At 63.2% G+C, this 41,777-nt stretch carries 38 protein-coding genes, 1 tRNA gene and 1 pseudogene; 9 read left to right on the top strand and 31 right to left on the bottom strand.

All coding sequences use genetic code 11. From position 1 onward, the window contains the following. The 6 genes from pcm to pomA form a co-directional block, all read right to left on the bottom strand. The coding region (gene pcm, locus AAGA11_13755; protein ID MEM9603925.1) for a protein-L-isoaspartate O-methyltransferase at positions 1-457 on the bottom strand (457 nt) is incomplete at its 3' end. After that, the gene (surE, locus tag AAGA11_13750; protein MEM9603924.1) at positions 447-1,208 is read right to left on the bottom strand and encodes a 5'/3'-nucleotidase SurE; all 762 of its coding nucleotides are present in this window, start codon (positions 1,206-1,208) and stop codon (positions 447-449) included. The genes pcm and surE, both read right to left, overlap by 11 nt. 64 nt (positions 1,209-1,272) lie before the next feature. Then, a complete protein-coding gene (locus AAGA11_13745; protein ID MEM9603923.1) occupies positions 1,273-2,547 on the bottom strand; it encodes a hypothetical protein in 1,275 nt (424 codons plus the stop codon). Positions 2,548-2,692: 145 nt separating this feature from the next. Continuing rightward, on the bottom strand, positions 2,693-3,304 hold the full coding sequence (locus AAGA11_13740) for a PilZ domain-containing protein (protein MEM9603922.1): 612 nt from the start codon (positions 3,302-3,304) through the stop codon (positions 2,693-2,695). Between the two features lie 23 nt (positions 3,305-3,327). After that, positions 3,328-4,416: a flagellar motor protein MotB gene (locus tag AAGA11_13735; protein ID MEM9603921.1), complete on the bottom strand. Its 1,089-nt coding sequence runs from the start codon at positions 4,414-4,416 to the stop codon at positions 3,328-3,330. A gap of 18 nt (positions 4,417-4,434) precedes the next feature. Continuing rightward, positions 4,435-5,187 carry a flagellar motor protein PomA gene (pomA, locus tag AAGA11_13730; protein MEM9603920.1) on the bottom strand — a complete coding sequence of 251 codons (753 nt, stop codon included), beginning with the start codon at positions 5,185-5,187 and terminating at the stop codon, positions 4,435-4,437. Between the two features lie 184 nt (positions 5,188-5,371). Here pomA and AAGA11_13725 point away from each other — a divergent pair. Next, a tRNA-Arg gene (locus AAGA11_13725) sits at positions 5,372-5,448 on the top strand. A gap of 174 nt (positions 5,449-5,622) precedes the next feature. Next, complete coding sequence (locus AAGA11_13720; GenBank protein ID MEM9603919.1) at positions 5,623-7,242, top strand: M12 family metallopeptidase; 1,620 nt, start codon at positions 5,623-5,625, stop codon at positions 7,240-7,242. Here AAGA11_13720 and AAGA11_13715 read toward each other — a convergent pair. The 3 genes from AAGA11_13715 to AAGA11_13705 form a co-directional block, all read right to left on the bottom strand. Continuing rightward, complete coding sequence (locus AAGA11_13715) at positions 7,229-9,505, bottom strand: polysaccharide biosynthesis tyrosine autokinase (GenBank protein ID MEM9603918.1); 2,277 nt, start codon at positions 9,503-9,505, stop codon at positions 7,229-7,231. The genes AAGA11_13720 and AAGA11_13715 overlap by 14 nt on opposite strands. Before the next feature lie 79 nt (positions 9,506-9,584). After that, positions 9,585-10,136: a polysaccharide biosynthesis/export family protein gene (locus AAGA11_13710; GenBank protein ID MEM9603917.1), complete on the bottom strand. Its 552-nt coding sequence runs from the start codon at positions 10,134-10,136 to the stop codon at positions 9,585-9,587. 30 nt (positions 10,137-10,166) lie between these two features. Continuing rightward, positions 10,167-11,438 carry an outer membrane beta-barrel protein gene (locus AAGA11_13705; GenBank protein MEM9603916.1) on the bottom strand — a complete coding sequence of 424 codons (1,272 nt, stop codon included), beginning with the start codon at positions 11,436-11,438 and terminating at the stop codon, positions 10,167-10,169. A gap of 332 nt (positions 11,439-11,770) precedes the next feature. Here AAGA11_13705 and asnB point away from each other — a divergent pair, with 332 nt between their 5' ends. Beyond that, a complete protein-coding gene (gene asnB / locus AAGA11_13700) occupies positions 11,771-13,666 on the top strand; it encodes an asparagine synthase (glutamine-hydrolyzing) (GenBank protein MEM9603915.1) in 1,896 nt (631 codons plus the stop codon). 41 nt (positions 13,667-13,707) lie between these two features. Here asnB and AAGA11_13695 read toward each other — a convergent pair whose 3' ends face one another. The 18 genes from AAGA11_13695 to AAGA11_13610 all read right to left on the bottom strand — a co-directional run bounded on the left by AAGA11_13695 (position 13,708) and on the right by AAGA11_13610 (position 30,359). Then, positions 13,708-15,114: an O-antigen ligase family protein gene (locus AAGA11_13695; GenBank protein ID MEM9603914.1), complete on the bottom strand. Its 1,407-nt coding sequence runs from the start codon at positions 15,112-15,114 to the stop codon at positions 13,708-13,710. A 53-nt stretch (positions 15,115-15,167) separates the two neighbouring features. Next, positions 15,168-16,106 (bottom strand): AAA family ATPase, encoded by a 939-nt coding sequence (locus tag AAGA11_13690; protein MEM9603913.1) that lies wholly within the window; start codon positions 16,104-16,106, stop codon positions 15,168-15,170. A 44-nt stretch (positions 16,107-16,150) separates the two neighbouring features. Further along, positions 16,151-16,963 carry a polysaccharide biosynthesis tyrosine autokinase gene (locus tag AAGA11_13685; protein MEM9603912.1) on the bottom strand — a complete coding sequence of 271 codons (813 nt, stop codon included), beginning with the start codon at positions 16,961-16,963 and terminating at the stop codon, positions 16,151-16,153. A gap of 28 nt (positions 16,964-16,991) precedes the next feature. Further along, entirely contained in the window at positions 16,992-18,548 is a 1,557-nt protein-coding gene (locus AAGA11_13680) for a hypothetical protein (protein ID MEM9603911.1), read from the bottom strand. A gap of 28 nt (positions 18,549-18,576) precedes the next feature. Next, entirely contained in the window at positions 18,577-19,752 is a 1,176-nt protein-coding gene (locus AAGA11_13675; protein ID MEM9603910.1) for an FHA domain-containing protein, read from the bottom strand. Between the two features lie 257 nt (positions 19,753-20,009). Beyond that, positions 20,010-20,522, bottom strand: a complete 513-nt coding sequence (locus AAGA11_13670) for a hypothetical protein (GenBank protein ID MEM9603909.1) — start codon at positions 20,520-20,522, stop codon at positions 20,010-20,012. A 45-nt stretch (positions 20,523-20,567) separates the two neighbouring features. Next, positions 20,568-21,440, bottom strand: a complete 873-nt coding sequence (locus AAGA11_13665) for an NAD(P)-dependent oxidoreductase (protein ID MEM9603908.1) — start codon at positions 21,438-21,440, stop codon at positions 20,568-20,570. Between the two features lie 13 nt (positions 21,441-21,453). Next, positions 21,454-21,966, bottom strand: coding sequence for a dihydrofolate reductase (locus AAGA11_13660; protein ID MEM9603907.1), 513 nt, complete (start codon positions 21,964-21,966; stop codon positions 21,454-21,456). Next, positions 21,963-22,757 (bottom strand): thymidylate synthase, encoded by a 795-nt coding sequence (locus tag AAGA11_13655; GenBank protein MEM9603906.1) that lies wholly within the window; start codon positions 22,755-22,757, stop codon positions 21,963-21,965. The genes AAGA11_13660 and AAGA11_13655 overlap by 4 nt, the downstream gene beginning before the upstream one ends. A 3-nt stretch (positions 22,758-22,760) precedes the next feature. Further along, positions 22,761-23,546 carry a prolipoprotein diacylglyceryl transferase gene (gene lgt, locus AAGA11_13650; protein ID MEM9603905.1) on the bottom strand — a complete coding sequence of 262 codons (786 nt, stop codon included), beginning with the start codon at positions 23,544-23,546 and terminating at the stop codon, positions 22,761-22,763. A 108-nt stretch (positions 23,547-23,654) separates the two neighbouring features. Beyond that, a complete protein-coding gene (locus tag AAGA11_13645) occupies positions 23,655-25,562 on the bottom strand; it encodes a bifunctional diguanylate cyclase/phosphodiesterase (protein MEM9603904.1) in 1,908 nt (635 codons plus the stop codon). A 7-nt stretch (positions 25,563-25,569) separates the two neighbouring features. Continuing rightward, on the bottom strand, positions 25,570-26,421 hold the full coding sequence (locus tag AAGA11_13640) for an HDOD domain-containing protein (protein ID MEM9603903.1): 852 nt from the start codon (positions 26,419-26,421) through the stop codon (positions 25,570-25,572). Between the two features lie 7 nt (positions 26,422-26,428). After that, positions 26,429-26,728, bottom strand: coding sequence for a hypothetical protein (locus AAGA11_13635; GenBank protein ID MEM9603902.1), 300 nt, complete (start codon positions 26,726-26,728; stop codon positions 26,429-26,431). Positions 26,729-26,837: 109 nt separating this feature from the next. Further along, on the bottom strand, positions 26,838-28,019 hold the full coding sequence (locus AAGA11_13630; protein ID MEM9603901.1) for a class I SAM-dependent rRNA methyltransferase: 1,182 nt from the start codon (positions 28,017-28,019) through the stop codon (positions 26,838-26,840). Between the two features lie 111 nt (positions 28,020-28,130). Further along, positions 28,131-28,571, bottom strand: a complete 441-nt coding sequence (locus tag AAGA11_13625; GenBank protein ID MEM9603900.1) for an Rsd/AlgQ family anti-sigma factor — start codon at positions 28,569-28,571, stop codon at positions 28,131-28,133. Positions 28,572-28,759: 188 nt separating this feature from the next. After that, a complete protein-coding gene (locus AAGA11_13620; GenBank protein MEM9603899.1) occupies positions 28,760-29,206 on the bottom strand; it encodes a YcgN family cysteine cluster protein in 447 nt (148 codons plus the stop codon). After that, positions 29,203-30,192 carry a class 1 fructose-bisphosphatase gene (locus AAGA11_13615; protein MEM9603898.1) on the bottom strand — a complete coding sequence of 330 codons (990 nt, stop codon included), beginning with the start codon at positions 30,190-30,192 and terminating at the stop codon, positions 29,203-29,205. Before AAGA11_13615 ends, AAGA11_13620 begins: the two co-directional genes overlap by 4 nt. Beyond that, positions 30,189-30,359, bottom strand: a complete 171-nt coding sequence (locus tag AAGA11_13610; GenBank protein MEM9603897.1) for a rubredoxin — start codon at positions 30,357-30,359, stop codon at positions 30,189-30,191. Before AAGA11_13610 ends, AAGA11_13615 begins: the two co-directional genes overlap by 4 nt. Before the next feature lie 147 nt (positions 30,360-30,506). Here AAGA11_13610 and hemL point away from each other — a divergent pair, with 147 nt between their 5' ends. Together hemL and AAGA11_13600 are read left to right on the top strand one after the other, a co-directional pair. Beyond that, the gene (hemL, locus tag AAGA11_13605) at positions 30,507-31,790 is read left to right on the top strand and encodes a glutamate-1-semialdehyde 2,1-aminomutase (GenBank protein MEM9603896.1); all 1,284 of its coding nucleotides are present in this window, start codon (positions 30,507-30,509) and stop codon (positions 31,788-31,790) included. 8 nt (positions 31,791-31,798) lie between these two features. After that, complete coding sequence (locus AAGA11_13600; GenBank protein ID MEM9603895.1) at positions 31,799-32,617, top strand: GTP cyclohydrolase II; 819 nt, start codon at positions 31,799-31,801, stop codon at positions 32,615-32,617. Between the two features lie 6 nt (positions 32,618-32,623). Here AAGA11_13600 and AAGA11_13595 read toward each other — a convergent pair. Beyond that, a pseudogene (locus AAGA11_13595) lies at positions 32,624-33,575 on the bottom strand (NAD(P)-dependent oxidoreductase). A gap of 121 nt (positions 33,576-33,696) precedes the next feature. Further along, positions 33,697-34,326 carry a CoA pyrophosphatase gene (locus AAGA11_13590; GenBank protein ID MEM9603894.1) on the bottom strand — a complete coding sequence of 210 codons (630 nt, stop codon included), beginning with the start codon at positions 34,324-34,326 and terminating at the stop codon, positions 33,697-33,699. 119 nt (positions 34,327-34,445) lie between these two features. Between AAGA11_13590 and glgC the strand changes: the two genes are divergently transcribed. The 4 genes from glgC to AAGA11_13570 all read left to right on the top strand — a co-directional run bounded on the left by glgC (position 34,446) and on the right by AAGA11_13570 (position 40,487). Beyond that, positions 34,446-35,723 (top strand): glucose-1-phosphate adenylyltransferase, encoded by a 1,278-nt coding sequence (gene glgC, locus AAGA11_13585; protein ID MEM9603893.1) that lies wholly within the window; start codon positions 34,446-34,448, stop codon positions 35,721-35,723. A gap of 133 nt (positions 35,724-35,856) precedes the next feature. Then, entirely contained in the window at positions 35,857-37,068 is a 1,212-nt protein-coding gene (locus AAGA11_13580) for an HDOD domain-containing protein (protein ID MEM9603892.1), read from the top strand. 108 nt (positions 37,069-37,176) lie between these two features. Next, complete coding sequence (locus tag AAGA11_13575) at positions 37,177-38,805, top strand: alpha-D-glucose phosphate-specific phosphoglucomutase (GenBank protein MEM9603891.1); 1,629 nt, start codon at positions 37,177-37,179, stop codon at positions 38,803-38,805. A gap of 41 nt (positions 38,806-38,846) precedes the next feature. Then, on the top strand, positions 38,847-40,487 hold the full coding sequence (locus AAGA11_13570) for a glycogen/starch synthase (GenBank protein ID MEM9603890.1): 1,641 nt from the start codon (positions 38,847-38,849) through the stop codon (positions 40,485-40,487). A 15-nt stretch (positions 40,488-40,502) separates the two neighbouring features. Here the strand turns inward: AAGA11_13570 and AAGA11_13565 are convergent, their stop codons facing one another. Together AAGA11_13565 and AAGA11_13560 are read right to left on the bottom strand one after the other, a co-directional pair. Continuing rightward, positions 40,503-41,138: an HAD-IA family hydrolase gene (locus tag AAGA11_13565; GenBank protein ID MEM9603889.1), complete on the bottom strand. Its 636-nt coding sequence runs from the start codon at positions 41,136-41,138 to the stop codon at positions 40,503-40,505. Then, on the bottom strand, positions 41,131-41,777 hold a 647-nt coding region (locus AAGA11_13560; protein MEM9603888.1), incomplete at its 5' end, for a WYL domain-containing protein. The genes AAGA11_13560 and AAGA11_13565, both read right to left, overlap by 8 nt.

The following is a 41,777-nucleotide window of genomic DNA, read 5'->3' as shown; positions in this document are numbered from 1 at the left end:
GTGCACGGTCCTGCCACGCGGTGTCACTGTGACCGTGGCGCGCCAGCACGTTTCGGTAACGCAGCGCGAACAGCCGGTCCTCCGCCCGCTTGAGCAGCGACTGTATGCGCTCCTGTGTGACCACCTGGTCGACGAGCCGAGAGAGCACAGCAGCCTGGTAGCCCGAGCCTGTGCCCAGCTCCAGCACCGTGCTCATTGGCGAAAACTCGAGCAGCAGTTGCGTCATGACCGCGACAACCCAGGGTTGCGAGAGGGTCTGACGGTGCCCGATCGGCAGTGAGCAATCGTCGTACGCGCGGTGAGACAGGGCCTCATCGACGAAGATGTGTCGGGGCACGGTGGCCATGGCGTCGAGCACCCGGGTGTCGCTTATCCCCTGCCGCTGGAGACGGTCAACCATCCGCGCCCGTGCCCGCGGCGCGGTTGCGCCACGCCCGCTGATTGCTTCAGCCGTCAACACCATGTTCTGGACCAAGCCACGATTTCAACTCTGCCAGTTGAGTGTAGCGGGTCAAATCGATCTGTAAGGGTGTGACCGACACGAATCCGGCGTCCACAGCCGCAAAATCGGTGTCCGGCTGATTCCGGTGCGGTGCGCCAGCAGGCCCGATCCACCACGCGCCCTCGCCGCGGGGGTCGATGGTGTGCTCGGCCGACCCGCCAGGCGCACGCGTGCCGAGCCGTGTCACACGGTAGCCGGCCAACGTGTCATAGGGCCGGTCCGGTACGTTGACATTGAGAATCGTATCAGCTGGCAACGGTTGGCCGACCATGCGATTGAGGATGTCGACAGCCACCCGGGCACCGGTCTCGTAGTGGCCCGGCCGGTGGGCCGACATTGACACCGCGAGGGCGGGAAACCCCAGGTGTCGGCCTTCGATGGCGGCGGCAACGGTGCCCGAGTAGATGACGTCGTCGCCCATGTTGGGACCGTTGTTGATACCACTGATCACCATGTCAGGGGCGTGTTCGAGCAACCCCCCGACCGCCAGCAACACACAGTCGCACGGGGTGCCCTCGACCGACCACACGCCGTCGCCGTGGTCGTGCGCGCGCAAGGGATTGGTCAGCGTCAGCGAGCTGCTGGCGCCACTGCGGTTGCGGTCGGGCGCGACCACGTCCACCACGGCCTGCGCCGCAACCGCGCGGGTCAGCGCACGCAAGCCCTCGGCCAGGTACCCGTCATCGTTGCTGAGCAGTACACGCACAGGTCTTCACATTCTCGGTGCCAGTCGAGACTATAGCGCCCAGACTGCACTTCACCGTGGACGGTCAGCCCGCTGGGGTTCCGTGTGCGCGGGTCGGCCGGGCCCGCGCCTGGCGCCAGGCCTCGTTTTCGCCCGTGAGCAACGACAGAAGCTTGCTGCACAGTTGGATCAGGTCGTTCACGCGGTCAGCGTCGGCCGCGCTGATCGGCAAACCCTCGGCGTCGGCCACCACGACACCCTGCGGGCGGTTGCCCACCAGCAAGGAGCCGACAATGCTGTGTCTAGCCGGCAACAACGGCGACTCCGCGAGTGCGGCCACATCGGGGTGCACAGCGTCCGGCGACACCACGCGCGTTTGCGGCACGAGCATCAGGGATTCCAGGGCCGGCGCACTCCCCATAGCCACCTCCAACGGTTGCAATGGCACCGCGCCGCGCACGTGCAGGCGGCGGCGACTGCGCAGAACGCCGGCGGCGAGATCGGCCTCGAGTAGGTGGACACGGCGCACACCACCGCAGTGCTTGATCGCCGAAAGCACGTGATCAAGCATTTCGGTGGCGCGCAGCTGCCCGCTCTGGAGCCGATTGCGCAGCGTATCGAGTGCATTGTGGTGAGCGCGCGCCCGGCAATCGCCACACAGCACATTGATCAGAGTGCGATTGCAGCTCACACCGGGCTCACCCACAGACGGGTGGCGCGCGAGCGTCAAGGCACCGTAGCCCAGCGCGTCGGGGGCCGCTGCCATGGTGTCGAGCAACTCGCTCGCCTGGGCTTCGAGTTCAACGACAGCGAAGCCGGTGGCCTCACTCGCCTGAACCCAGCACGGCGCTGAGCCGGTCTCCGCCGTGTCCGCGCCGGCCGCGAACGCAAGCGCCGCGGCCACATCGGCCAGCCCGGACGCCGGGTTGGCCGGTGCCGTCGCCGCCCCGGCGAGGCGCCGTGTGCAGCCTGCCAACACGGCGAGCACGGCGACACCGTCCACGGCCAGGCCACGCGATTGCCACACATCAGTGAAGCGCAGGGCGAGTTGGAACCGCTCGTTGCGGGTAAACCAGTTGAACAGTTCGGTCGCGTTGAGATCCGATTCGTCCAACGCCACACAACGCGCAACGAGCGCGCGCGACACATCGAGGTTCAGTGTCAGCGCAGCGGCACCGTCGCCGACGCCCTCGGCGAACGCAGCCACAAACAGGTCGGGGAACCGTCGGGCCAATGTTGATTGCGCGGCACCGTCGCCGCAGGCCAGGATATCAGCCGCATTCTGCGGCAGACGAGACGACACCACGATGCGCTCGCGGCGCTTGGGGATCTCGGTGGTGACTGGCGTGGCCTTCTGCATGTCGGGTGCTCCGCGGGCTGGTGTCGGGTGTCACCCGACCGTCGTGTCAGCCACCATCGTTGCGAAATGCATGCCCGAGACCTTGCCGGAGCGGCAAAATTCTCCGCTCAGGCGGCAAGGCGCCGCCGTGGGGCGGGTGGCGCCGTCAATCCAGCTCGGCTGCCCGCGCGCGGAGCGCGTCCATTTGCAGGGTATGAATATGCTGGAGCAGGGCTTCCTGCTCACTCGAGAGGATATCCACGAACTCCAGCGCACAGCCGAATTTGCCCTGGGCTACCGGCGTCGAGCGCTTGTGCTCGCGCACCACCTTGGCGAGGGCATCGATCGTCTGGCCGCTCGGAAACAGGCGCATGCTCACGCGGACTTGCTGTCCGATGAAAAACGCCTTCTCGGAGTCGAAGTGCAGCCCGCTGCCGCTGATGTTCACGGTGTGGGTCGGCTCGCGCGTGGGCGTGTTGTCCGTCAGGTTGCCCAGTTGCTCCTGGATCGCATCAAGGCGCTGCTCCAGCCGAACCAGGTAGGCTGCGATGTCAGGGTAATGCTCTTCGATGTTGCGCCACATCATGTGCAGTCCGGCGCTGGCAGCATCGGTGTCACCCGACGCACGGCGGTTTTCCAGTGCCTGCTTGAACTGCTCGACGGTGTCGTCGTTGAGCGGTGTCACCCGCAGCGAAACTGCATCATTGACGCGGAAGAACGTGCGTCGTTCCGCACCGCGCGCCGCGGCGTTCACCTGATCTTGAATTGCTACCGCCATCACTCACCCCCACTCTAAACGGTCTATGAACCCTCGCCCGGCACGGCCGTACCCGTGTCGGTGATCACCACTTCCACACGCCTGTTGCGCGCCCGATTCTCCGCAGTTGCATTGTCAGCGATGGGCTTGACCTCTGCGTGGGCGCGCATTTCGACTCGGCTCTTCGCAATGCCACCTCGAGTCGTCAGGTAGTGCACCACGTTCGCAGCTCGCGCAGCGGACAGTTCCCAGTTGGAACGAAACTCATCGTTCGAGATCGGGACGTTGTCGGTGTGGCCCGACACCACCAGATCGCCGGGAACGTCAGACAGTGCCCGACCGACGCGCGCCAGCACGGGCTGAAACTCGGTGTTGATCTTGGCGCGTGCGGTGTTGAAGAAGCCGCGCTCGCGCAAGCGTACGATCACCTTGTTGCCCTCGCGTACGACTTCGACAAGCCCCTCTTCGATTTCGTTCTCAAGGCGGCGTTTGACCAGCTCGAGCTTGCTCTCGGCCCGCGCCTCAGCCGCCTCTTTCAAACGCCGTTGTACCTGGCCCTCGGAGATTCGCACAGGTGTCTCACCAGGTTGTTGTTGCATCGCGACAAGCTCCTGGGCCATCTCCATGGCAATCTTGAGCTGTTCGTCCTGCATAGCCTCTGCCCGCGCCTCGGCAATGGCCTGAAGCTGTGCCTCAGTGAACGCCTCGGTCTGCTCAACCACCTCAGTCGTGGTATCCGACTCGCCTGCCGAGACGTCAGTCGTCTGGTTACCCGAGCTCTCCTCTCCCGACGACTTGTTGTTGCTCGAGTCGGAGTCGTTGAAATCGAGGTTCTGCTTGTACTGGTCTGTGGTGATCTGCTGCACGCTCTTGACGATCGTCGGCACAGGTTTACCCGCGCTGAACTCTTGCGCGATGATACTTGTGCCTTTCGGGATCTGCTTTGACTGCACCTCGCGCTGCACACCAAAGGCAAACTTCATAGAACCTGCCACGCGCTTGTATTTCTGAACGTCCATCTCAGAGAAAGACAGCAACAGTACAAAGAAGCACATCAACAGCGACATCAAGTCTGCGAAGGTCGCAAGCCACCCAGGTAGCTGGGGGCATTCAGGGCATTCGTTATCGTCCACGACGGATCAGGCCTCGCATCAGCCAGAGCCACGCTTGGATTCGGGCAGGAAGTTGTTCAGGAGTTGCTCGAGCACTCGTGGGTTGATGCCCTCCTGAATGCCGGCCACCGATTCGAGGATCAGTCGCTTCTTGAGCTTTTCCTCGGCCGCTCGGAGCTTCAATTTGTCCGCGATCGGCAGTGCAATCGCGTTGGATATGATCGCACCATACAGAGTGGTCAGCAGTGCGACAGCCATGGACGGACCGATGCTTTTGGGGTCGTCCATGTTTCCGAGCATCTGCACTAGACCAACCAGGGTGCCGATCATGCCCATCGCCGGGGCCGCGTCACCGACAGCCGCAAAGAAAGCCGCCCCTTGTTCATGACGCTCGATCGTGAGGTTGGTGTCTTTGGCCAACATGTTCTGCACGACTTCGGGCGGGTTGCCATCGATGCACAGTGAAATGCCTTTTTGCAAGAACGGATCACTGATCTCGCGTCCCTCGAGCGCAAGCACGCCTTCCTTGCGCGCGACGTTGGCGAGTTCGACCGCTTCGACGATCAGCTCCTCGGGCGGCACGCTCTTGAACATGAACGCCTTGGCGAGCACCTTGAAGGAGCCAATGAAATGGCCCAATGTGACGCGCAGCAGGACCGCAAAAGAGGTTCCGCCGACAACGATCAGCATCGAGGGCACATCGACGAAGGCCCCAAAGCTGCCGCCAACCAGAATGGCGCCCGCAATGATGCCGAGTGCACCTATCAACCCTACTAGCGTGGCGATATCCACTGCCGACTCGCGCTCCTGCTGACACCAAGTAGAACAACCTGTACATGAATCGGCGAGCAAACCGACCTCTTGAGTGCGTGGACCGCGTGGACGCGTGATGACAGCGGTTCTGCTGTGTGCGCTCGCGTGCCAGGTGAACAGCCGCGCGGCGGCTTTGCTACACTTTCCGCTGACCCACCACCCCGCTCCGGTAGCTCAGCTGGATAGAGCGTTCCCCTCCTAAGGGAAAAGTCGGGGGTTCGAATCCCTCCCGGAGCGCCAGCTCACACGCCGTCCGTGCGTGTCGACAGCCGGCAATTCCTGCCATTCGGCGGTCAAGTTTTTCCGCTTTCCACCGACACCTGACACACCCGGTGTGAGTTCGCTGTTGCAGCGCTCACGCGGGTCGCTCAGCGAAAGCTGTTCCCGAAAAGAACAACAACGTCGGAACAACACATGGCATCCCGCGGACTCATCGCACTTTGTTCAGGGGTCTGCATCGCACAATCGGCGATCGCAGCAACACACCCGGAGACCGTGGCTGGCGAAGGCCAGCCACACTCGGTCGCCCTGGCGCAGTTCGAAAAGGGCAACCCGCAAGCGGTCTCCGTGCAACACAGCTCGGTGGGTGCCGTGTTCGAAGGCGATATCCTGCTGTCGCTCTCGGCCGGTCTGCCGGCGGACAGCGTCGCGCCCCGCGATTTCCACATCACCACCAACGGATCGAAGTGGCCCGGTGGCGTTCTGCCCTACACCATCGACGGCTCGATAGGCAGCTCGGTTCAGACCCGCATCGCTGCTGCCATTGCCCACTGGACCGACAGGACGCCCATCACGATTGTCGAACGCACCGCAGGCAACGCGGCCAGCTACCCCGACTACGTGACCTTCACCGACTACGCGGGCTGTGCGTCCTACGTCGGCCGCATCGGTGGATCGCAACCCATCTACGCCGGCAGCGCCTGCTCGACAGGCAACATCATCCACGAGATCGGCCACGCACTGGGGCTGTACCACGAACACACACGGGCGGACCGAGACGATTTCGTCAGCGTCAACTTCGCCAACATCAACAGCGCATACAGCTACAACTTCGACAAGATCACGTCGAATGCGCAGTCGACCACGGCATACGACCTCGGCTCGATCATGCACTACGGCGAGTACTTCTTCTCGACCAATGGCCAGAAGACCATCGAGTCGCTCTACCCCACGTCGCAGGTGATCGGGCAACGCGTCGGTCTGAGCGACTCCGACATTGCCGGCATCAACGCGTTGTACGCCGACGGTGCAGACGGCACTGCAGGCATCAGCCCGCACAGCCCCTACCCGAACCAGTCATTGTCGTTCACGTTGACCTATGACAATGACGAGCACACCAGTGTGGCGATCAGCACGGTGACGGTGGACATGCCCTCGGGCACCGCGTACGTGGCAAACAACAACCCGGCCTGGAGCTGTGGCGTGGCCAGTCTGGAGGTCAACTGCAGCGGGCCGACACTCGCGCTGGGGCAGAACAGCACACTGGACCTCTCGTTCACGGCACCGTCGACGGCAAGCAGCGACCTGAACTTCTTCTCCGAGGCGACCCTGGCGCCGTCGTCGGGTGGCACCATCACCCACACCGCCAGTGTCTCCTTTGACATGACGACCCAGAACCTCGCACCCGTGATCACCGCGGGACAGCACATCGGTGTCAGTGACCCGGTGCCCGCAGCTGGCACGCTGCTCGGCACGATCAGCGCCATTGACCCGAACGGTGACCCGGTACAGAACTGGCAAATTCAGTCGACAGACACGCCGGGCGCCGTGAGCCTCGACAACGCGACCGGGCAACTCCGGGTTGCCGACGCCAATGCCTTGGCCACCCGCGTTGACGATGTGGTGATACTCGGTGTGACCGCGTCGGACGGCAGCTTGAACGCGGTGCAGACGCAGGTTTTTGTCGACGTTGGCGCCCCCTCGACCTCGGCACTGGTCAACAAGGCATCGAGTTCGGGGGGCGGCGCTGTTCTCGCGCTGTGGGTGTTGTGCCTGGCGCGCCTGCGCGCGCGCGATCGGCTCAGAGTGTGCTGAAGTCGTCCGGCTCGTCGACGACTTTCTTCTTTGCAGCCGCGCTGCCTTCAGAGTACCCGTAGTAGTCGTAGTAGCCCTGGTAGTAGTGGTCACCGCCGTGGCTCTTGAGCTTCTCGATGTCCACCTGCGACACGATCAGGCCCTTGACCGACGCACCGATCTGCTGCATCCGGCGCACGCCACGTTGGGCCACCGGGAACGGCGTTTCACCCGAGCGAACGACGTACAACACCGAGTCGGCGTGGCGTGAGAGCACCAGCGCATCACTCACAGCTTGCACGGGCGGGCAGTCGATCACGATGCGGTCGTAGTGCTTACGCAACTGCTCGAGCAGGTAGCCAAAGCGCTTGCTCGAGATGAGCTCGAGCGGGTTCGCCGGCACGCCGCCGGCCGGCATCACATCGAGGCTGCCAAGCAGATCCTTGTAGATACAATCGGCCGCGCGAGCCGTCTTCTCCACCAGGTTGACCAAGCCGGGCGAGTCAATCGGCAGGCCGAGTGTCTTGTGTACACTGGGTCGGCGCATGTCCGCGTCGATCAGTAAGACCTTATCCATCTCGGCCATCGAGTGCGCCAGGTTCACGGACAAGGTCGACTTGCCTTCGTTCGGCACGCTCGAGGTGATGATCACGAGCTTGTCCGAGCCATCCGCGTTGCCCAGCGTGATGCTGGTGCGAATGGTCCGAATGGATTCGGCAAAACTACCCCTGTCATCCACAATGGTGTCGGGATTCAAAGGCAGCTCGGTGGCCTTTTTCAGTTTCAGTTTGGGCAAAATGCCGAGGAGCGGCAGACCCAACTTCGATTCAATCTGGTCCGCGCCCACGACCGTGTCGTCGAGGTATTCCCGCAAGAACGCGATCGCGACGGACACAATCAAGCCGAGAATAAACCCCAACGCGACGATCATCGACTTCTTGGGTTTAGCAGGAAAGAGAGGCGGCACGGCCGCATCCGAAATGCGCGCGTTGGTTGAGTCGAGGCTGCTCGCCTCGTCGGTTTCCCGAAATCGATTGAAGAACGTCTCGTACAGGTTCCTGTTGGCATCCACCTCGCGCTGGAGTTGGTCCAATTCGAAGCTCTTGCGGCCAATGCTCTGAATCTCTTGCTTGCCACTGGCAACACGTTGCTCAAGCGTACGGACATTTGACTGCGCCAACTCGTAGTCCTTTTGAATGGACGATATGATGCGCTGAATCTCGAGCTCGAGGTTGCGTTCGATTACCCCCAAGCGGGACCGGGCATCGACCATCCGCGGGTGTCGGTCACCGTACCGGTTGGACAACTCATCGATTTCGCGCTCGACCTCCGCACGGTCCACCTTGTACGTTTGGACGAGGGAACTCGCTTGAACCGCAGGCAGATTTTCCAACACGTCTGGCGCAGTCGCACGCAACCGCTGCACTTCGTTGAAGAGCGCCTCCGCTTCAGCTTCTTCTCGCTGCGCGTCGACGAGCTTGTTCGAGAAATTGGCGAGTTCCTGTTCGGTGAACCGGGACACGCCGCCGCCAAAATCCACGAGACCGGTTTCTTCCTTGTACGCCTGAAGCTTTTCTTCCGATTCTTGCAACGCAACCTTGAGGACGGACAGGCGTTCGGTCAGCCAGTCAGCCGCTTTTTCTGTCATCTCGGCTTTGGCGTCAAGGTAATCCTCGATATAAATTTCCCCAACCGAATTGGCGACGTGCGCGGCGAACACCGGGTCTGGCGACTCGAACCCAAGGCGCACCAATTTCGTCTTGCGGATGGGTTCGACAGACAGTCGGCTTAAGAATTGCCCCGCCACAAAGCGTCGTCGCATGTCCGGGTCCATCGCCGACAGCAGCTCAGACTGCTGGTCCACCGCCCCTTCCACAGGCGGCATGCCCAGCAGCTCTCTGCCGGCTGCAATGATGTCGAATTGCGAAGAGTTCGTGAAATCGGGGTGTGTGGTCAGACCAAGCTTTTCCACAATCTTCTCGGCGAGTTCTCGCGACTTCAGGATTTCGAATTGCGTTTGAAAGTAATCGGTGTCGGAAGCATCAAAGCCATAAAGCTCTTGGATGGAAACGACATTGTTTTTGTCACCTTCTATCAACAACGTGGACGTCGCTTTGTAGATGGGCGTAGAGGTAGTGACGTAGCCCAACGCCAGCGCTGTGGTCAAGGCCGTGATCAGCGCAATGGTCCACTTGTTCTTGATCAGGACACGGATGTACTCACGCAGGTTTATCTCGTCGCCACCGCCAATGTCGTGATCGCCGTAATTGACGTCATCGTCCATAGACTGTTGAAAAATAGACATGTCAAGCTAAACCTGAAAACGCTGTGGAAACGGAGCCGATGAGGGCGTCGACCATACCTTAAAAGAACCCTTCTTCAACCGTGATGATATCGCCAGGTTGCACACGGTCTTGGAATCGCATGCGTGCTTTTTTCTCTGTGGAACCGCGTTGCAGAAAAATTTTCCGACGTGACGCGCGGTCGGTGAATCCACCCGCGACCGAGACCGCCTTCTCCAAGGTCAACCCAGGTTGGAAGGGGTAATCACCTGGCGTGCGTACCTCTCCCGTGATGAAGAACGGGCGGTACTGCAACACACTGACGCTGACGCTAGGGTTCTTCAGATACCCATCTTTGAGACGGCTGGTAAGCAGTTGCTCCACCTCTCGGGTGGTTTGCGACGAAATTCGCAACTCGCCGAGGAAACTGTAGTTGATGATTCCGCGGTCGTTCAGCGTGGTCTCAACAGTCAGTTCATCCTCCTCGAAGACTTTGATCAGGATGCGATCCCCTGTGTCCAGCCGATAGTCATCAACCGGATTCGACTCGTCTGCAATCGAAGCAGACCCCACAATCACCACCAGGAACAAAGCGAGGCGCGCCGGGATGCGACATTTTTTTGACCAAAACATGTACTAGAGACCCGAGAGAGCAGAGTTGCGTTACAAATTCGCTTCTACACCAAAATATGTCTGCATTCTATCCGCATTCCCGCTGGACTTTGAGATATCGTCCACCAAGGCACCCAGCGAGAATCGAAGCCACCGGCGCGGAGCGAACACAAGCTGTGCACTCGCTTGAGAGTAGTCGCTGTCGAGGGAGCCATCGGACTCTTTCGACGAGACAGAACTTGCCCGCAACGACGACGAGACTCGATCGCTCCAATCATGCAACCAGCGGACGCTGTATGTTGTTGTTTCTGCTAGGCCATCGCCCAGCGTCGATTCGAACTCACGACGGCCTGCTTGGAAAACCACTTGACTGTAAGACTTCACCAGCCACGTCAAACTGACATCGCCGAGGACCGTGCTTGAGTCAGTCAAGCCTGCGTCGTCGTAGTCCCTTTCTCCTGTCCCGATTGAAGCAGCACCATACCACAGACCCGATGTGTCCCAAATGATTCCCAGTAGCGCGGCTGTGTTTGCAGCATCCCGTTCTCTGCCATCAGTGGCAAACGCCGTGTCGTAGTCGAGCGCCCGGTAGCTTAACTCGCCGTACACCCGCGTATCCGGCGACAGGCGGTAGTACAGCCGAGACCACGCGACGGAAAAGTCGCGGTCGTACTGGGCCGTTTCCGCCTCATTCGACGTGAACTCGATATCACCAAAGGCGTACCCGAACACCAATTCGCCCTTGGTTGCAGGGTTGCCATAGGAGAAGGACGCTCCGAGCTTGTTTTGCCTGAACGTATCCACTTCGGACAGCGCAACGATCTCCGCCGCCGTGAAATCGGTCGTGCGCGCAAGCCCAATATCTTGATGGGACTGGGAGATCGTTGCCTCGATATCAAGCCTCCGACGTGAATCGAAGGCCGTGTGTGAGACCAGCGAGAGCCGGTGGTCGTCATAGTCGGCTTGTTCGGCATCGTTGTGGGTGGCGTAGTCGCCCAAGTACCCCAACCACAGCATTTGCTTCGCGCCCAAGGCGATGTAGTTTAGCTGCGGCGAGAAAGAGAGGCGGGTAGAGTCGACTGCGGTGTTGTCAGACACATCAAGAAACACGTTATCTGTCGAACCCACTCGGAAACGCGCCGAGGGGTACAACGACGCTTCACCCACAGCAACCGCGATGGCGTTGGAATTCGGGTAGGTTGGACGCGCCACCTCCTCTCCAATCACCGCAGGGGACAATTCAAGGTCTGGGAACGCCGCATGCGCAGATGCGCTCAAGGCACACACGACCAAAATCTGGGTTGTACGTGATATCAAAGTCATCGAGATTCACCGATCCTGCGTCAAGCGGGCACGTTCGTCATGGATTTGGCACTCAAGCCCGTCTCACGCTGTCAACGCAAGACCTGTTCCGTTCAACTGAGCGGCTTCGGTGTACTCTTACGCACTCAACCTGCTCATCAGAGTAACTGAGACTAGTCGGCGTTTAACCCAATTGTGCACGCAAACTGCAGTGCTATCCTCCCGACGCACACGACGGTATCTAGGCGATGGACGTCGGTTGTACAGCGCGTCTAGCGACCGGGCGCCGCACAGGCGTCCAGTGTCGATACTGTGCAGCTGGGCATGAGTAGACCACAGAGGTAGGCAACGTTTTGTGCGGAATAGCGGGATTTTGGAATTTCAGATCGGGATTGCCAGCCACCGAGACCGCCGTCACAGCGATGACAGATCGCATGCTCCACCGCGGCCCCGACGGCGGCGGTAGCTACTGCAACGGCGACATTGGATTGGGTCACCGACGGCTCTCGATCATCGATCTCGCGGGCGGGCACCAGCCCATGGCCAACGCCGAGGGCGACATCTGGCTCGTGTTCAACGGCGAGGTCTTCAACCATAAAACGCTGCGCAAAGAGCTCGAGGCCGACGGCGTTGTGTTCCGCACGAGCAGCGACACCGAGGTCATTCCGTATTGCTACCGCAAATACGGTGACCGGTTCTGCGAAAAGCTCAACGGATTCTTCAGCATCGCGCTGTGGGACAGTAAACGCCAGCGCCTTGTGCTCGGGCGCGATCGACTCGGCAAGAAACCACTCTACCTCGCGCGCACCGAGCATGGCGTCGCCTTCGCGTCGGAGCTGCAATCCCTTACCGCCTCGGCGGGCGTGACCCGCACCCTTGACCCCACAGGCCTCGACGCCTTTGTGTCTTACGGCTATATCCCACATCGGTTCGCCGTATACAAAGGCGTTGAAAAGCTGGCACCGGCGACGACGCTTGCGATCGAGCGCGACGGCACCGAGTCGTCGGAGTGCTACTGGTCCGTGGCGCACAACCCATCCACACTGTCATACGAGGACGCCAAGGACGCGTTGTCCGAGCTGCTGACGCAGGCGGTCAGCGACCGACTCGAGTCCGATGTACCGCTCGGTGCCTTTCTCAGTGGCGGAATCGACTCGACAACCGTTGCCGCCTTCGCCAGCGCGCTCAACAGCACGCAGTTGCAAACCTTCTGCGTCGGCTTCAACGAACGCAAGTTCGACGAGCGCGCACCCGCAAGAATGGTTGCGGAGTGGCTCGGAACCGACCACAACGAGGACGTGGTTGCGGTCGACGGCGCCGCCGTTCTGCCCAAGCTGCTACGTCACTACGGTGAGCCGTACGCCGATGCCTCGACGATCCCGACGTACTTCCTGTGCGCTGCAGTCCGCCAGAAGATGACGGTTGCCCTCAGTGGCGATGGCGGTGATGAGTTGTTCCTCGGCTACCCGCACTACCCAAAGTTTGAGCAACGACGGCAGTTGAACCGCTTGATCAGCCGGCTCCCCGGCAGTGGCCTGTTGGCCCGGTACACACGCCAGCGAGCCCGCCACCTGCGCACGCTGCCCGAGCGTATCCTCAACGCGGCGCTGGAGTCGACACTGCCGATTCACGAGGCCTATGCGCGCACCGTGACCACCTTTGTCTCGGGCGATAAACGGAAGCTGTACTCAGATGCGTTTGCGAACGCACTAACGCAACGGGATGCCGTGGACCAGTACGTTAGCGCGGTGTACGCATCACATGCCAAACACAGCGACATCACGCGCGCCGGCATCACCGACATGCAGGTCTACATGGCGGACGACATCCTCGCCAAAGTCGACATCTCGAGCATGGCCGCAAGCATCGAGGTGCGTGCACCGCTGCTCGACTACCGCGTGATTGAATTCGCCGCAAGTTTACCGGAGCACTACAAATACAAGGACGGCAAGGGCAAGCGTATCTTGCGCGACATCGCGAAAGAGCGCTTGCCCGCAGAGTTGTTTAACCTGCCCAAGTCCGGTTTCGGCATCCCGATGAGCGACTGGCTGCGAAGTGACATGCGCGACTTGGTCCACGACAGCCTGCAGAGCCCGAACAGCCTGGTCAGCGAGATGTTCGATCAATCCCGCATCGACCACATGATCGACTGGCATATGTCAGGACGCGAAGGCTACGCCGAACGCCTGTGGCAACTGATGTGCCTCGGACTCTGGGCGAAGGAAGAAGGTATCAGCTCGCTGGCGTGATGCCCACCACACAATGCCGAGGGGCTGAACGCCGCGCGGCCTCAGTCTTTCAGGGGACGGATTGCCTTCAACGCGACATGCCGGTCGGTGTCCAGCTTGATCGGTGTCGATGGCGCAAGGGTCGTCTGCGACACCAATCTCGGTGTTGCCATGACGCCAGTCGCCTCCGGTGCATGTGAATCCTCGGCGGTACGCTTATCCGCTTTATTGGATGCCGTACGCGAGGCCAGCGCGCGCCGCCGTGCGACTTCCACCGTGCCGATCAAGATAGCGAGAAAGAGCCAGCCCTGCTTGGTGTCGTAACTGACGTGTTGGATATCCATCAACGACAACGTGGCCAACGCAACGAGTGCCATGCGGGCAACACGGTGGCTCCGATCCACGCGCAAGATGCTCGCGCAGCGCCACACCAAAGCGACATAGATGCTGTAGTAAAGCAGAATACCGACAACGCCGGTTGCCACCAGGATCTCGATCACGTTCGAATGGGAATACGCACCAATGAGCGATCGAAAGTTGTCCGGCCCGATGCCAACCAAGTTGCTCTGCAAGAGCAAATCCAGCCCCACGAGCACGAGCTCAAACCGTTGGGACATCGATTCACCACCCTCTTCCGCGCTGAGCGAACCAGCACCGACAACACCGATAAAGTCCCACAGACGGCTGACCATAGAATTCGAGTCTTCGAGAGAAAAAACACTGTCAACACGATCAGCAAAGACTGGCATGTCCTTGACAACGAAGTAGGTCGCGCTCGCCACGACGACAATCATCAGGAACGATGGAAACATCCTGACAAACTGCTTCAGGCGCCAAAACTGAAACGCCCAGGATGCCCCTAGCAGCAAGAACAGCATGCCGACCAGTGCAGTACGAGAGCCACTGTTGACCACGGCAACAACCAAGGCCAGAGCCATAACCACTTGGATAAGCCACGCCTTGGGGCCGAGGGGTCCAGACGCAGCCAGGAGACACAAACTCAATCCCATGACGGCAGCTGCGCCAAATGTGTTTGCATTGACGAGCGTACTGGCGACTCGGCCGGTGGCATCAGGACTGCCTTCAACAACACCCACCCCGATACCAGCAAAGCTCACGGCGTACGCAACCGTGACGGCTGCGCCATACATCAAGAGCGGTGCAGTTGCACCCATGCGCCACAATATGGATTGTTGAATCGCAAGTGCCCACACAGCCAACTGAAGCACCGTTAGCACCTTGAACATGCTGCTCTCGACATCCTGAGACAGCATCGCTGGCACCACCGCATACAGCAGCCAAGCCATAAGCAACATCCACTCGGCGCCAACCCAAATCGACTTGCGTGCAAACAGCCCCACCGTGACAACCGTGAACATGAACAGGCCTGTCACGCCGTAGTTTGCCAGGTTGCCGCCCGGAAGCTCGGCCAACAACATGGTGCTCAGCACATTAAAGCTGAGCACCATGGTGACTATCGTGACCCCGAGACCGGGCCCTTCCCGAGCTGAGGTTACAGCACTCATCCTGTCCAGTAGAGACTGCGCGCCAGTTCCGGCGCGGAGAGGTTGTCGTTGGCAAAGCGGTTGCGGAAGGGCGCCACCCGAACGACATTACGCAGGGGGTTTTGCGCGAGGTGTGCCATCTGCAGTGCGATTCCGCCCCGGTTTCGGTCACGAACCACCGCGCTGACGGTGTCCGGGTCGACCATCGCCTGTTGGCGCGAAAAGGCGTACACCAGGCAGAGGTCTGCGATGGCGTTGATCACCCGTGGCAGTCCATCTGCATGCTGGTGGATCAATGACACGGCATCCGGCGAAATGATGTTGACGTCGCCCCCGCACGCATCGAGTCGAAACCGGATGTAGTCAGCTGTTTCGTCACGCGTGAGTGCGTCGAGGTGGTAGTGGACCGAAATCCGCTGCCTGAATTGTGCGAGGTCCGCCTTGCGGATCGTCCGCCGCAGCTGGGTTTGACCGACAAACAGAACGGTGATCAGCTTGTCGATCTCGTCGTTGAAATTGACGATCAGTCGGATGGCCTCGAGGTCGTCAGCGCTGAGATTCTGCGCATCGTCGAGGAACAGGATCAGCGACTTGCCGCGTTTGCTCTGCTCATCGATGTAGCCACTGAGGTGGTTGACGAAATCGGGCAAACCGACGTCGCGCGAACTCACACCGAACGCAGCGCAGAGCTGCTCGATCAGGTTGGATCGGCTGCTCGGCAAGCAGTTGACTTCGGCCACCACCGTCTGGCCGCCCACCTGGTCGAGCACATGTCGAACCAGTGTGGTCTTGCCGGTGCCGATTTCGCCGCTCATGACGATGAAACCAGGGTTCTCGAGAATACCGTACTCGAGCGAGGCTGCTGCGACGCCGTGGTTTTCACCGAGGTAGATGTGGTCCGTCGCCGCGTGAATCGAGAACGGCTTGCGAGACAGATTGAAGAAATCGAGGTACATGGTCGGTGTCCGCTGGGTTCGAGGTCGCCGTGTCAGGGGCCCGGTCAGTAGTACTTGGTCTTGTAGCTGTAAGCCGAATGCTTGTCGCGCGACTTGTTGAGAACAGTCCCGATCAGGTTGAACTCACCGAGCAACTCAACAGCACGGTGCACCTCGTTGCGCTTAGCATGGCCCTCCTCGACGACCAACAGGCAACTGTCGAGGTGCGGCAGGATCGTCAGGGCGTCGTCGGTTGCCAGTACCGGTGGCAGATCGAAGATGACGATCCGCGTCGGGTAGCGTGCGATCACCTCACGGGTCAGGTCGATGACGCGCGGCGAGGCGAGCAACTCGGATGACCGGTTGTTGGGCTTGCCCCCGGGCAGCACCACCAGGCGGTCGATGCCGGGGTTGAACAACACTTCTTCAAGCGGCACCTGTTTGCTGATGTAGTGCTGCAGGCCCATCGGTCCGCGGTAATCGAACAGCGAACGGATCGACGGCCGCCGCAAGTCGAAATCCACCAACAGAGCACTGTTGTTGACCTTCTGGGCGATGCTGACAGCGAGGTTGGCCGAGGTTAGACTCTTGCCCTGCCCTGGCCCGGTGCTGGTGATGCCGACCGACGTCCAGCCGCCGGCGTTGAGCTTGTGCATCACACGCGAGCGCAACATGCGGTACGCGTCTGCATACTCGTCGCGGTCACGGCCGGCGATGACCCGGTTTCGGTGCAAGGTCGCTGGCGGCGTCGGCACCACCGCCGTTTGCGTGTACTCGAACTTCAGCTCGTCGACCACGCGCAGGCGGCGGCTGCCGCGACTGCGGTTTGCCGACATCGCATCGCCGGATTTGTTGACCGCGTCTCTCAGGAATTCCATAGGTGTCGTGTCTCCGGTGCGAACGCGATCAGCCTGCCTGGCCGAGCTGCAGGTACAAGAAGGCGCCGATCAGCAACGGCGTCGCCACCATCATGACGTAACCGATGGTGTTCAACGCCGTATCCCCAGCACTCGAGATACGGGAGATAACCCCGAGCGGCGGCTCGCCGGTCAGGCTGATCAGGTCGCTCACGTCCCGTACCGACCGGTCAAAGAAGTCGACCAGGATGGCCAGTGCGAAGCTGCCGAACACGGCCATGAGCGTGCCCAGCACGCCAACGGCCAAACGCACGGGTTTGTCCGGCGAGGTGGCAACGACTGGCGCCTCAATCAACGTCAAGCGGTCGCCTGTGTCGCTGTTTCCAATTGCGAGAGAGAGCTCTGCATCGGCGACTTTAGCCCTCGCATCCTCAACTTCACTGACTGCTTGCTCGTACTCGCGTTGAAGCGACAGATACTGTTTCTCGATTTCAGGCGCACCTGCGAGCCTCAATTCCAGCCCATCGAGCTTGGTCCTGAGTTCCCCTCGCGTGATTTGAAGCGAACCCAAGCGCGAATCCAACGATCCGAGCGTCGACCGCAGCGTGATGTACGCGGGGTTGTCCGGTGCACGCTCGATCGAGGTCAATCCGGACTCACCGGCGGCGGATTCGGCTTCGCGCAGCTGGCGCTCCAGTCGGCGGATATCGGGGTGCTCAGCGGAGTACTTGCGGCGAGCCTCGGCCAACTGGGTTTTCAGCACGCGCACGTTTTCGTCGTTGGACAGCACAGTTGTGCCGTCGGTGGCGACCATGCGCCCGAACGGATTGGTGTTGGCAAGCTCAGCCTCGACGCGAGCGCGCTCCAACTGCAAACTGCGCACTTCGGCGTCAACCGCCAGCAGCTGCGCCTGTGTGCTCTGTACCGCTTGGAAATTGGTCGCCGCTTCTTCAGGCAGCTTGCCGCTGTGCTCGCGACGAAAGGCAGTCAGTTGCGCTTCAAGGCCCTCTGCCACCGATGCAAGCCGCTCGGCGTTTTCCTGAAGCACAGCGGCCGTCGCTTCGCCCTCACTTTGCCGCGCCGCGTTGGACAACGCCAGCAACTGGTCGGTAAGCGCATTGGTCACGTCGTGCGCAACGACCGGGTCCGGGTGGCGAAAGGCCACCTCAAACGCCAACGTTGTGGTCGAGCGTCTGCCCGTGCGGTCATCAACAAGATCCGTGTCGATGCGTTCGAACGCCATTGAACTCCGAAATTTATCAATCACTGACTGTGGGTTCTCAACGTCCAGCGGGAACACATCGTTTTCGCGTATGAGGGTCTCGATGTTCGCGTTTGTCTGCATCGTCTGCTGCACGCGCGCGAGCCGCTTGTCCGCTTGCCTTGCAGCCTCGATCGCATCGGCGCCGGTCAAAGACTGGCGTTGAACCTGCAACGACGCACGCGACTCATACTTTGGCGTCACCAGCGTGATCGCGAGCGCGACCAGCGCTAACGCTGCATACAGTGGCAGGAAGAATGCGATCTTGCGACGCCCAAGCACCTTGAACAGGCGCCCTCCCTCTTGGCGTTCGCCGTCGAGCTGTACAAATTCAGAATCGTTCATGGTATTCCGGGTCTGTTGCCGAGGGCCGTCAGGCGTCTTCGAGGTGGAGAGCAAACTCCCCAAGTTGGATCCGGTCTCCGACCGAAAGCACGTGCCGGTCGATCACATCGCCGTTAACCTGTGGCTTGTTGACACCACCGAGGTCGACCAGTGCGATGCTGTCACGGCGCACCTCCAGTCGCGCGTGCTGACGGCTGATGTGGCTGCTTTCGAGTTGGATGTCGCACTCCGGCGACCGCCCAATCGAGTAATCACCCAACGCGAGGTCGATCTCAGCCCGCTCACCCGCGCGGTTGGCGATGACCAGCCGGCCGCGCCCACCGGTGATCGGCGTGACCGTGCTCGCCACCGGTTTGTCTGGTGGTGTTGGGAACTGAGCAGCATCGGCCGGCAGCGCTCCGTCCACCGGAGGTTCACCGCGCAACACCGCGAGCGCGCGTTGCATGGTCTTCGCGCTGACTCGCCCCTCACGTTGCGCCGCGCTGACACTCAGGGCGCTGTCGAGCGCCCAGCCGAGTGCGCGCGGCACGCCACCCGAAAAGGCCATGGCGGCCGACACGGCCTCCTTGTCCACGTCGAGCGGCTCCGACGCACCCGCGATATGCCAACGCGTCTGGATGTACATTTCACATTCATCCTCGGTGATCCCGCCGAGTTCAGCCTGGAAGCGCGCCCTTGCCCGCAAACTCGTCGGCAAGGGCCGTGCGGCGTCAAAACTGCCTGAAACGACCGCAGTCAGTGGGCGGACACCGCTACTGACGTGGTTGGACAACAACACCACGTGCTCAAGCAACTCCGGTGGTGCCAGGTGGGCATCGTCTAAGACCAGAACCGCACGCTGGTCCTGTGCGACACAATCGTGCAGGAAGTGGCCGATAGCGCTGACCAGGGCTGCCGTCCCCTCCCGCTCGCGCGCGATGTCGAACCCGTCGGCAACCGCAAGCAAGAGTTCATCGGCGCTGTATCCCGCATAGCCGATGAAATTCAGTACGTTGCTTCTGTCTAACTCGAACGACAACCGCCGCAACAGTTGCGTCTTGCCGATGCCGTGCGGTCCGTTGAGGATGATCACCGGGTCACTCTGCTGCAACGCAACACACAGCGATGCAAACGCGCGCTCCGCCGCGTTGTACGGGACGTACCAGACCGGATCGGGAATGTCGGCGAACGGCGGCGCCTTCAGTTGGAAGTCTTGCAAGTACATGGTGTTATCGGCTTTCACAGGAACGGAGCACACCGCCGAACGCACCCTGTCGTGTGCGCAGACTCGCCGCGCACGCTGAATTTGGAGCACGCCTCAGCGTGTCACAGAAGTGACTCACTTAACTATGGGTCGAACTCGGCCAAAAAGAAAGCGCGCCGCAGATGAAAATGTCGCAAGCGACGCCACACCACCCGCGCCAAAAGGTTGGCAGCGGGCCGGTGACCCGTGCCCCGGCAGCCTGGCACACCCGCTGCTGGTCAATCCGGCAGCGATGCCCTCAGGCGCTGCAGCCCCCGACGCAAACTGGAAGTTTCAACCCGGCTGTCAACGACCAGCTGCTCGAGCTCACTGAGCCGGTGCTCCAGCGGGGTCGGCGTGCCGGACTCGGCGCCGAGCACACCCCGACAGTCGGACAGCTGATCGAGCAACACGCTCACAGCGTGCTTGCTGAGGCCGACATCGATCTCATCGCCCAGGCCGAAGAAGCCCGACAACGCCGGAAAATGCACACTGGGCCGGTCCGGGTCGGCTTTGGCCAGCGCAATCGACGCGAGACCGACCGGCGAGACCACCACCGTGCCAGCGAGCGAGGTTGGCTGGAGCATGCGGTGGTCAAGCAAGTGCCGCGAGAGCGCCTGCGTCATGTCGGGTGAGAAACCCAGCGCCTCCCCTGCTGCCCAGAGGTCGACACCCGCACCGCCGTCGACACGAGACCGGACGGCGAGGCAATGCAGCAACTCGAAACACTGCTCCGGGTTGTCACTCAACATGGCAGTCACACGGGAACCCACACAACCGACGAGTATAACGGGCCGTCAGGGGCTTTTCTGCTGCAGGCGGGTAATCAGACTGCTGGTGTCCCATCGCCGCCCACCCGAGCGCTGCACATCACTGTAAAAACTGTCCACGAGTGTGGTCACGGGCAACTGCGCACCGTTGCGACGCGCTTCGTCCAGGACGATGCCAAGGTCTTTTCGCATCCAATCGACCGCGAACCCGAAGTCGAACTCTCCCGCCGCCATGGTGGCGCTGCGGTTGTCCATCTGCCAGGACTGCGCCGCACCCTTGGAAATCACGTCAAACACCGCCTCAACATCGAGACCGGCTTTGGACGCGAAGTGCACCCCTTCGGACAGCGCCTGCAACAGCCCGCCGATGCAGATCTGGTTGACCATCTTGGTCAACTGGCCCGCGCCGACCTCACCGATCAAGCGGACGCGTTGCGCGTAGGCATCGATCACCGGCAAGGCCCGATCGAACACCGCCTGGTCACCACCGACCATGACGGTCAGCACCCCGTTCTCGGCGCCTGCCTGTCCCCCGGAGACCGGCGCATCGAGGAACGCTACCCCGCGCTCACCGCCGAGCGCCGCCAACTCCCGCGCGACCTCGGCCGACGCTGTGGTGTGATCGACCAGCACGCTGCCGCTGGCCATGCCGACGAAGGCGCCCGCCTCCCCAAGCACCACACTGCGCAGATCGTCGTCGTTGCCGACACAAACCATCACGCACTCGGCCCCGTCGGCCGCCGCCCGTGGCGTGTCCGCGAGCGCACCGCCGTGCTGCGCAACCCAGGCTTCGGCCCGCGCCCGCGTGCGGTTGTACACCGTGACATCGTGGCCGGCGCCGGCCAGGTGCCCGGCCATCGGATACCCCATCACGCCCAGTCCGATAAATGCGACTTTCATGGTCTCTTGTCCCTCATGCGCCAGCGCGCGTCAGTGTGTAGAAAGTGAGCGGCCAGTCGGTGCCGGCCTCGGGCCCGGGCTCGACAGCCCGTTGCTCCACAACCGACCAGTCACGCCAATCGAAACTGTCAAACCAGGTGTCGCCCTCGAACACCGCGTCGATGACCGTCAGATGGAGCGTATCAACCGCGTCAATGGCCCGTCGACACAGCTCCGCGCCACCGATGACACAGGCGGCGCGTGCTTCGGGCATCAACGCGGCGGCGCGTGCCCAAGCGTCTTCGAGCGATGAGACGGCGTACACGCCGTCCCACTGCCAATCGGCGTCCCGTGTCACGACCACCATCTCGCGCCCGGGCAGAGGACGGCCGATGTCTTCGCTGAAGGTGCGTCGGCCGACGATCAACGGGCAGCCCATCGTGCACGCGCGAAAGTGCCGCATGTCGGCGGGGATCCGCCAGGGCAAGCCGCCGGCCTTGCCGATCAGCTTGTTGCGGTCCATCGCCATCACCATGGAGCGGTTCATACGGCCACCGGGGCGGGAATGTTGGGCTGTGCGGTGTACCCATCGAACCGGATATCCGCGTAGCGAAACGCGAAGAGGTCCGTCACATCGGGGTTGAGCCACAGCCGTGGTAGCGCGGTGGGGCTGCGTGACAGTTGCAGGTCGGCCTGCTCGAGGTGGTTCTCGTACAGGTGTGCATCGCCGAGCGTGTGTACGAAGTCGCCCACCGCGTACCCGCAGACGTGCGCGAGCATCGCTGTCAGAAGGGCGTAGCTTGCAATGTTGAAGGGCACACCGAGAAACACGTCTGCACTGCGTTGGTACAACTGACAGGACAGGCGACCCTGGCTCACGTGAAACTGAAACAGGCAGTGGCACGGCGGCAGCGCCATGCGTTCCACGTCTCCCGGGTTCCAGGCGCAGACAATGTGCCGCCGGGAGTCCGGGTTGTCACGCAGGCCGTCGATCAGCACCCGGATCTGGTCGACGTGGTGTCCGTCGGGCGTGGGCCACGCACGCCACTGCGCACCGTATACGGGGCCGAGGTCGCCGTGCTCATCGGCCCACTCGTTCCAGATCGACACCCCGTTGTCCTGCAGGTAGCGCACGTTCGTGTCGCCAGCGAGAAACCACAGTAGCTCGTGCACGATCGACTTGAGGTGCAGTTTCTTCGTGGTCAACAACGGGAACCCGTCGGCGAGGTCGAAGCGCATCTGGTACCCGAACACCGAGCGTGTGCCCGTGCCCGTGCGGTCCGACTTGACGACGCCGTTCTCCCGCACGTGGCGCAGCAGCTGCAGGTAGGTGTTCACGCGTCAGTGCCTCACCGTGCTGCCGCGGTTCAGGACCAGCAACGCACCGCCAACCAACACCATCGGCACGCTGAGAGCGTGTCCCATGGTCAACCAATCCGCGGCAATGAATCCGATGTGCGCATCCGGTTCACGGAAGAACTCGACCCCGATCCGGGCCAGACCGTAGCCGAGCAGGAACAACCCCGCCACTGTGCCCGCCGGTCTGGCCCGTCGCCAGTAGACACTGAGAACGACAAACAACAACAGCCCCTCGCCGACAAACTCGTACAACTGGGACGGGTGGCGCGCGAGAGGTCCGGCGCCGGGGAAAACCACACCCCAGGGCACATCGGTCACGCGACCCCAGAGTTCAGCGTTGATGAAGTTGCCCAGCCGGCCAGCTGCCAGGCCGATCGGTGTGACCCAGGCCAGGTGGTCGGCCACCACCAGGGCAGGCACCCTCGCATTGCCTGAGAATACAAGCCCGGCTAGCGTGACGCCGATCAGCCCGCCGTGGAAAGACATGCCACCCTCCCAGAGGCGGATCAACATGAGCGGGTCGGCAAGCAATGCATCGAAATTGTAGAAAAGGACGTAGCCGACGCGACCGCCGAGGATGACGCCGAGCACACAGTAGAAGATGAGGTCATCCACCTGTTGCCCGCCCCAGGGTGAGCGGCCCAGGCGCGCGCGCCGTCGCAACAGAAACCACGCCGCGGCAAACCCCACCAGGTACATCATGCCGTACCAATGAATCTGGACGATGCCGAGGTCGAGCATCACCGGGTCAATGCGGGGAAAGGGCATAAGCGGGGCGTCGGCCTGTGGCCATCCGATCGGCTGAAAAAAAACCCGCTTAGTATACGCGCCTACCGTCGGCTTCGGACACCGCCGGCCGCGCCGCCGTGGCCCGGTTCAGACCTCGTCGATCAGGCCCTGCCACCCTGCGACGAAATTGCGGAAGGGTTTCGGCGCGAGCGGCATGGTTGCGATGGCACCTTGCACCTGGCTGCACCCCAAGGCCCGCAGGTACCCGTATTGCTCGCGGGTCTCGACGCCCTCGGCAACGACCTTGAGGTCGAGGTCATCTGCCATGGACAGGATGGCCCGCACGATGGCGAAATCGTCCCGGTTGATCGTCAGATCCCGAATGAACGCGCGGTCGATCTTGATCACATCGATCGGCAGCTGGCGCAACAACAACAAGGAGGAGTAGCCCGTGCCGAAGTCATCGATGGAAACCGTGAAGCCGAGGCCGTGCAGCTCCGAGATCACCCGTGCTGCCACGTCGATGTTTCGGCTCACGGCGGTTTCGGTGACCTCGAGCTCGAGCGTGCCGGCACTGACGCCCTCTTCCTCCAATATTGCCCTGAAGCGATCAGGCAGGTCCGGAGACGCCACCTGCACTGGTGAGAGGTTGACTGAAATCAGCCCGGGCTTGAATCCCTCGTCCAACCACGCCGACACGTGCCGACACGCCTCTCGCAAGGCCAATTCGCCGAGTGCGTGAATCTGACCCGACCGCTCCGCGGCCGGAATGAATTGCACCGGGCTCACCCGCCCGAGTTCCGGGTGGTTCCAGCGCATCAAGGCTTCGGCGCCCACCACGGCTTCGGTGGCCATGTCGATCTTGGGTTGGAACCACAGTTCAAAGTGCCCATTGTCCAGGCTTGCGTTGATTTCGGACTCGATCTTCAGCGAGTTGTCCTGCTTCTCGCCAGGTTCCAGACCGGAAAACGCGATGACCGGAGACCCGACCGCGTGGTCCGCCGCGTCGAGTGCCAGCTCCGCCGCGTTCACCGCGTGCCGCGCTTTGTCGGCATCACCCGGCGCGAGCACCACACCGGCGTGCGCGGTGAGCGTGATGTGCTCGCTCGAGGCCGTGAGGCCGACACCGAGGGTCGCGCACAATCGCCCGACATGGGCATTCGCTCGCTCGAAATCGTCGACATCCGGCAACACCATTGCCAGCGCAAACCGGTCGTCGGCAATGCGCGCGATCAACGCATCGAAGGCGCCGCGCCGCGTCTCGGTGTCGAGTCGGTGAGCGATCTCCTTCAGCACGCGGTCAGCCGCTGCATAGCCGTAGCGGTGGTTGACCCGCGAGAAGCCGCGAATGCCGACGGCCACGATGCACAGCTGGCGGCCGCGCACAAGCTCATCATCGATGCGCAACAGCAGCGATTCGCGCGTCATCAGGCCCGTGAGTTGATCGTGAGACGCCTGGAACTCGAGCTGCTGTTCTTTCTCGACCACCGACACCTCGAGCGCCGAGGCCCGTGCCCTCTCCTGCTCGACGCGGTGCAGCGCTTCGAAGTGGCCGTGGACCTGATCGAGCACGAACTCCATCATACGCCCGCGCATGCCCGTCCAGGTTGCGCCTTCGCTGAGCAGCGCGATGATGTGGTGCCCCTGCGGGTTCTGAAAGTCGACGGGCGCCACCAGAATCGCCCCGTCGGCGTCCGGCAGCGTGCGCGGCCGCGGGGGGAACGCGCGCAGCGAAACGCGAAGCTTGCCGCTTTGTTTCAGCGCCCGGTACGCCGCCAACAGTGCGGGCACCTCGTCGTCAGAGATCACCTCGGACGCCCTGGATCCGTTTGGCACGGACACGTAGGCACAGGCCGTGAACCCGAAGAGGTCACGCAGCAGCTGAGTCGACGTCATCGCGAGCGCCGTGCGATCGATCGCTTCAACCGCGGCAATGGCCGTGTCGTTGTAGCCTTTTATCAGGTCGAGCGCGAGCCACTGGTGGTCGTGCCACTGGTCAAGAGACCGCGCAACTGCCTGCGGTCCGTTGAGTGCGCCTCGGTCAATCGATTCCATATTCAGCCTAGCGGAGGATCAGCGACTGCATCTCGGTGTAAATGTCCTGTCCCATCTCGTGTATGTCGTCAAAGGCGTCTTCAGAGAGGCCGGTGCGCGCCCAGCTCTCGTGACTCAGCGCAGGTACCAACCGCTGCCCCGACCGGCCCCAGGACAAACCGTGCGCCATCACGTCGGCGAGGTGTACCAGGTCAACATCCGGTTTCATTGCGTCATTGGGGCGGTGGTGCAAGGCGATCATGTCGGTCACGCTTTCGGGCAACGACCACGCGCGTGCCAACGCGCCGCCCACCTCGGCGTGATCGAACCCGAACAGCTCGCGCTCGATCTCGGCGAGATCCCGATCCTCTTCCTGCGCACGAATCAGGGCATCGCACATGTCATCGGCACGTTCCAACACCAGCACCAGCCGGCCCAGGTCGTGCAGCAGGCCACCGATGAACAGTTTGTCGGCCGCCCGGATACGCAGCTCGGTCGCCAGCGCACGCGCGAGCGAGGCTGTGGCAATGCTGTGTTGCCAGAACGATCTCATGTCCAGGATGCCGATCGGCAAGCGGCTGAACCGGTCGACCACGACGGTGGCGAGGATCAGGTCACGGACCTGAGATGTCCCGATCAGCACCAGTGCGCGGTGGACGGTCTCGACGCGCGATGAAAAGCCGAAGAACGCAGAGTTGGCCAGCGACAGCAGCCGCGAGGTGATGTCCGGATCGACGATCAGGATGTCCGCGAGGGAATCGGTGCTGGCAGTCGGACTCGCGAGCTCCTGTTCGAACCGGAGAAACACGTCGGGCAAGGACACCAGCTGCGTGACGTTGGCGACCAGTCCGTCGATCGTGTCTTCAGCAGGCTGGAGCACAGTCTGCTCAGGCGCGGAGCTCACTGGCCACCTCCACGAGCTTGTTGATCAGCGGGTGCGTGAGGTCGTTGAGCCGAAACCGTGACACCGCGTCCGTGTTCTCAGGCTGCGCTGAGACGAGCGCGCGCACGTCGTCCTCGGACAGCTCGACCATGACGGTGCTCATGCTGGCCGCTCGCAAGCGAGCGATGTCGTCGGATTGCAAGGCGGCGCCACTCAACGCAATGCACGACCCGTCGGGTCCCACCACATCAGCCCCAAGCACCTGGCCGGCCTCAAGCCGGTCTACGGCGGTGATACGTTTCACGTCGTGCCTCAACAGCTACCAAAGCACGGAACGATGCAAGAAGCCGACCCTCGAACCGCAGATGCGCATCGAGAAAAATTAAGCCTTGGTCATGTTCGCATACAGCTGACTAAGGCATCAGCAGCCGGCAGGTGACGGTCTTGAGGTACCGCGATTCCGGCATCGCCGGGTGAACCGGGTGGTCGACGTCCTGGTCACCGCGCGCGAGCCACTGGCTGATGCCCCCGCGGCGGTGCATGGCCGTTTCCACGGCCGCGAGCAATTCGTGTTCCGCCAGGTGGTGCGAACAGCTGCAACTGACGAGAATGCCACCGGGCTCGAGCACCCTGACCGCGTGCTGGTTGAGTGTGTGGTAGTGCTTGACGCCTGCTCGCGTGTCTTTCCGCCGGGTGATCAAGGCCGGTGGGTCCAGGACGACCGCATCGTAGCGTGCGCCCGACTCGCGAAGCTGTTTCAGAATCGCCAGCGCGTCACCAGGCCGTGTTTCGACGTCCACGCTGTTCGCGTCCGCGTTGCGACCAAGGGCCTCCAGCGCGTGTTCCGAGCTGTCCACCGCAGTCACCGACGCCGCACCCGCCACCGCCGCACCAACCGACCAGGCACCGACATAGCTGAACAGGTCGAGCACCCGACGCCCGGTTGCCCACCGCCGAAAGGCCAGGCGGTTGGCGCGCTGGTCGTAGAACCACCCGGTTTTCTGTCCGGCCGTGGGGTCAATGCCGAATTGCAGCCCGCCCTCAATCACCGACACCTGGCCTGGATGGGGACCCGAAGCGATGTCAACGGACAGATCGAGGCCCTCCAACCGGCGCGCGCGCGAGTCGTTGCGCCAAATGACCGTCGATGGCTGTAAAACGGCCTGCAGAGCCGTCAAGAGTTCGTCGCGTGCGCGATCCAGCCCCGCTGTGCCCAATTGCACCACCAGTACATCGTCATAGCGGTCGATCACCAGGCCGGGCAGAAGGTCACCTTCGGCGTGCACCAGGCGGTAATGCGGCGTGGGCAGCGCTGCTGCACGCAACGCGAGGGCCGCGCGCAGGCGCGCTTCGAAGAACGCCGCGTCGAGGCTGGCGCCGGCGTCCCGACTGAACACGCGTGCGCACACCAGCGTGTGCGGGTTGACAGTGGCCCGGCCGAGCCTGTCCCCCGCGTGCGACACGACGTCCACGGTGTCGCCAGCGGCGAACGCGTCGAGCGGTGAGCGCGTGACGTCGACTTCGTTGGAGTAGACCCAGAGGTGACCGCGCTTGATGCGTCGGTCCTGACGGGGTTTGAGAAACAGCGTGGCCATGCGCCTCACTCGGACCGACCGTCGCATCGCACTGTTCAGCACGCGGAGGCGGCCACGAAATCAGTGTGAGCGGATCGCCTGTCGGATCGGGGTCGCGCCGCTCGTCCGGGTTCAGGCCTGGAGCGCGGCGAGAATCTTGTCTTCGAGGTCGGTGCGAAGCGACAACGCCTTGCCGACCTTGCTCAGGTCCACCTCAAGCGTCGCCGCATCGTCGGCATCGCCCTCGTAGCCGTCGTACTTGTCGTTGAACTCGACCAGGTAGTCGGTAGTTTCTGCGATGGTCGGGTAGTACTTCTGTGCGGCTTCTAAGACCAGACGCCGCCGCTCGTGCCCGTCGATGATGCGCTGGTAGAGCTCGAAGTGGCCCGCGCCGAGGTAGTCCATGAGCAACTCGAGGAACGCGGTCAATTTTTCCGGCCGCAGGTCACCGCGGTCGCTGCCGTCGGCGTCGAAGGTCGAGACACCGGCGAGTTCACAGAACACCACAAACACGCTTTGACGCTCGTCCACGAGCTTCGACACGGTGCGACCGATGCCTTGTCGTCGATCCATTGCGGGGACCATCGTGTCCGGGTTCGGATTGTCCATCACGTTGTCAGTGCTCACAGGATCCATCGCCTTGTCGTGTGTTCCAGGTTGCGCTTCTGCACGGTACTGTCCGAGAGACAGCAAATTGTGTTCCGCCTTGGCAGCCGGACCGGCAATCCTTGCCTGCGGCGCGACCTGACATGCTACCAAAGTCACTCGGACTTCGGGGTGTACAGGCTCGTAACATAACACGAGAGTGACACCCCACGCGGCACCCGCGTCTCCGGGACAGCCAATTCGGCCACTGACACACCCGCCTCCCGGACCGACGTCGGATTGCCACTGACCAGGGGGTGCCAGGCGGGCAGATCCGCGCCCTCGTGCAACCGCCGATAGGCACAGGTCACCGGCAGCGCCGCTGCAAGCGCCGGCAGGGTGTCCGGGGTCAGCACGACGCAGGCGCTCACCTTCTCGGCGCGGTCATCGTAGCTGCGGCAGCGCACGGTCGAAATGTCCAACAAACGGCACGCCACACACGTGAACGCAACGGTGTCGCCGTCATCGAGCTTGTGCAGACAACACCGCCCGCAGCCGTCGCAAAGCGACTCCCATTCGGCACCACTCAAGGCCGAGAGGTCGCGTTCGCGCCAGAAGCTCACGCGGTGTCGAAACGCCGATCGATCTCAGCGACCTCGTCACGCGACCCGAGGATCACGGGCACGCGTTGATGCAGTGTGTCCGGCATCAGGTCAAGGATCGCCTCTCGCCCGGTGCTGGCCCGACCGCCAGCCTGCTCGACCAGGTACCCCATCGGGTTCGCTTCGTACATCAGACGCAGCTTGCCCGCTTTTCCGGCGGCTTGCATCGCGTGGTCATCGGGGTACAGGAAGACACCGCCTCGGGTCATGATTCGGTGGACATCGGCCACCATGGAGGCAATCCACCGCATGTTGAAATCGCGACCACGTGGACCGTCCCGCCCGGCCTGGCAGTCCGCCACGTAGCCGGAGACCGGTGCGAGCCAGTGTCGCGACCGGGCGGCATTGATCGCGAATTCGGCGGTTTCTGCCGGGATATCGAGCTGCTCGTGGGTCAACACGAAAGCCGCCCGCTCGCGGTCGAAAACGAATTGCTGCACACCCTCGCCGGTCGACATGACCAGCACCGTCGACGGGCCGTAGGCCACGTAGCCGGCCGCCAGTTGCCGCCGGCCAGGCTGGAGAAAGTCCGCGTCGGTCGGCGTTCCATCCGGCGCGGGCAACACGGAGAAAATGGTGCCTACGGTGACATTGACATCGATGTTGGACGACCCGTCCAGTGGGTCGAACAGCACGAGGTAGGGCGCGCCGCCCGCCACCGCGACGGCGTGGTCTTCCTCCTCAGACGCGATGCCGCTGGCAACCCGCTGGTGCGTGAGCGCCGCGACAAGCATGTCGTTGGTGATCACGTCGAGCTGCTTTTGGGTCTCGCCCTGAACGTTCGCGCTGTCAAGCGCCCCGAGCGTGCCCTTGAGCGCGCCGCGTTCGACCGCCACAGCGATGTCCGCACAACAGCCGATCAGGCACACCAGCAACGCGTGCAATCCGGGTTCGACACCCTGGTCGGCCATGACGCTGTCGACCCTGCGCACGGTTGCGCTGCTCATATCTCGACCATATCGAAGTCTTCCTTGCCGACACCGCAATCCGGACAGGTCCAGTTCAGCGGAATGTCCTCCCAGCGGGTGCCCGGCGCCAGACCGTCCTCGGGGGAGCCGGCCTCTTCGTCGTAGATCCACCCACACACGATACACATGTATTTCCTGTAGGCCATACGGCTCGGCCGTTCCTCGCGATTCGACGATTGGAAATTGTCCCACAGCACCCGGTTTCACCCAACCGCCGCGTCACCCCGACCGGCTGCCGGGCCTGCGGACCGGACGCGAGTTCGATACACTTCTTGATTTGCGTGCGAGACCCCATGCAACGCTCTCTGGCCCAGTTCGAGCGCGCCCGGCGCGTTATCCCCGGCGGCGTGAATTCGCCTGTACGCGCGTTCCGCGCCGTGGATGGCACACCGGTGTTCATCGACCGCGCCGAGGGCGCATACCTTCACGACATCGACGGTCGTTCGTACATCGACTACGTAGGCTCCTGGGGACCGATGATCGCAGGCCACGCCAACCCACGCATCGTTGAAGCCGTGACCGAGGCGGCCCAACGCGGGCTGAGCTTCGGCGCGCCGTGCATGCTCGAAAGTGACCTCGCCGAGCGCGTCCAGGCTCACTTCCCCAGCATGGACCTGTTGCGCATGGTCAGCTCCGGCACGGAGGCAACCATGAGTGCCATCCGGCTCGCACGCGGCTTCACCAACCGGTCGACGATTGTGAAGTTCGAGGGCTGCTACCACGGGCACGCGGATTCCCTGCTCGTCAAGGCCGGGTCCGGCGCGCTCACACTGGGTGTCCCGAGCTCACCCGGCGTGCCGCCGGAACTCGCGAAGCACACCCTGACCCTGCCCTTCAACGACGCCGAGGCCGTGCGCGCCCTGTTCGACGAACGCGGTGACGACATCGCCTGTCTGATTGTCGAACCGGTGGCAGGCAACATGAATTGCATCGCACCGCTGCCCGGCTTCCTCGAAACGCTGCGCGCGGTCTGCGATGCCACCGGTGCGGTCCTGATCTTCGACGAGGTCATGACCGGGTTCAGGGTGGCAAAGGGCGGCGCACAGGCGCTCTACAACGTCGCGCCCGACCTCACGACGCTCGGGAAAATTGTCGGTGGCGGCATGCCGGTTGGCGTGTTCGGCGGGCGGCACGACATCATGAACCACATTGCACCGCTCGGCGGCGTTTACCAGGCCGGCACGCTGTCAGGCAACCCGGTGGCGATGGCCGCGGGCATCGCCACCCTGGACATCATCGACGAGCCTGGCTTCTACGATCAGATCGAACAGAGCACCGCGTCGCTGTTGTCCGGTCTGCAGGCCGCCGCCGCAGACGCTGACGTGCCTTTCACCACACGTCAGGTCGGCGCCATGTTCGGTCTTTTCTTCTCCACCGAACCGGAGGTGAACAGCTTCGCCGCGGCGACGCAGTGCAACCTCGATCACTTCAAGCGGTTCTTTGCCGCGATGCTCGACCGGGGTGTCTACCTTGCACCCTCGGCATTCGAGGCCGGCTTTGTCTCGAGCGCACACACGCCAGACGACATCGCACGCACGGTCGACGCCGGCCGCGATGCCATGGCAACACTCAACTGAGGCCAACCGTGTTCACCTACCTCGACCCGACCGTCCGAGAGCAGCTCGTCGAGCGCGGCAGCCTGCGGCGCATCGGCACGGACGGCGAATTGCTCTCAGCCGACGGCCCGCTGCCCGAAAACAGCGTCGCCGTGAACCTGCTCGGTCCCATTCCGATGCCGGTCAACCTGCCCTCGGTCCAGACTGTCGTGCAGTGGTACGCGGCGGTGCGGTCCAGCGAACTCTCGACCGTCGAGGCGCTGGCAGCCGACATGCGCGACGGCGACAGCAAGCACCTCTTCGCCCACCTGGTTTCGTCGATGGCGGTGAACAGCGTGCTGGCAGTCGGCGAGCCCGGCGACAACCCGCTCGTCCGGGTGCACTCGAACTGCCTGACCGGTGATGTGTTCGGCTCGGAGCGTTGCGACTGCGGCCCTCAATTGGACACGGCGATGGCCCGAATCGCCTCGGACCCGAGCGGCGGCTATGTGGTGTACATGGCCGGCCACGAGGGGCGCGGCATCGGTTTGTGGGCAAAGGCCGCAACCTACCTGCTACAAGACGCTGGGCAGAACACCTACCAGGCCAACCGCAGTTTGGGACTGCCCGATGACAGCCGCGACTTCTCCGACGCCGCCACGCTGATCAAGCACTTTGTCGGCAACAAGCCGTTTCGCCTGCTCAGCAACAACCCCAAGAAACTCACCGACCTGCAGCAGCACGGGCTGACGCACATCACGCCGGTGAAGCACGTCTCCGCCGTCGGCGACTGGAACCGACGCTACCTGCAGGCCAAACGCGATTGGGGCCACAGACTCGACGACGACGACCTCGCAAGCGACCGCTGAGGGACGTCATGCACGGCCGCCCGGCACCACCTCGTAGCCCGCCTCCTCGGGCTCGTCGTCGGTCATCTCGGGCGGGAAGCCGGGGGCCAGAACCGAGAGACCTGTGGCCTCCTCCAGGCGACGGATGATGTTCGGCGACAGTTCCCGTTCACCGAAACGTGCAATCCCGTCGGCGAAGATCTCGATCAACTTCGGCGAGATCTCCAACGGCAGGCCTGCCCGGTCGGCCACGTCCTGAAACAGGCCGATGTCCTTGGCGACCAGGTCCATGGTGAACGAGATGTCTCGGCTTCCGTTGAGAATGACCTGGCTTTCGGTTTCGTGCACGAAGCTGGTGCCCGAGCTGATCCGGATGGCCTCGTAGGCGGTGTTGAGATCCATGCCAGCGGCCTTGGCAGTCACCAGCGCCTCGCAGCAGGTCACGAGGTTCGCGGTTGCGAGATAGTTGGTCAACACCTTGAGCACCGAGGCCGAGCCGAGCTCGCCGGTGTGCAGTATCCGGCGTCCCATGGTCTTGAGGAACGGGAAGATTCGCTCGAAAGTCGAACGATCACACCCGGCGAAGATCGAGATGTTGCCGGTGTCGGCGCGGTGGCAGCCGCCCGAGACCGGACAGTCGACCGCAGCCCCCGCCACGCGCGATGACGTCGGCGCCAAGCCGTTCGACCTCGGCCTGGTCGGTGGTCGACATCTCCATCCAGATCTTGCCGTCCGTCACCTCGGGCAACATCGCTTGCATCACGGTGTCCGACGCGGCGGGTGACGGCAGACAGGTGATGACCGCATCGCAGTCGCGCATCAACGCCGCCGGCCCCTCGGCGGCGCGGGCACCGCGGGCGACGAACGCCGCAACCCGCTCTGCATCGAGATCGTGAACCGTCAGGTCGACCCCGTTTCGCAACAGCGAGCCTGACAACTTGCCGCCGACGTTACCCAACCCGATGAAACCCACTTTCATGACCGTGTCTCCGTCTCAGCCACCACACCCTCAGCGGCGCAGCGTGCAGTCGATAGTGTGGAACAGAACGGCGCAATCGCACCTGCGGTGTGCACTGGCCCACCACCTGTGACGTGCCGTGTTACCGCCAGGCGAAGCGCGGCTGACCAACCGCGTCGATCCGCGTGGTGCGACCCAACAACGCCACCTCCCGAAACTGGTAGAGGATGGCGGCGGTGGGCGCGTACACCGTGGTGCCAACACTCGGCAAGTCGGAGTACAGTACCGGCGGCTCACCGTCCGTGCCGTCTTCGAACAGGGGAATGGCGTCGGAACGCAGCTCCCGAAACAGCACGGTGTAGACCGCAGCCACTTCGGCAGGATTGGGGGCCAGCGCGGCGTCGCAGCAGCCGTAGACGACGGTGCTGACACAGAACCCGGACCGCGTCTCGCAATCGTCGAGTTGGCCGAGCCGGTCGCCGTCGCTCAGCGACAAGCCGAGTTCCTCTCTCACTTCCCGAACCGCCGCCTGGTCGACGGTCTCGCCCGGGTCGAGCCGCCCGCCAGGCAGGGCGAACTGGCCGGCGTGGCGGTTGAGCGTCGCGGCGCGGCGGGTCAGCAACACGGCCGGCTCCGGGTCGGTGACGACCACCACCGCCACGGCGGCGGCCCTGAGACGGCGTGCTTCGGTGTCCAACCGGCGCACCGGGAAGCCTGCCAAGTTGGCGCGCACGGAGCCCGTCACACTGGCGAATTCAGGGGACACTGGCATGGACACGCTCCGAGTACGTCGGCAGTCCGCAGGGCGGACAGCGGTTGTGGCGTTTGCGCGACACACTGCGTTACCCTCAAGGCGCGCCACTGACACCGGTGACCACTCGAGGACAGCGTATGACCAGTCGCACCGCCAACGAAGACGCCCGCCGCATCAGTCTGCTCACCAAGAACACGCTGGCGTTGGTGTTGGCCGGCGGCCGAGGGTCTCGACTGCACGAGCTCACCGCGTGGCGGGCGAAACCCGCCGTGTTCTTCGGCGGCAAGTTCCGCATCATAGACTTTCCACTGTCAAACTGCGTGAACTCCGGGATCCGCCGGATCGGCGTGTTGACCCAATACAAGGCGCACTCACTGATCCGCCACCTCTCGCGCGGGTGGTCGAACTTCCGCTCGGAACTCGACGAGTTCATCGAAGTGTTGCCGGCCTCGCAACGCACTGGCGACGACTGGTACGTCGGCACGGCGGACGCGATCTACCAGAACCTTGACATTATCCACCGCATGGCGCCGGAGTACGTGTTGGTGTTGTCCGGTGACCACGTCTATCGGATGGACTACGGCCCGCTGATCGCGCAACACCAGCGCGCCGACGCGGACATGACCGTCTGTTGCATCGAGGTGCCATTGGACGACGCCCGCGCCTTCGGCGTGATGTCGGTGGACGAGGACAACTGGATCACGGGCTTTGAGGAGAAGCCGGCGTCACCCGCGTGCGTGCCCGGCAAACCCGACACGGCACTGGCCTCGATGGGCAACTACGTCTTCAGTACCCAATTCCTGTTCGAAGTCCTGTTCGACGACGCCGACGACAGCAATTCCAGCCGCGATTTCGGCAAGGACATCATTCCGAAGCTGATCGGAAAAAACCGCATTCAGGCGGTCCCCTTCCGCAACCGCAAGGGCAGCCCGGCCTACTGGCGGGACGTCGGCACCCTCGATGCCTTCTGGCGCTCGAACCTGGAGCTTGCGGAGATCGAGCCCAAACTCGATCTCTACGACCGAAGCTGGCCTCTGCTCACGCACCAGGAGCAGCTCCCGCCGGCGAAATTCGTGCTCGACAGTGACGAGGGCCGCGGCACCGCCATCGATTCGATGGTCAGTGGCGGGTGTGTGATCTCCGGCGGCCTGGTGCGCAATTCGGTGCTCTTTTCCAACGTGCGGGTGGACAAGGGTGCGGTGGTGGACCACACCGTGGTGCTTCCGGATGTGCGCGTTGGCAAAGGCGTGCGACTGCGCAACGCCATCATCGACCGCGGTTGCCACCTGCCCGATGGCCTGGTCGTCGGCGAGTCAGCCGAAGACGACACGGCCCGGTTCCGTGTGACCGAGGACGGCATCGTGCTGGTCACCGGGGACATGCTCGGCCAGGCCGTCCATTTCCGCCGAGACTGACCCGGCGGCACGCCTCCGGCGCTCAAGTTCCCCGTCAGACCGCCGAACTGCACCCTCAACGACCTTACTTTCTTGCAATGTCCCGCGGCGCCCGATGTGCGGTCGCCGATCGGGATCAGGGTGCACAGGCTTCATGGCGCAGATTTACATCGGGCGGCAACCGATCCTCGACCGATCGCAGGCAACCATCGGCTACGAATTGCTGTTCAGGTCAAACCAGCAAGCGTCCACCGCCAATGTGATCGACGGCGACCTCGCCACCTCGACCGTGTTGACCAACGCCATCAGCGAGATCGGGTTGGATAACCTTGTCGGCGGCCAGTTGGCCTTCATCAACCTCACCGAGCAGTTTCTCAGCAACCCGGACCTGCTCGACTGCCTGCCCCCCGAACGGGTGGTGCTCGAGATTCTCGAGACCGTGACCATCACCGACCAGGTGGTCGACGGCGTCACCCGGCTGATCGGCGATGGCTACACAGTTGCACTCGACGATTTCGAGTACAGCGAGGCCGCCGAGCCGTTGCTTCAGCAAGTGCAGATCGTCAAATACGACTACACCGTCACCGGGCCGGAGAAACTCGCGGAGCTCGCCCAGATCGACCGCGACGCGGGCCGCAAGGTGTTGGTCGAACGCATTGAAACCGTCGACGAGTTCAACACCATCAGCGCGATGGCGGTTGACTACTTTCAGGGTTACTACTTCGCCAAGCCGACCACGCTCAAGCAAACCGGCATCCCGTCGAGCAAGATTGCGCTGTTCGAGCTTCTGGCCAAGGTCAGCAACCCGGCCACCACGCTCGAGGAAATCACCGAACTCGTCACCCGCGATGTCGGGCTGTCGGTCAAGGCGTTGCGCTACGTCAACTCCGCTGCACGCCGGGGCACCACGGCGGTGGAATCGATCAGCCAGGCCTCGGTGTTGCTCGGGCGCAAGCGCCTGCGCAGCTGGATCAGTGTGATGTTGATGGCAAATATCAACGAAAAACCCGATGAGTTGATGAACCTCGCGCTCTACCGGGCGAAGTTCTGCGAAATCCTCGCCGAGGAGACCAACCTGGACAACCCCGAGTCGTGCTTCACCGCGGGCATGCTGTCGCTGCTGGACGTGATGACCGATTCGTCGTTCGAGGACATCCTCGAGAACCTGTCGCTCTGCAGCGATGTGCACGACACCTTGCTCGGCAAGCCCGGTCCGATGCGGGACATTCTCGACCAGGCCCGCACACTCGAACGGGTCGACCAGGGCACGCCAGTCGACGCGACCCAGAGTGCACTCGACGCGCACTACACGGCGATGCAGTGGGCCGCCTCGTCGATGCATCAGCTCAGCCAGGACGCCGGCTGAGCACACGCGACCGTACCCGCGGCGCGTCCCGCTCTGGTAGGTTTACGCTGTAGCCCCGCCTGCACCGCGCAGCGCGCCCGTGTATCCCAGACAGGACAGCAACCGGTCATGCACCGAGTAGACACCACACCGTTTTCAGACCAACGGCCCGGCACCTCCGGCTTGAGGAAAAAAGTCACGGTCTTCCAGCAACCGCACTACCTCGAGAACTTCGTCCAGTCCACGTTCGACGCACTGGGTGGCGTTGGCGGGCGGACCCTGGTGATCGGCGGCGACGGGCGCTTTTACAACGACCGGGCCGTGCAGGCAATCCTCAAACTGTGCGCGGGAAATGGTGTGCGCCGTGTGATCGTTGGGCAACACGGGCTGTTGTCGACGCCGGCGGCATCGCACCTCATCCGCAGCCACGCGGCGGACGGCGGCTTCATCCTGTCGGCCAGCCACAACCCCGGAGGTCCGAACGCGGACTTCGGCATCAAATACAACGCGTCGAACGGCGGTCCGGCACCGGAAACGCTCACCGAGGCGATCTTCGAGCGCAGCCAGCGGATCGACCACTACTCCACCGTGGACACGGTCGACCTCGCACTCGACCACTGCGGCAGCAGGCGCCTCGAGGCGTTGCAGGTCGAGGTCGTTGACCCGGTTGACGCCTACGCTGAGCTCATGGCGTCGTTGTTCGATTTCCCCCTGATCCGCGGCCGGCTGGCCGACGGCTCGCTGACCGTGCTGTTCGATGCGATGAACGCGGTCACCGGTCCCTACGCCAGGCGCATCCTGATCGACGAACTCGGCGCGCCAGCCAGTGCGCTGCTTCGCACCACACCGCTCCCTGATTTCGGTGGCGCGCACCCCGATCCGAATCTGGTGCACGCCGCCGAGTTGGCCGAACGCATGGTGGCCGACGACGCGCCGAGCCTGGGCGCGGCATCGGACGGTGACGGGGATCGCAACCTGATCCACGGAGCAGGCTTGTATGTCACACCGAGCGACAGTCTCGCCGTGATGACCGCCAACGCACACCTGATCTCTGGCTACGCCAGTGGGCTCCGCGGCGTCGCACGTTCGATGCCGACCAGCCGGGCCGTCGACCGCGTAGCCGACGCACTCGGTATTCCCGCGTTCGAAACGCCGACCGGGTGGAAGTTCTTTGGCAACCTGCTCGACGCCGATCGCATCACCCTGTGTGGCGAGGAGAGTTTCGGCACCGGCTCCAATCACGTTCGTGAGAAGGACGGTCTGTGGGCGGTGCTGTTCTGGCTCAACCTGCTCGCCGTGCGCGGCCTCTCGGTGAAGGAGCTGATGCTCGATCACTGGCACCGTTTCGGTCGCGACTACTACACGCGCCACGATTTCGAGGGCCTGGACGCCGGCGCAGCCCGCACGTTGATGGACAGACTGTCGACCGACATGGGAGAACGGATTGGCAGCACGTGGAACGGCGCAACCGTGACGCACGCCGATAACTTCACCTACGCCGACCCGATCGACCACAGCGAGAGCGCGAACCAGGGTTTGCGCTTCGGTTTCGACGACGGAGGCCGCATCGTGTACCGACTGTCCGGCACCGGCACTGCAGGTGCGACCCTCAGAGTGTATATTGAGCGCGCGGAGTCCGACCCCGACAAGCTGATGCTCGACCCGCAAGTCGCGCTGGCTGACTTGATCACCAGCGCCGCACAACTGGCCGACATCGAGGGCCTGACCGGTCGACGCACCGCAGACGTCATCACATGACCGCGTCGACAACCACCGCCGAGCCGCCACGAGGAGACGGGATGTCATCGCAACAGCACATCGTGATGGTGGCCGCGGAGAACGGCGCGTTGGCTGGCGGCAAAGTCGGCGGCGTGGGTGATGTCATTCAACACCTGCCACCGGCCCTCTCGCGTTACGGCTGCCAGATCACCGTGGTCACGCCGTCCTACGGCACGCTGCACCGGGCACCCGGCGCGCGACAGCGCACCGCCGTGACCACCCCGTTTGCGGGCAAGAGCGAATCCGTCAAGCTCTTCCAGGTGCCAACCGAGCTGCCGAACAAGTCGATCCGCCATTGGGTGCTGCACCACCCGCAGTTCGCTGCAGCCGGGTCGGGTGTGATCTACGCCAGTCACGACAACGACCCGTTCGCCCTCGACGCAACCAAGTTCGCACTCTTCAGCCAGGCGCTTGCCGAATTGCTCCTCGACGACCCGGAGCAACAGCCCGACGCCGTGCACCTGCACGACTGGCACACCGCATTTCTGTTGCTGTTGCGCGCCGCACACCCGCGCTACGCCCCCTTGCGTGCTATCCACAGCGTGTTCTCGGTGCACAACCTGGCGCTCCAGGGCGTGCGCCCCTTCGTCGAGGGTGAGGCGTCGTTACAAGCCTGGTATCCGGATATCGATCTCAGGCAGGCGCGCATTGCGGCAGACCCGCGGTGGCCAAGTTGCGTCAACCCGATGTTGGCCGGCCTGATGTTGGCTGATCAGGTCCACACGGTATCACCGAGCTACGCTGCCGAAATCATGCAACCCAGCGACCCGGAGATCCGGGGGTTTTCCGGCGGCGAGGGCCTGGACGCCGCGTTGCGCGGGGTGCACGCGGAAGGCCGCCTGCACGGCATCCTCAACGGCTGCGACTACCCCAACCCGAGCCAGCGTGCCGAGCGCGCCCGCAATCTGAGCGGAAAACGCACGGGTGCGTTGCCGGACATTCGCCAGTGGAGCGACTTTCTGGCAGCTTGCAGCCGAGAGCTCAGCCGGTGGGCAGCGCAGAAGCCGGTGCTGCGAAGCAGCCATTTCGTCGCAGGCCAGCGTGTGCACGAACTGGCGAATCGCTCAGTGCTTCGGCTGCTGACCTCGGTCACGCGCGTCACTGACCAGAAGGTCAAACTGTTGCTGCAAAGCGGCAACAACGGCCGCAGCGCGCTCGACAACCTGCTCGACGGGTTGGGCGACGACGGTCTCTACGGGTTGCTCGGCAGCGGCCAGGGGGACTACGAGCACGCCCTGACCCAGGTTGCCGCCGAACGCGACAACTTCCTGTTTCTCAACGGCTACTCGGACGCCCTCGCGAACGCGCTCTACAGCCGCGGCGACCTCTTCCTGATGCCCTCCTCCTTCGAACCCTGCGGCATCAGCCAGATGATCGCGATGCGCCACGGCCAACCGTGCCTGGTGCACGGCGTCGGCGGCTTGCGCGACACGGTGACCCACGGCAAGAGCGGTTTCGTGTTCACCGGTGAGAACCTCATCGAACAGGCCGACAACTTCGTCCACGCCGCGGTCGACGCCCTGAACCTGCAGCGGGGACAGCCGGAGCGTTGGCGCGAAATCAAATCCCAGGCTGCGGCCCAGCGCTTCACCTGGGATGTGGCCGCCAAACAATACAAGGCTGTTCTCTACGCACCGGCGCCGAGCGTGACCCTCGTCTGACACCCGCCGAGCGTCTTACTCCGACAACGACGCCAACACCTCGGGCAGGTGGTGCATGTCGGAAAACGCGATGCACCCCTCGGGCACGGCCTTGTCACGCGGGTTGTAGAACAGCGTGTGCATGCCTGCACGCAAGCCCGCGGTGGCCCCGGCCAGGCTGTCCTCAACCACCACGCAGCGGGTCGCCGAGACACCCAGTTCGGACGCGGCATGCAGGAACAGCGTGGGGTCGGGCTTCCAGGCCTGCACCGAGTAGGCGCTGAACAAGGCCTCGCCGAAGTGTCCAACCAACCCTGTCAGCCCGAGCGAGAAGCGCATCTTGTCCAGCGGTGCGTTCGATGCCACGCAGCGCGGCAAGCGGATGTACTCCAGGGCACGGTGCACACCGTCAATCGGCTGCAGCTCGTGTCGTGCAATCTCGCGCTCACGCCGCGATATCTCGGCCACACACTCGCGGCCGAGCAACTGTCCGTGCTGCGCGCCGATTTCCGCCACCATGTCCTCGAGGTTGCAGCCAGCGTACTCGGCGTCCAGGTAAACCGGGTCTGCGGTGATGCCGCGGATCGCGAGGCACTCCACCGTCGCCTGAAAGCAGAGCCGCTCGCTGTCGACCAGCGTGCCGTCACAGTCGAAAATCACCGCCTCAATCATCGAAGTCGAGCTCCGTCGGGTCGGCCAGCACGATGTGTTGTGTGCTCGCAGGGCGCGATGCAGCATCGCCGTCCAGTCGCAACTGGCGCAGGCTGTACCAGAGCAAGGCACGGCGCACACGCACCTCGGCACGCCCCGCTGTCATGGCGTAATCGAGTTCAATCGCGCTGCGTTGGCCCGGCGACAATCCGGGGTGCGGCGCGATGTGAAACCGGACCCACTGCTGCCAGTGCGTGTCCTCGGGCAACGCGCCGGCCTCGGCCTCGTCCGCAGCACGCCAGTCCAGGATGCGCGCGATGACGAAGTCCTTGTAGCGCGCGTCCTCGAGGCAGTAGGCACGCACGTGCCAGCGGTAGCCGTCGGAGCCGATCGCCGTGGGGGCGATGCCGCGCCAGCGGGCGTCTGCGGTGGAGAAGGACTGGTACTGCACGCTGATCGGTCGCGCCTCACGGATGTGCCCGAGCACGGCCCGCAGCGTCTCGGCCGGCAGTGCCCGGCTGGGCACCTTCGAGAGGGCGAGCTCGGGTGTCCAGCCGTGCACGTTCGGAACCCCCGAGGCAACCGTTGGCCGCTGGGCCCGCACCAGCGATTGCAGGTAGTCCTCGGCCGCGGGCGCGTAGCCAACCGGTGTGAAGCCCT

This window comes from Pseudomonadota bacterium, assembly GCA_039196715.1.
GTDB lineage: Bacteria > Pseudomonadota > Gammaproteobacteria > CALCKW01 > CALCKW01 > CALCKW01.
The sequence above is the reverse complement of the archived record's forward strand: the minus strand, read 5'-3'. Positions and strand labels throughout refer to the sequence as shown.

Coding starts and splice junctions, on each gene's coding strand:
- AAGA11_13745 (MEM9603923.1), bottom strand. CDS start 2,547: ATGCAGAAGGCCACGCCAGTCACCACCGAGATCCCCAAGCGCCGCGAG.
- AAGA11_13740 (MEM9603922.1), bottom strand. CDS start 3,304: ATGGCGGTAGCAATTCAAGATCAGGTGAACGCCGCGGCGCGCGGTGCG.
- AAGA11_13720 (MEM9603919.1), top strand. CDS start 5,623: ATGGCATCCCGCGGACTCATCGCACTTTGTTCAGGGGTCTGCATCGCA.
- AAGA11_13715 (MEM9603918.1), bottom strand. CDS start 9,505: ATGGACGATGACGTCAATTACGGCGATCACGACATTGGCGGTGGCGAC.
- AAGA11_13710 (MEM9603917.1), bottom strand. CDS start 10,136: ATGTTTTGGTCAAAAAAATGTCGCATCCCGGCGCGCCTCGCTTTGTTC.
- AAGA11_13705 (MEM9603916.1), bottom strand. CDS start 11,438: ATGACTTTGATATCACGTACAACCCAGATTTTGGTCGTGTGTGCCTTG.
- AAGA11_13695 (MEM9603914.1), bottom strand. CDS start 15,114: ATGGTGCTCAGCTTTAATGTGCTGAGCACCATGTTGTTGGCCGAGCTT.
- AAGA11_13690 (MEM9603913.1), bottom strand. CDS start 16,106: ATGTACCTCGATTTCTTCAATCTGTCTCGCAAGCCGTTCTCGATTCAC.
- AAGA11_13685 (MEM9603912.1), bottom strand. CDS start 16,963: ATGGAATTCCTGAGAGACGCGGTCAACAAATCCGGCGATGCGATGTCG.
- AAGA11_13680 (MEM9603911.1), bottom strand. CDS start 18,548: ATGAACGATTCTGAATTTGTACAGCTCGACGGCGAACGCCAAGAGGGA.
- AAGA11_13675 (MEM9603910.1), bottom strand. CDS start 19,752: ATGTACTTGCAAGACTTCCAACTGAAGGCGCCGCCGTTCGCCGACATT.
- AAGA11_13670 (MEM9603909.1), bottom strand. CDS start 20,522: ATGTTGAGTGACAACCCGGAGCAGTGTTTCGAGTTGCTGCATTGCCTC.
- AAGA11_13665 (MEM9603908.1), bottom strand. CDS start 21,440: ATGAAAGTCGCATTTATCGGACTGGGCGTGATGGGGTATCCGATGGCC.
- AAGA11_13660 (MEM9603907.1), bottom strand. CDS start 21,966: ATGAACCGCTCCATGGTGATGGCGATGGACCGCAACAAGCTGATCGGC.
- lgt (MEM9603905.1), bottom strand. CDS start 23,546: ATGCCCTTTCCCCGCATTGACCCGGTGATGCTCGACCTCGGCATCGTC.
- AAGA11_13645 (MEM9603904.1), bottom strand. CDS start 25,562: ATGGAATCGATTGACCGAGGCGCACTCAACGGACCGCAGGCAGTTGCG.
- AAGA11_13630 (MEM9603901.1), bottom strand. CDS start 28,019: ATGGCCACGCTGTTTCTCAAACCCCGTCAGGACCGACGCATCAAGCGC.
- AAGA11_13625 (MEM9603900.1), bottom strand. CDS start 28,571: ATGGATCGACGACAAGGCATCGGTCGCACCGTGTCGAAGCTCGTGGAC.
- AAGA11_13615 (MEM9603898.1), bottom strand. CDS start 30,192: ATGAGCAGCGCAACCGTGCGCAGGGTCGACAGCGTCATGGCCGACCAG.
- AAGA11_13610 (MEM9603897.1), bottom strand. CDS start 30,359: ATGGCCTACAGGAAATACATGTGTATCGTGTGTGGGTGGATCTACGAC.
- hemL (MEM9603896.1), top strand. CDS start 30,507: ATGCAACGCTCTCTGGCCCAGTTCGAGCGCGCCCGGCGCGTTATCCCC.
- AAGA11_13590 (MEM9603894.1), bottom strand. CDS start 34,326: ATGCCAGTGTCCCCTGAATTCGCCAGTGTGACGGGCTCCGTGCGCGCC.
- glgC (MEM9603893.1), top strand. CDS start 34,446: ATGACCAGTCGCACCGCCAACGAAGACGCCCGCCGCATCAGTCTGCTC.
- AAGA11_13580 (MEM9603892.1), top strand. CDS start 35,857: ATGGCGCAGATTTACATCGGGCGGCAACCGATCCTCGACCGATCGCAG.
- AAGA11_13575 (MEM9603891.1), top strand. CDS start 37,177: ATGCACCGAGTAGACACCACACCGTTTTCAGACCAACGGCCCGGCACC.
- AAGA11_13570 (MEM9603890.1), top strand. CDS start 38,847: ATGTCATCGCAACAGCACATCGTGATGGTGGCCGCGGAGAACGGCGCG.
- AAGA11_13565 (MEM9603889.1), bottom strand. CDS start 41,138: ATGATTGAGGCGGTGATTTTCGACTGTGACGGCACGCTGGTCGACAGC.